The sequence below is a fragment of the Catenulispora pinistramenti genome (genome assembly GCF_018274385.1).
GTDB classification, from domain to species: domain Bacteria; phylum Actinomycetota; class Actinomycetes; order Streptomycetales; family Catenulisporaceae; genus Catenulispora; species Catenulispora pinistramenti.
The window spans coordinates 1-55739 of sequence record NZ_JAAFYZ010000022.1; the positions used below are offsets into that span (position 1 = coordinate 1).

Here is a 55739-nt window from a genome sequence, read left to right on the forward strand (position 1 = left end):
GCTGACGACGCGACCGTGGGGAACGGACCGCACCACCTCACAGGCCGCAGCCGCTGAGACTAGATCGGCCACCCGAGGGAACCGCGCTAGTTTCCCTGAGGTTGCCGAGGCCCGCCGGAGGCCCGGCCCTTCACCATGGCTCTTGACCTTGACCTTGATCTTGACCTTGCCTGTGGCTGTTGATCTTGCTCTTGATCTGGCCCTTTGCCCTTGCCCGGACTTGCTGGAGTTGAAGAGGCCTGAGGTGGGGCGGGGTTGTGAACGCGGGAACCGGCAGCCGACAAACAAACACGCCGCCCCGAACCCCGAACCGGCTCAACTACGACCGAAGGCCGTAAAAATGCCTTGAAAACCCACAGACAAACCGCACCCGGCCCACAAACTCCATCCCCCCAAAAGACCCGAACCCGAACAGCCCACAGTCCCGGATAAGGACAGGCGCTCGATGCCGCTATAGCACTGGCGCGCAGAGCCGTTCAGCGCAGCTCGCCAACCAAGTCCTCACTCGCAGAACTCTCGTTCCCCGCTTCCGCTATCGCCCCCGCTCCCGCTACCGCCACCACCGAACCCTCCCGCCGCGCCCCAAGTACAAGCACGAACACCAGCAGCGCCGCCATCACCGCCGTGCCGGCCCACATGGCGTGCTGCCAGCCGGTGATGAAGGCGGCGCGGGCGGCGTGGGTCAGCGCTTGTGCCTGCGGGCCTGCTTCGTGGGCGGCCGTGAGGGCGTTGGCGATGCCTTGGCGGGCGGTGTCGGCGACGGGGGACGGGAGGGTGTGCAGGCGCGGGCTGATGGCGTTGCGGTAGCCGGTGGTGACCAGGGCGCCGAGGAGGGCGACGCCTAGGGCGGTGCCGAATTCGCGGGTGACGTCGTTCAGGGCTGAGCCGACTCCTTGCTGTTCCTGGGGGAGTGCGCTGGTGATGGCCTCGGTGGCGGGGGTCATCGTGAGGCCCAGGCCGAGGCCCATGGCGAGCATGCCGGGGAGGATCGACAGGTAGCCGCCGGAGACGCTGACCGAGGTGGCCATGAGGACCAGGCCGGCGCCGGCCAGTGCGATGCCGGTGGCCATCGTCGCGTGCCGGCCGATTCCGGCGGCCAGGCGTGGGGCCAGGCCGGAGGCCGCCATCATCAGCAGGGCCATCGGCATGAGGGCCAGGGTGGAGCGCAGGCCGGACCAGCCGAGGACGGCCTCGAAGAACGGGAACAGGACCACGAAGATGCCGGCCAGGACGCCGAAGACGACCAGGAGCGACACTGAGCCGCGGGCCAGGCCGCGCTGGCGGAAGAGGCGGACGTCGAGCAGCGGTGCCGTGGTCCGCAGCTCCCGGGCCACGAATCCGGCGGCTGCGGCGACGCCGACCAGTGCGCTCGCCAGCGTCGTGGGGGTGGTCCAGCCGCTGGCCGGGCCTTCCTGGAGGAAGTAGACCAGGCCGACCACGGCGACCATCGAGGACAAGGCGCCGACCAGGTCGAAGCCGTGCGCCGACTCCTGGCGCGAGTTGGGGACGGAGCGCAGCGTCATGGCGCCGGCCACCACCACGAGCACCACCGGCAGCACGAACAGCCAGCGCCAGCTGGCCAGGTCGACCAGGGCCGCGGATAGGAACATGCCGAGGATGCCGCCGCCTCCGGCCACGCCGCTCCAGACGCCGATCGCCTTGGCCCGCTCGTCCTCCGGGAAGGTCGAGGTGATGACGGCGAGGGTGACCGGCATGATCATCGCCGCCCCGACCCCGCTCAGGAACCGGGCCCCCAGCAGGATTTCCGGGGAGGTGGCCAGCCCGGCCGCCGCGCTGGCGACGCCGAAGGTGGCCAGGCCGGCCAGCAGCATCGGCTTGCGGCCCCAGCGGTCGCCGAGGGCGCCGAGCGGGAGCAGGAGCGCGGCCAGGGTGATGGTGTAGACGTTGATGATCCACAGGACCTGGGTCTGCGAGGCGCCGAACGCGGTCGACAGCTCCGGCTGTGCGACGTTCAGCCCGGACACCGAGGCGATGACCGCCATGAGCGCGATGCAGACCGCGGCCAGGATCGTGCGGCGTTGCCGGATCGTGGTTGGCATGGGATTCCTTTCGACGGCGGTACGTCTCCCAAGGTGCGCGGCGCCGCCGCCGGAAGGCAAACATCTTTGCCGAATGGCAAAATGGCGGGTATGCCGGACGACCACGAAGACATCGACCGCACCCTGGACGCCGTCGGCCCGCGGCTGAAGCGGCTCCGCCAGCGCAGTGACGTCACCCTCATCGACCTGGCGAAACAGACCGGGATCTCGGCCAGCACGCTGTCCCGGCTGGAAGCCGGCCTGCGCCGCCCGACGCTGGAGCAGCTGCTACCGCTGGCCCGCGCGCACGGCGTCACGCTCGACGAACTCGTCGACGCGCCGCCGACCGGCGACCCGCGCCTGCACCTGCGTCCCATCCCGTGCGGGGACGGCTCGGTGATCCTGCCGCTGACCCGCAGACCGGGCGGGATCCAGGCGTACAAGTTCGTGCTGCCGGCCGGTGGCGACGATGAGGAGCCGGAGCTGCGGACGCACGAGGGGTTCGACTGGGTCTACGTCCTGAACGGGACGCTTCGGCTGGTGCTCGGAGAACACGACCTCCTGCTGAAAGCAGGGGAGGTCGCGGAGTTCGACACCCGCACGCCGCATTGGTTCGGCGCCACTGCCGCCGGACCGGTCGAGTATCTGAGCCTGATCGGGCGGCAGGGCGAGCGGGCCCATATTCGGGCCGTGACTAAGTAGTTCGTGGTAGTTCGTTGTAAGTCGGTCAGGGCTTGCGTGCGACTCCGCAGTAGTACCAGATCCGCTCGGACCCCTCCGGCGGCTCGCCATCCGGCCGCCACCACGGCAGATGCGCCACCCCGGGCTCGACCAACTCCAGGCCGTCGAAGAACCCGGAGACGGCAGCCTCGGGGCGCAGCACGATCGGCGCCGAGGCCTTGTCGTACGCCGCCGCGGCCGCCCGGGCCCGCTCGGAGTCGAAGTCGTCGGTGACGTGCGAGACCGTGAGGTAGCTCCCGGAGGGCAGCGCCTTCAGCAGCCGCGCGAGGATCCCGCGCGGGTCCTCGTCATCTGTCACGAAGTGCAGCACGGCCACCAGCATCAGCGCGATCGGCTGGTCGAAGTCCAGCGCGGCGCGCACCTCGGGGTGGTCCAGGATCTCCTCGGGCCGCCGCAGATCGGCCTGCACGACCGTGGTCGGCGCCAGATCCGGCTGCACCAGCAGGGCCCGGGAGTGCGCCAACACGATCGGGTCGTTGTCGACGCAGACCACGTGCGAACCCGGCGCCACCGAGTGCGCGACCTCCCCGGTCCCGCCGGGTCCGGGGATGCCGGTGCCGATGTCCAGGAACTGCCGGATGCCCGCACCGGCCAGATACCGCACGGCACGCCCGAGGAACGCGCGGTTGGCCTGCGCCATCGCGAACGCCTCGGGGTAGAACTCCAGGACCTTCGCGGCGGCGGCCCGGTCGACCGGGTAGTTGTCCTTGCCGGAGAGGAAGTAGTCGTACATCCGCGCCGGGTGCGCTATAGAGGTGTCCACCTCAGGTGCTATCCAGCCCTCGTTCATGGCCGGAATCGTACCCTGACGCCGGAGGGTGGATCAGAACCCGATGACCTCTCGCAGGAGCAGTACGGTGCCACGCCCCGGAATCAGTTCCCTATTGAGGACAAGCAGGCGGCTCACAATAGAGGGCGAGCCATACGCCGCCATTGTGCGCTTGCTCTCTAGAGGGAGACTGTGTTCCTCTACCCGGCGTAGCGCAGTAGTCAGGTCGGGTACTACCTTCTGCGCGCCGACGATCCAGATCGCATGCGCGGCGCCGCCGGCGCTGGCCGGTAGTTGGCTTCCGGTCCCCGACGCCAGGACCAGCGAGCCGGTCTCGGTGACCGCGGCGACACTGTTCACGACGTAGTCGGGGGTCGCGGTCAGCTTGCGGATCGTGTCCGCTTCGGTGGCGCGGTCGGCGGCCAGGACCCGCGGCCGGATGGCGTCGTATCGGCTTCCGCTATTGATGTCGGAGTCGATACCGGACTCACGCAGGGTCTGGCTCGCGCCGGTGAAGACGCTGGCACCGGCGGGGATCAGGCTCTTCAGGCGGATGCGGGCGGTCGCGACGTCGTCGAGGATTTCGACGGCGAAACCGCGGTTTTGGAGCGCGGCGGCCGCTCGTTCCAGTTGTTCTGCAGAGGCTGGGATGGCAAACGTGGAGTCGTTCATACCAATACGACAAGACGGCTCTGCAGAGTGTGAGGCGTGTCGGCCTCACAGTGGGGAGGGCTGTCTTGTCGTAATAGGTGGGGGCATAGATGCGAGCGAGGAGACGGGGACACTATGACGGCGCCATCCGAGCCGAAGCCGGACCCGGACCCGGACTCTGGAGAAGCTGATCCCGGCCTGAGCGCGCTCATGAGTGAGCGGCGTCAGCTGATCAACCTCGGCTACCGGCTCCTCGGATCCCTCGCCGACGCCGAGGACGTCGTCCAGGAGACCTACCTCCGCTGGTACGCCTTGTCCGCGCAGCAACAACAGGCGATCGAGTCGCCCGGCGCGTGGCTGATGACGGTCGCCAGCCGCATCTGCCTGAACCAGCTCGCGTCGGCGCGGGTGAGGCGGGAATCGTATGTGGGCGAGTGGATCCCGGAGCCGCTGCCCGAGCCCGGGGAGTGGATCACCGGGCAGCCGGGTGCCGGCGGGCTCGATCCGGCGGACCGCGTCACCCTCGACGAGTCGGTGACCATGGCGTTCCTGGTCGTGCTCGACGCGATGACCCCCGCCGAGCGGGTGGCGTTCGTCCTGCACGACGTGTACCGATTCCCGTTCCCCGAGATCGCCGAGATCGTCGGCCGCACCCCGGCTGCCTGCCGCCAACTGGCCTCGTCCGCCCGCCGCCGCATCCGTGCCGCGCGGGCGCCGGACGGACCGAGTACCGAGCAGGCGGCGATCGTGCGCGACTTCAAGGCGGCGTGGGCGGCCCAGGACATCGACGCGCTGATCGGCCTGCTCGACCCGGACGCCACCGCGACCGCCGACGGCGGCGGCCTGGTCAACGCGCACCTGGACCCGATCATGGGCGGCGTGCGAGTGGCGCACGCCTACGCCGAACTCGCCGGTCGGGTGCGCGACCGCGCGACGTTCCTGGAATACACGGTCAACGGCCGGCCCGGCCTGGTCGCGGTGCAGGACGGCCGCACCGTGAGCGTGTTCGCGTTCGACATCGTGGGCGGGCGGATCCGGCACATCTGGGCGGTGGCGAACCCCGAGAAGATCCGGCCGTGGCGGCTCGGCTGAAACGCGGCTGCGACCGAGCGCGAATCTGTCACGTGCGAATCAGCCGAGTGCACCTCAGTCCAGCGGATCAGGCCATTCGTGCGCGGGCAGCAACTCCCGCAGCGCCGCGCTCCGCGCCCGCCCCAGAACCACCTCGGTGTCGATGTTGCCCCAGTCCACCTGCCGAATGAACTCCCGACACCGCCCGCACGGCGGCAGTACATACCAAGTCCCGTCGTCCCCGCGCCATACCGCCACGATCCGCGCGATCCGATACTCGCGGGCGGTGACCATGGCGGCGATGGCAGCGTGCTCGGCGCAGAACCCGGTCCCCGAACCGGTGTCGATGCACACGCCGCGGTAGAGGTTCCCGCCCTCGGTGACCAACGCCGCGCCGACGTTGCCGAACAGACGGTCTCCCACGCGGTGCGGATACACGACCGCCTGGGCCGCGGCGATGAGCTCGTCATGGGAAGCGCTGATCATCTTGCGGAAGGTACCGATATCGACTTTCGAGGGCCAGCGATTTACCTCAGTGCTTCGAGGTCTTCGAGGTGTTTGAGGTGTTCGAGGCTTTCGATGTCTTGGCCGCGCCGCAGAACGCCGGGCTCAGCGCTGCCCGCAAAGCTGCGAAGACGTTGTTGTTGTTCGACACGTTCGCCGAGATCGTCACCTGCCGGCTGCCGTCCTTGGTCGAGTACGCGTACGTCTCGTAGCCCTCGACGATGCCGTCGTGCCCGTAGACGTCCACGCCGCACGGCAGCTTGTACTCGCGCATCCCCAACCCGTAGAGCGAGGCCCCGGTGGAGTCGACCGGGGTGGTGGCCTCCATCTCCGCGAGTTCCTGCGGCGGCAGGACGTGGCCGGTGGTCAGGGCCCGCAGATACTTGTCCAGGTCACCGGTGCTGGAGATGGCGGCGCCGGCGGCCCAGATCCAGGATCCGGTCTGGGCGGTGGCGTCGGACAGGGCCTTGGCCGGGTCGTCCTGGGTGAGGTAGCCGACCGCGTGCGGGCCGGAGATCCCGGTGTCGGGCACCACGAAGCTGGTCTGTTCCAGGCCGAGCGGCTGGATGAGCTCCCGGTTCAGCAGGTCGGCGTACTTCGTGCCGGTGACGTGTTCGAGCAGCAGGCCCAGGACGACGAAGTTGGTGTTCGAGTACTCGTAGGACGTACCGGCGCGGAAGTCCGGACCGTGCTTGACCGCCATCGCCACCAGCGCGGCCGGGTCGTAGGTCTGGTAGCGGAATCGCTGGTAGGTGCGGACGGTGTCGCCGGCGATCAGGGCATTGCTGTAGTCGTGCAGCCCGCTGCGGTGGTCGAGCAGGTCCCGGACGGTGATCGTCGAGCCGGCCGGCAGCAGTCCGGCGGGCAGGTAGTCGGTCGCCGGGGCGTCCAGGCGTACCCGGCCCGCGGCGACCAGCTTGAGCACCATGACCGCGGTGAAGCTCTTCGTGATGCTGCCGATCCGGAAGCGGCCCCGCGGATCCACGGACGTCTTGGCCGAGATGTCGCCGAGCCCGACGGAGACGGTGGTCGGCGTGACGTGGCCGTTCGCCGAGTCCTCGATCCGCGCGAAGACCCCCGGCGCACCGTCCGCGACCACCCTGTCCAGGGCCGATCGCAGGCTCTCGGCATCCGATCCGCCGGTCCAGGACCGCGAATCCATCGCCTGGGCGCTGCCGGCGCTACACAACGTGGCGCCGAGCAGGCCGGTGACCACGGCGACGATGATCTTGTGCCGGGTGCCAAGCCGCGTCATGGGATCCCTGCCTCGTCGCTCGAAACAACCAGCCGTATCAGGCTTTTGATCTGGTGCCTGGTACGAGCCTATGCGAGCGGGGGCGGGAAATCGTGGACCGCCGCAGGGGCGAATCAGGTGGTCCGGACCGTGAATCAGGCGGTCCGGACCAACAGATGCGCGCGTTCCCCCTGCTTCCCGAACAGAATGAGGAGTTCGACAGTCTGGTCGCCGTCCGCCCCGAGCCAGTGCGGCACCTGCGTGTCGAACTCGGCGGCCTCGCCCGCCTTGAGCACCAGACTCTGGTCGCCCAGCAGAAGCCGCAGCCGGCCGGCGATGACGTAGAGCCACTCGAAGCCCTCGTGCGTTTTCAGGTCGGGCTCGACGCCGGGGCGGGGCGGGATGAGCAGCTTGTGGGCCATGACGCCGCCGGGGTGGCTGAGCGGGATGTGGGTCATGCCGTGGCGGTTCACCGGACGCGGGTGGATCCGCGGGTCGCCGGTGCGGGGCGCGCCGACCAGGTCGTCGAGCGGGACGGCGTAGACCTCGGCCAGCGGGAGCAGCAGTTCCAGGGTCGGCTTGCGGGAGCCGCCTTCGAGCCGGGACAGGGTGCTCTCGTTGATGCCGGTGCGTTCGGCGAGGTCCGCGAGGGTCATCCCGCGGCGCCGGCGCAGTTCGCGCAGGCGCGGGCCGACGGCGTCCAGGACGTTCTGCTTCGAGAGGGCCATGACTCCAGGTTGCTGAAACGGCATGGAATCTTGCAACTCCGGCGGCGCGCGGCGCACGGTCGATGACGGAGCGACCACCCGCGAGCAGAGGAATCCCGCATGCAGCCGCACTTCGATACCGCCACTGATGCTGACACCGCCACTGACACTGGCTCGGCTACTGACACTGATTCGGCTACTGACACTGACTCGGCGACCTTCTGGGAGGGCTTCTACTCCCGCGCCGACCCGCGCTGGGGCACCAGACCGAACGTCGTGCTCGAAGGCCTGGTGACCGCCTTCGCCCGGACCCCGGGCACGGCGCTGGACCTGGGTTGCGGCCACGGCGGCGACGCGATCTGGCTGGCCGGGAACGGCTGGGACGTCACCGCGGCCGACGTGGCCCAGACCGCCCTGGACCGGGTCGCCGAGAGCGCGTGGGCGGCCAGCCTGGCCGGGCGGGTCCATCCGGTGCGCCACGATCTGGCCGAGAGCTTTCCCGAGGGGGAGTTCGACCTGGTCAGCGCCACCTACTTCCAGACCCCCATCGAGATCCCGCGCACCGAGGTGCTGCGCCGGGCCGCGCGAGCGGTGGCGCCGGACGGGCTGCTGATCGTGGTGGAGCACGCCTCGGTGCCGCCGTGGTCGTGGCAGGCGGGTCAGGACATCCGGTTCCCGACGCCCGCAGAGGTGCTGGCCTCGCTGGAACTCGGCGCGGGCTGGCGGGTCGAGCGGTGTGACGCGCCCGAACGCGAGGCCGCCGGGCCCGAGGGACAGACCGCGATGGTCGTCGAGAACGTCATCGTGGTGCGGCGGGTCGGCTGAGGACGAAGCGGTTCCCGGGTAATACGAAGGCGCGCCCAGAGCGATCCTGTTTGTGGACCGTCGAGGCGCGCCACTTCAACGCTGACTACCTACGGCAGCGCCGGAGCATCGCGGTCGAACGCCGCGTTCCACGCGCCGAGCCCGAACGCGTTGTTCGCGATCGCCGCGAGCGCCTTGTCCGGAACGGCCGCCGTGCCGCCGAACACGACCAGCCCCTTCAGGTGAGCAGCGCTCACGATGGCACTCTGCGAACCGGGTGTGCCCGAGGCGTCGGCGAGCAGCAGCGGGCCGCCCTGGTTGCCGATCAGCGCCCCGCCGGCCAGCGCGTCCGGCCAGGTACCCGCGGTCGCGACGCCGACCATCGGGTAGCGGCCCGCGGCACCGGAGCCGAACAGCGACGACTTGGCCACCGCGGCCGCGGTCTCGTAGCGGTTCGCACCGGCCAGCGGGGTGACGCCGGTCCAGCTCGGGAAGGCCGCCGAGACCGCCTTCACCGCCTGGCCGCCGACCGCGTAGACGTGCTGGACGTGCGGGTCGATCTGCTTCAGGTACGCGGCGGTCTCCGGCGGCATGCTGGTGCCGTCGGTGAGGACCACGACGCCGCCGTTGTCGCCGTTGGACTCGCCCATCCCGGTGTAGCGGTCCTGCCCGGCCGCGACTCCGGCGGTCAGCGCGTCCGGGTAGTCGACGCCGGTGGCGATCAGCACCGAGTCGGTCTGATGCGGCGTCCCGCCGATCTCGGTCGCGATCGCGACGGCGGTCGCGTACCGGTTGTCGCCGGAGACCCGATTGACAGAGAAGCCGAGCGCGGTCAGCTGGTTCGCCACCGCGGGGCTCAGTGCGGAGGTGCCGCCGAGCACGTACACGGTCGCGTGCGGCTGCAGGATCCGGGTGAGCTCCGCCGCGACGCCCTTGTCGAGCGCGGCGGTCGGGGTGAGCAGGAGCGGGCCGTTGCTCTGGATCGCCAGTGCGGTGCCGCCGAGCGCGTCGGCGAAGGTGTCGCTGCGGGCCAGGACGGCCGCGGAGGCCTTGCGGCCGCTGCCGTTCTTGGCGTCGTACGTCCACTTCGACGCCGCGATCGAGGTGGCGATCCGGTCGCCGCCGCCGACGCGGTCGGCGACCGGCCGGGTGCCGAAGTTCGCCGGGCCGTCGACCCAGTCCACGAACTGCACCGGGATGACGCCGGGCTTGGCGCCGACGATCGTGACGACCGTGTGCGGGGTCTGGTTCACCGCGTCCGGCGCGGTCTGGATGGTCGAGGTGTAGGTGTCCTGTCCGGCGCCGGTCTCGGCGTAGGACGTGTCCGCGTAGACCAGGTCGCCGGACGGGCCGAACCCGAGTGCCCCCAGGCTGTGGTCCGGGGCCAGTTGGACCGTGTGGTGCATGATGTCGTCGCTGTTCATCGGGTTGACGATCAACGTTTCCAGCGACTGGTTCGAGCCGGGCTTGGACAGCGGGTAGTCCATGACGTACCGGGTGCCGTCGGGCGAGATCGCCGACGGTTCGATCGACTGGCCCCCGGTCGGCACCGGAAGCAGGTCGCCCGGCCGGTGGATCGCATAGCCGGCGTACTGGGCGGGAGACTTACCGGAGCAGGCCCGGGCGAAGTAGATGTAGCCGTTGTGCGTGGTCTGCGGCGAGGTGTCCTTGCAGTTGCCGGAGTCGGCGAACGCGACGGTCGGGGTTCCGGTGCCGTCGGCGTTCACCTGGAAGATCTGGCCGTTGGCCGAGTAGTAGACCACCTTGCCGTCCGGCGACCAGGCCACCTTCGGCTGGTAGACGTTGGCGTCCAGAGCGGCGAGCTTGTGCGCGCCGGTGCCGTCCGCCGCGGCCACCCACAGCGCCACCGCGTTGCCGGTGCCGCCGGCCGCGAAGGCGGCGTGTGATCCGTCCGGCGAGTACTTCAGACCGGACACCGCCATGGTGGTCGGGTCGTAGTCGCCGCCGGAAGGTGTGATCGTGTGCTGGTTCGTGCCGTCGGTGTTGACGACCGTCCAGCCCGGTCCGCTCCCGCCGAAGGCGATGAACGAGTTCTGGTAGGCCGGAGCGGCCTGTGCCGCGGGCTGCGATAGGGCGAGCATCCCGCCGATCGCGGCCGCGGCCACCGCGGCCGCGCCCAGGCGGACGCGTATGCGTGAGGTCATTTCTTGGAGTTCCTTAGTAGACGCACAGCAGACGAGAGAACGCGAAGCGATGGAGTACGGGACTACTTGAGCGCCGGAGCTACTTGAGCGCTGGAGCTACTTGAGCGCCGGAGCCTGACGGTTCAGGCCCTTGTCCCAGCCGCCCACGCCGAACGCGAGGTCGGCGGTGGCGGAAAGTGCCTTGTCGGAGACCACGGACGTGCCGCCGAACACCGCGATGCCGCCGAGCCCGGGAGTCCCCAGGACGCTCGCCTCCTGCGGGGTCAGGCCGTTGGGACCGGACAGCAGCAGCGGTCCGTGCTGCAGCCCGATCAGCGCGCCGCCGGACAGCGCGTCGGGCCAGTTCGCGGCGGTCGCGACGCCGACCTCGTGGAGCGTGGGGCCGAACACCGAGTGCGTGGCGACCAGGTAGGCGGTCTCGTAGCGGTTGGCGCCGGCCAGCGGCGTGGTCCGGCCCTTCCACTGCGGGAACGCCTTGGCCACCGCGGTGGTCGCCGGGCCGCCGACCGTGTAGATGTGGGTCGTGGCCGGGTTGAGCGTGGCCAGGTAGGCCTGGGTCCACGGCAGTAGGGCCGAGCCGTCCGAGAGCATCACGACGCCGGTGCCGTCCGGGTCCTGGGCCGCCGCCGCGCCCGCGGTCAGGGCGTCGGGGTAGTCGACGCCGGTGGCGACGAACACCGAGTGCGGAGCGGCGCTCGGGACCAGGTGGCCGCCGACGTTGCTGTAGCCGGTGATCTGGTCGGCGATGGCCTGCGCGGTGCCGTAACGGTCGTCGGCGTAAGCCTTGCCGTCGCCGGCCAGCCGCACCGGCGTGAAGCCCAACGCGCCGACTTGGGTGTCGATCTCGTCGCTCAGCGCCCTGGTCCCGCCCAGGATGTAGACGTTCGCGCCGCGCGGCAGGATCCGGGTCAGCTCGGCCTGCACCCGCGGGTCCAGCGAGGTGGTGCCGGTCATGAACAGCGGGCCGTCTTTCTCGGCGGCCAGCGCGTTGCCCGCGAGCGCGTCGGCAGCCAGGTCCGAGCGGGTGATGACGGCGCTGGCCGCCTGCCGGCCGCCGGTGCCGACGGCGTCGAATGACCACTGCGAGGCCCGGACCGAGGTGTCGACGCGGTCCGCGCCGCCGATCCGGTCGGCCACCGGCCGGGCCGGGGCGGTGCTCGCGCCGGTCTGCCAGCCGGCCTCGAAGGAGGCGTCGGGGTCGGCCTGGGTGCTGAGCGGGACCAGCGGTGAGTTCGCCTTGGCGGCGACCTTGTTCAGGACGCCGAGTTGGCCCCCGGAACCGTTGGCCTTGGTGGTCCAGGCGAGCAGGCTCTTGCCGTCCGGGGACCAGGTGATCGCGCCGCCCAAGGTCGTGGAGCTGATCTGGATCTTGACACCGCCGGCGGCCGGGGTGATGAACAAACCGCTGTCCGGGCCGAAGCTGTACGCGGTGTAGGCGATCCAGTTGCCGTCAGGGGAGAAGGCCAGGGACCGCGGCCGGAAGGCCAGATTGCGCAGAGTGGTCGCACCGGGGTCGAGGGCCACGGCCGTGGGCATCGATGTGCCGGCGCACTGCTCGGCGAACACGACGCGCCCGTTCGGAGCCACCGTCGGCGAGGTCGACCAGCAGTTCGCCTGTCCGGGCAGCTCGGCCAGGCCCGACCCGTCCGTGCCGACGACATCGATCTTGCCGGCGGTGCTCGGGCTGGTCAGCACGAAGTAGATCTTCTTGCCGTCAGGCGACCAGGCCAGCTGGCCCACGCCGGTCTGCCCGCCGAGAACGCGGCGCGCGTTCGCCCCGGACGCGTCGGCGATCCACAGTTCGCCGCTCGCCGGAGTGTTGTTTGCAGCCGGCACCGTCACCGCGAACGCGACCTTGGTGCCGTCCGCCGAATAGACGACCTGCGTGACGTGGCCGTCGCCGGTGTACCCGCCGCCGGTCGGCGTGACCGTCTGGACGTTGGAGCCGTCGGCGTCGGACTGGCTCCAGCCGGCGGTGTTCGTGGGCCAGGCGATGTGGCCGTTGACGTGGGCGGCGGCCGCCTGAGCGGCCGTCGACGGCAGCGCGATGGCCCCGGCGGCCGCGGCGAGCACGCCGACCGAGGCCAGCACGCGGGATGCGCGTCGGGACATGGTGGGACCCCCTCCTGATGGACTTGAGGGGATCTTGGATCCGGGCGCCTCCCGGTGGCTCGTGCATCGGGCGTATTCGGGTCCCACACAAAGTGTCTATACGCAGGTTGGCAGTGTCCTTCGAAGCAGGTTCCGACGCGGCTTTCCGGTCCGGAATCAGTTGATACAGGGGATCCCGTTGACGGAGTCCGGTCCGTTCCCGGTGATCGTCCCGCCGTTCTCCCCGTTCCCGGAACTGGTGGCCGTCGACGATCCCGAAGGCGTCGAGCTGCCGGACGTCGAGCTGCCGGCGGTCGAGCTGCCGGCGGTCGAGCCCGGCGTCGAAGGCGTGCTCGACAGGTTCCCGGCGGCGATCGAGTCGCCCTTGTCGGTCCCGATGACGACCAGGATCGAGCCGGCCTTCACCGTGCTGTCGGCGGTCGCGGTCACACCGCCGAGCTGGGTCCCGACGGCCTGCGCGGCGGCGCTCGCGCCGGACCCGTACAACACCGTGGTCTTCTGGTGCGAGGGGCGGATGTTGTCGCCGACGCTGGCGGTGAGGCCGAGCGCGCTCAGCGCCGAGACCTCCTTGGCGGCCGCGCCGTTGACGCCGGAGGCGTTCTCCACCACCGCCGTGCCGGTGACGTGCTGCGCGCTGGAAGAGCTGGTCGGCGCCGGGGTCGGGGTGGAGTCGGTGCTGGTCGGTGTCGTCGGGGTCGTGGCGGTCGAGGAGGTGGCGTCGCTGTCGGCGAACGCGCTCTTCACGAAGGCCTGCACCGTCGGGATGTCGATCTCGTTGCCGACCTCGTGGTTCTTCCCGATCCACTTCCACGACGAGTCGGTGATGATCGGCGCGGTGCGGAACGAGGTGCTGCCGTCGGACAGCGCCGAGGCGTTGCCGGCGAAGTCGAGCAGGTTCCAGCCGCTGTCGATGATCACGTCCTTCTCGGCGGTGCCGATCAGGCTGTCCATCTTCGACAGGTCGCTGAGGAATCCCTGGTCCTTGAGCCTCTTCAGGACCGCGGTGATGTAGGCCTGCTGCCGGTGCGTCCGGTCCAGGTCGCCGTTCGGCAGGTCCTCGCGCTCGCGGACGAAGGCCAGCGCCTTGGTCGGGGTGTCGAGCGTGAACACCCCGGCCGGGAAGTTCGCGCCGGAGTTCTCGTCCTGGGTCGGGCGCTTCAGGCAGACCTGGACCGGGCCGACGTCGCCGGCGACGTCGTAGAAGCCCATCAGGTTCACTTCGGCGAAGTGGTCGATGGGGATGTTCAGCAGCGTCTCCAGCGTGGCGATCTGCGCCTTGACCCCGGCGGCGTGGCCGATCTTGGCCAGGGCGTGGGTGTCGGAGGTGCCGGAGGCGGAGGCCTTCTGGGTCGCGTAGTAGTAGGCGTTGCCGTAGGCCTCCTTCACCTTCATCGTGCCCATGGAGTTGCCGTAGCCGTCCTGGGCGTCGACCCAGTCGTCGCGCGGGATCGAGACCGCGGTCGGCGTCCCGTTGCCGGCCGGGACGTGCAGGATGATCTCGCTGTTGGCGTTCTCGCCGCCGAGCAGGTCGGAGGCGGAACCGGCGTGGAGTTCGTCGTGGACGACGTCGTCCGGCAGCGCGTCGCCGTTCATCGCGTAGCGCGAGTCCAGGCCGATCAGCAGGATGTTGACGGATTTGTCCAGGCCGCTGTGCACCGGCGCCGGCTTGCCGTGCGCCACTTCCACTTTGCTGGTGTCCACCGACTGCACGCCGGTGTCCAGCTTGTGCACGCCGTACCAGGCGATGCCCGAGCCGGCCAGGACGGCCGCCCCGGCGACCGCGAAGACCCCGCGCGCGGCGATGACCGCCGGGGACGTCCGGCGCGCGGCGGTACCGGACTTCTCCGCGGCGCGGCCGGGCTGCGCTGCGGGCTCGGCGCTCTCGGTGCTACCGCTGCTCTCAGCGGTCTCGCCGCTCTCGACGGTTTCGGGGTCCGGGGCGCCGTCGGCGTTCTGGAGGTCATCGAGGCCGTCGGTGTTTTCGTTCTCAGCCACGATGCGCTCCTACCGGCCGGGCGCCGTCGGGCGCGGGTTCGGAGCCGGCCAGGCCGGGCTGCCGGTCCCCGCCGCGGCCGAAGACGGCCTTGGCCAGGGCCACGACCAGCACGGCGCCCAATGCCACCAGCGTGATGATGAACGCGTGGTGCAGCGCGGTCACAGAGTCCGTGCCCAGCTTCGTGTGGTTGGTGCCGCGCGGCTCGGCCAGCAGCACCCCGCCGACGGTGGACGGCACCACGATCATCGGCTGTGCCGGCACCAGCCACCACAGGCCGCGCCGGGTCGCCAGCAGCGTCGCGGCGCACGCGCCGACCACTACGCCGCCTTGAAGCAGCGGCCCGTCGCCGTTGCCGTTCACCCCGGCCGCGATTCCAGCCGCCATGGGTATAGCCACGGCGACCAGGGCTGTCAGCCCCGCCCGCCAGCGCTCATCGAGCCCCGCCATGATGTTCCCCACCCCAGATCCGTAGGAGGATGCTCCCTCCACATTGACGCATGGATGTTCGGGATGGTTGCAGTCTTCCGGGCGGCATATGGGCTTTCGGCAGCCATCCCGGCTTTATACACTCGCTATTGACGTGATGGGTTGAACACGAGGGGGGCGTGCAATGCCAGATCTTGCTGTAGACGTCGACGCGCTGGAGACCTTCGGCGGTCAGCTGGAGTCGATCCGGACTCGGATGAACGCCGCGCGCGACTGGACGCACCAGTACGACGGACAAATGGGGGCATCCCAGGTCGAGGACGCGCTGCACTCGTTCTCGTCGGGGTGGAAGGACGGCCGCACGGAGATCGACGGCTCCCTGAAGGCGCTGTCCGACATGCTGACGAACACCTCGCAGAACTTCCGGCAGGCCGACGCCGACCTGGCGAAGCCCTTCCAGAAGAATTAGCGGCGGTGCGGTAGCGCTTCGCATTCCGCGGCGCCGGTCGTTCAACCGGTCGGCGCCGCGGGTCGTGGACGCCCCTGGACGTCTGAAGAGCTGACGGTACTCTGTCAGCTGCTTGTCAGCCGTACGGGGAGGGAACCGATGAGCGAGCAGCCGAACCACGGCCAGCCGAATCAGCAGCCGCCGTACCCTTACTCGCCGCCGCCGGTACCGCCGAATCAGCAGCAGCCGTACCCGTATCCGCCGCAGCAGCAGGGATATCAGGGTCCGCCGCCGCAGCAACAGCAGCAGCCGTACCAGAACCCGTACCCGCAGCAGCAGCCCTACGGCCAGCCGCCGCAGCAGCAGGCCCACGGCCAGCCGCAGCAGTACGGGGCCCCGCAGGGCTATCCCCAGCAGCAGCCGTATCCGCAGGTCCCGCCGCAGCAGTATTCCGGCCCCGGCCAGCAGCCTTATGGCCAGCCCTACGGTCAGCCCGGTCAGCAGCCCGGTCAGCAGCCCGGTCAGCAGCCCGGACAGCCTGGCCAGTTCGGCCAGCCGGGCCAGCTAGGCCAACCCGGCCAGTTCGGCCAGCCGGGGCAGATGGGCCTTCAGCCGGACCAACTTCCGCCGGGTGCCGGCCTTGGTCCGGACCAGGCTCAGGCTCAGGCGGGCAAGAAGCCGAAGAAGAAGCGCAGCGGCTGCGCGACCTTCTTCATCGTCGTGTTCAGCCCCCTCATAGCCCTGGCCTTCGTCGTCTACGGCCTTTACTGGGTCCTGGCCTGGCTGCTGACCCCGGTCGCGCTGGTCATCCACCTCGTGTTCTGCGGCCTGGGCCTGATCTGGTACTCGGGGGTGAAGGTGCTGGCCTCGGGTCGCTCGAAGTACCGGTTGCTCCAGCCGCTGTATCCGAAGTTCCCGCCGTTGTGGACCGGTAAGTACTGGGTCGGGCTGAACCGGACCGTGCGTTCAACTGTCGAAGGTCTGGCGGGGATCCTCGAGATCTTCAACTGGTGAGCCGGACGCCGGGCTCCCCGGCGAGGTCCGCCAGGTGCCCGGCGACGATCGCCCGCGCCTCGTCCGCGGTCAGCCGGGGCGGATCGGCGGTCAGCTGGATCACCAGGCCGTCCAGCAGCGCGTGCAGTCGGCGGGTCTCCAGGGCCTGATCCCGGCCTTCCGTCAGGCGTCCGATCTCGGCCAGGACCAGCACGACGCTCTCGACCGAGCCTCGGATCACGTCGTCGATCTCGTGTCGGCGCCGGGCCACGCGGGCGTCGGAGCGGGCCAGTGTGACCAGTGCGAACCACACCTCGGATTCGACGCGCCGCGCCGGGTCGAGGGGGAGCAGCTGTTCCAGGTGCATCTGTAGCGCCTCCGGCGCCGGTATGCGGTCGCCGCTGTCGTAGAGCTCCCGCACCCGGTCCTGCACCGTGCCGACGATCAGATCCACGGCGAACAGGACCATCTCGGCCTTGTCCGGGAAGTAGTGCCGCAGCGCCCCGGCCGACCAGCCCGCCTCCTGCGCGACCGAGCGCACCGTCACCGCGTCGAAGCCGTCCCGCAGCGCCACCCGCCACAGGGCCTCGCTGAGCTCGGCGCGGCGGCGGTCGTGGTCGACGATTTTCGGCACCGCGCCATTCTCACACAGCCGTGTTAGATTGTTTTTGACACTAGCGTGTTAAAAACGGGAGGCGGCTATGGGACGCGGTTGGACTCGACGGGGGCCGTGGTGGCTTTACGTGCTGGTGGTGGGCGGGCTGAACGTGGCGCGCCAGATTGCCTTCCCGCCGTCGCGGGTCGGGAGCGGGATGACGATCCTGCTGTTCTTCGTGGTCCTGGCCGTCAGCTTCGTGGTGATCGAGGCGCTGCGGCGGACCCGGAATCGGGCCGACCGGCCCCGGTGATGGCGGGGTCGGCGGGCCCGACCCGTCCATGGTGGGGAAACACCGGCCTCTGCCGCAACATTCCGCGCCGGATCCGTGGTGTGGCGAACGCCTCAGATCACTGACTCGGCCGTCGCGGTCGGCGCGATCCCGGCCGATCCGCGCTTGAACGGCAACGCTTTTTCGGCCCGGGTGCGTCGTAATGGATAGACGGGTTCTGGACCGTGGGGCGGTCCGGAACCCGGCCTGTCCGAGTCGGCGTCCGGTCGGCGCTGCGGCATCGGGGGTCCGCAGCGCCGACCGCCCGGCTCAGCGCGGGACGCCGAGCCCCTCCAGCACCTGCGCACCGGGCAGCCCGGCGATCGCCGTCCCCGGCAGCCACAGCTTGGAGCCCCGGATCCCGGACCCGACCACGGCCACCGGCGCCGCGGCCACCGCCGCATCCACCAGCACCGGCCACCCCTCGGGCAGCCCGATCGGCGTGATGCCGCCGTACTCCATCCCGCTGAGCTCCACCGCCGCGTCCATCGGCGCGAACGACGCCTTACGCGCCCCGAGATGCTTGCGCACCAGCGAGTTGACGTCGGCCTTCGTGGTCGCCAGCACTATGCACGCGGCGTACGTGGTCTCCTCGCCCCGCCGGGCCGCGACGATCACGCAGTTCGCGGACTCCTCGGGCAGCACACCGTACGCGGCACAGAAGGCCTCGGTATCGGCCAACTCGGGATCGATCCCCGCCACCTCGACCAGCGGCGCCAGCGCCGGCAGCGCACGCAGCGCGGCCGCCACCGGCGCGGCGAGCAGTTCGGGACGGTCCAGGGCGGGGGTGCGGACTACGGCTTCGGTGGGCATGGACCGAATCTACGCCGCGGGTTCGGTCGGCCGGAAAGCGCGGGGCCGGCGCGGCGATCTGGCTGCTGACGGCTGCCGGAGGTCGTCCGCGACGTATCACGCATGCTGCTTCGGTCGGCCGGAGAGTGCGGTGCCGGCGCGGCGATCCGGCTGCTGACGGGCACTCGAAATCGTCCGCGAGGCATCGCGCACGCTGCTTCGCCGATCCGGCTGCCACGGCTGATCGGCAGCCCGCGCCGATCGATCCGACGCGGGCCGCGACCTGCCGCTACTTTCCCTGCGTCCCGCTCTCGACCAGCACCGCATCGGTGCCCGTCGGCTCGGCGGTCAGCTCGGCGGACGGCCCATCGGCCAGCTCGGCGGCCAGCACCGAGCGGTGCGTCGGGCGGGCCTCGGTCAGGCGCTGCATGCCCTCGTCGGTCAGCACCACGAAGACGCCTCGGCGGTCGGAGCTGCACAGGGTTCGGGTGACCAGGTTCTGGTTCTCCAGGCGGCCGATCATCCGGGACAGCGCGCTCTGCGTGATCGGCACGTGCGCGGCCAGCTCCTGCACCCGCGGCGGCTCGGCGCAGTCGTACTCCGACAGCGTGTCCAGCACCTCGAACTCGCTGGCCGACAGGCCGTGCTGTCGGTCGAGCTCCAGCTCCAGGGCATTCCACACGCGGGTCTTGCGCGCGACGAGGTCCCGCCACTGTTCGACGAGGCTTCGCTCAAGGAGGGACTCGGACTCCATGCGCACATGATAACACGTGCGAGCGCACAAGGTTCCCTCACATAAAGTGCTGATGCACAAGGTGTCACAGCACAAAGTGTTTGCGCACTAAGTGCACGTGCATGTAATCTCCACGGCATGAGCCACAGCGACACCGCAACCACCCTGCGTCCCGGCGAGTCCGCCGCGTCGGGACGCTGGCCGCTCCGTCTGTGGGGCGCCCTGATAGTCCTGTGCGGCGCCCTCTTCCTCGATGCCCTCGACACCTCGATGGTCGGCGTGGCCCTGCCGTCGATCCGTGAGTCCCTGCACCTGTCCACCTCGTCGTTGCAGTGGGTCGTCAGCGGTTACGTCCTCGGCTACGGCGGGTTCCTGCTGCTCGGCGGACGCGCGGCGGACCTGCTCGGGCGGCGGCGGGTGTTCCTGACCGCGCTGGCCGTGTTCGCCGTCGCCTCGCTGCTGTCCGGGCTGGTCGACGACGGCAGCCTGCTGATCGCGACCCGGTTCGTGAAGGGCATCAGCGCCGCGTTCACCGCCCCGGCCGGGCTGTCCATCATCACCACGACCTTCGCCGAGGGGCCGGACCGCAACCGGGCCCTGAGCATCTACACCACCTGCGGCGCCGCCGGCTTCTCGCTCGGCCTGGTGCTCTCCGGCCTGCTCACCGAGGCCGGCTGGCGCTGGACGCTGCTGGTCCCGGCGCCGGTGGCGGCGCTGATCCTGGTGATCGGCAGCAAGCTGATCCACCGCGACCAGCCGGTGGCCAAGGAGCAGCGCGGCGGATACGACGTTCTGGGCGCCGTGACCAGCACCGGTTCGGTACTGCTGCTGGTCTTCGGCATCGTCCGGGCCCCGCAGGTGGGCTGGCTCGCGCCGATCAGCATCGGCACGTTCGTGGCGGCCGTGGCGCTGGCCGCCGGGTTCGTCGTCACCGAACTGCGGGTGGCCAACCCGCTGGTGCGGCTCGGCGTGCTGCGCTCCCCGTCCCTGATCCGGGCCCTGATCGGCGGCGGCCTGATGTTCGGCGCGTACGCCTCGTTCCAGTTCGTCGTCACCCAGTACCTGCAGACGCTGTCCGGGTGGAGCGCGCTGCGCACCGCGCTGGCATTCCTGCCAGCCGGTCTGATCGTGCTGCTCGCCAGCTTCAAGATCGCCGACGTCCTCAACAAGTACGGCACGGCCCGGGTCGGCGTCGCCGGCTTCGCCGCCCTGTCGCTGGGCTACCTGCAGTTCCTGCGGATCGGCCAGACCCCGAGCTGGTGGGTGATCCTGCCCTCGATCGTGCTGCTCGGCCTGGGCTTCGGGCTGGCCTTCCCGGCGATCAACGTGCAGGCCGCCTCCGGCATCGCCGACGAGGAACAAGGCTTGGTCTCCGGGCTGCTGAACACCGCCTTGCAGGTCGGCATCACCGTGGTGCTGGCCGCCTCGACCGCGATCATCGCCGCCAACGGCGGCGGCACCGCGCACAGCAACGCGCAGGTGCTGGCCAGCTACCGGCCGGTGCTGGTGTTCGTGGCCGTGGCCACGGTCGGCGGGCTCCTGATCCTGGCCGGCGGTCTGCTGCGCAGCCGCCGCAGCCCGGTGGAGTCCACGTTGGCCGAGGAGCTGGAGGACGAGCTCGACGTCCTGACCCTGCGCGAGCAGGATCTGATGGTCTGAGCAGGCTGTCGGTCTGAGCAGGCCATCGGCTTGAGCGGGCTGTTCGTCTGAGTCGGCTGTCGGCTTGAGCTAGCCGCATCATCGGCGCCGGTCCCCGAACCAGGGGGACCGGCGCCGATGAGTTTCGCGGCGGCGCGTCGTCTGTTGTGCTGAGAGCGGGAAACGCCGCACCATCCACGAACCGCCGGAGGGCACCATGGCCGCCAAGACCGTCGCCGAGAAGCTCGTCATCAAGCCGGGCCACTCGGTCTGGACCTCGCACCCCGACCGCTTCGCGGGTATCGGCGCGCTGCCGGCGGGTGCCGGGCGCACCGACGACCTGGCCACGGCCGACGTCGCGGTCCTCTACGCCGACGACGCCGACTCCGCGCGGGCCCTGCTGACCGCGAACAAGGCCGACGTCGCCAAGCCGCCGGTGGTCTGGATCGCCTATCCGAAGGCGAACCGGACCGACATCAACCGCGACAGCTTGTGGCCGATCGTCGTCGAGTTCGGCATGCGGCCCAACGGTCAGGTGGCGATCGACGAGGTCTGGTCCGCCCTGCGCTTCCGCGCGGACAAGCCCGGCGAGGAGCCGTTCAAGGGCGGCGCGAAGAAGTAGCGCCGTACCTGGCGCCCCGGCGCCGCCCGGGTCCGGTTCCTACTCGACTTCTACTCGGCTTCTACCCGGCTTCCTTACTCGACGACGATCTCGACCGGGATGTTGCCGCGGGTCGCGTTGGAGTACGGGCAGACCTGGTGCGTGGCCTCCAGCAGGGCCTGGCCCTTCTCTCCGTGCAGCGCCTCCGGGAGCTCGGCGCGCAGCACTACCGACAGGCCGAAGGCGCCGCCGTCCAGGCTGTTCAGCGTGACCTCGGCGGTCACCGACGCCTCGGAGACGTCCACCCCCTGCTGCTTGGCGACCAGCTGCATCGCGCTGGCGAAACACGCCGAGTAGCCCGCGGCGAACAGCTGCTCGGGGTTGGTGCCCTGGCCGTTGCCGCCCAGCGACTCCGGGAAGGCCATGTTCAGGTCGAGCTTGCCGTCATCGGTGAAGGAACGGCCTTCGCGACCGACGGAGGTGGCGACGGCGGTGTAGACGGGCTTCATGGGAGAGCCTCCAAGCTGCGGGGTGGGGCGTGAACCAGACAGATCTGTCTGTCTGGTTCACTGCTTACAGTAGACAGATCTGTCTGGTACCGTCAAGTGTGTGAGCTCAGCCCGTTCCCGCATCCTCGACACCGCCACTCGGCTCTTCTACGCCGAGGGCATTCACACAGTCGGCGTAGACCGGGTGATCGCCGAGGCCACGGTGGCGAAGGCGACCTTCTACCACCACTTCAAGTCCAAGGAAGACCTGGTCCTGGCCTACCTGACGACCGAGTACGAACGGCAGAAGGCCCTGCTCGGCGGCGCCCCCGGCGTCGGCGTCGAGCGCATCGAGGCGATCCTGGCCAAGCTGGCGGAGGTCAGCGTCGGCCCCGGCTTCCGGGGCTGCCCGTTCCTGAACGCCGCCGCGGAGTACGCCGACCCCGACCACCCGGTCCGCCACGTGGTCGACGACTACCGCTCCTGGTACCGCGACCTGATGCGCGACAGCCTCAAGGCCTCCGGCCGGCCGAACGCCGACCAGAAGGCCGACCTGCTGCTGCTGGTGCGGGACGGCATCGCCGTCGCCGGCGGGCTGGGGGACAAGGACGCGGTCCAGGCCGGCGTCCGGACCGCGCTCGCCGCGGTGTGAGGACGTCGGCCGACTGACGCGGCCGACCAAGGTTGCTCGCTGTCAGGTCGATGTCACCGTGACCGCGCCCGCGTTCGAGGACACCTTGAGATGCCGCGTCGCCGACGGATCGTTGGGCACGTCCACGGTCCGCGCGCCCGCGTTGGTGGACGCCTCGACGGCGTAGCTCCCGTCCGGCACGGCCACGGTCACCTCGCCCGCGTTGCTGTGCGCGGTGACCTCGTTCGGCGGCGCGGTGAAGGCCAGGTGGACCGCGCCGGCCGAGGCCTGGACCCGCACGCTCGGGGCGCTCAGGTCCTTGCCCTCGACCTCGCCCGCGGCGGCCGTGACGTCGACCGTTCCGGCGATGCCGGCCACCGTGACCTGGCCCGCGTTGTCGGTGATCGTCACCGCGAGCGAGGACGGCACCGTCACGTCGTAGGCGATCCCGCAGTCGTCGCAGTTGGCGGTCAGGTCCAGCACGCCGTCGGTGACCGCCTGGCCCGGGGTCGGCGGATGGTCGGAGTGGTAGTCGATGTCGCGGTGCACGACGATGTCGCCGCCGGTGCCTCCGCTGTGCACCACCACCTGGCCGGCGCCGTTGTCGATCCGCAGCGCCCGGACCTGCTGGGTGATGGTGGCGTCGACCTCGACGTGGTGGTCGTTGAGATAGCCGCACCCCGACACGCCGACCGCGACCGCGGCCGCCGCGCATACCGCCGCCAGTGCGGCGATCCGGCCCCCTGAAGTGCGCACGGCACCCACCCCCATCGATGACCAGCCCACGCGGCGCCGATCGCCTGCGTTCACTGCCAGCGTAGAGAGTGCAGAGCTAGTTTGCAAAGACTCTCTGCAAAATCATTTGCAGAGTTCTCGGCATAGCGCGGCATGCGAGGTATGGTGACGCCGTGCCCCAAACCCCTCCCGAACCGATCGGCACCGCGGACGGCGACCGGTCCAGCATCTACCGGGTGCTGTCCAACCCGCTGCGCCGCCGCATGCTCGCCTACCTGCAGCAGCACCGCGAGGCCAACTCCACGAGCCTGGCCAAGGCCCTCGGCGAGAGCACCGGCACCACCAGCTACCACCTCCGCAAGCTCGCCGAGCTCCGCTTCGTCGAGGAGATCCCGGAACGCTCGACCGGTCGTGAGCGCTGGTGGCGGGCCCTGCCGATCCAGCTCGAGGCGCCGGACCCGGGGGCGATGGACCCCGCCGAGTTCGCGGCGCTCGCGGAACGCGCGCGGGAGCAGGCGAAGCACGACATCGACCTGTACTACCGGGTGCTCACGCAGTACGAGGGTCCGGAAGGCTGGGCCCAGGCGTTCCGTGGCGGGTTCTGGATGAGCAAGGAAGAGTTGTTGGGTTTCCTGAACGAGTACAAGCAGCTCCAGTGGAAGTACGGGCACGCCGATCCTCGCGAGGCACCGGAGGGGGCGCGGCTGATGGCTTTGCGGACGTTCGTCGTCCCCGAGCCGCCGGAAGAGGCGGCGGGGGAGAACGAACAGGCCGAGCGGTGAACCTCCTTCCGAGACTGATCGCCGTCAGCGGCCCGCCCGGCGCGGGCAAGACGACGTTGGCGCACGCGCTGGCCGACGCGCTCGGCTGGCCGGCGGTGTGTCGTGACGAGATCAAGGAGCGCATGGCCGGCGCCGGAGCCGATCCCGCCGAGGACCTGAACCTGAAGACGTTCGACGTGTTCTTCGGCACCCTCGCTGACCACCTGCGATCGGGGACCAGCCTGGTCGCGGAGGCGGCGTTCCAAGACCGCCTCTGGCGTCCGGGGCTCGAGCCGCTGCTCGGCCTGGCCGACATCCGCGTCGTGCGCTGCGTCGTCGCCCCCGAACTCGCTCGTGACCGCATCGCCCACCGGGCCGCCACCGAGCCTTCGCGCTCGGCGCACGATGACGTGGCCCTGCTGCGCCGCATCACCGAGGGGCAACGGCCGATCGAGTCGTGGGTGCCGATCGCTCTGGACGTTCCCACCTTGACCGTGGACACCACCCGGGAGTGGGAGCCGGCCTTGGACCGGATCGTCGAGTTCGCCACGCGGTGACGGCCTGCGAGGTCAGACTGCGGGCAGAACGACCGTCGACCCGGACCGGACCTCGATGCGGAAGGCCTGGCGGCCGGCCGCGAAGCGGGGGTACGCGCCGCCGCTGATCTGGACACGTAATCGGTGGCCGGGGAGGAAGCGGTGTGCGGTGGAGGACATCGCGACGGTGATCGTGAGCGGCGGCGGTCCGGTCACCCGGGTGATGCCGTCGCAGACGTTCCAGGAATGACCACGTTCGTCGACGTCGCAGAGCCGGACGAACAGCGTCGCGGCGAGGGGTTCCGCGCCAGGCCCGACCAGGATTTCGGCGGCCACCGCGCCGATCACCTCGGTCGGTTCGGTCAGCGGCGGACCGGTGAATACGAGGACATCGTCACGCTCCTCCAAACTCTTGTTGTTCTGGACTCCTGGCTTCTGCGCCAGGCTGTTGCCGCCGACTGACGGAGTCGGATCGTCAGGGTCGTAGCGGACGACGCCCACAGCGACGTCCGTACGCGGCGGTTCGCGGCTCAGAGCTCCGCCAGGGTGCGGGTACCAGGACAGCGGGATGGCCGCCGGCGGCCAGGCCGACAGGTCGCGCCATCCGGTGGTGCGGCCGACAGCCACGCGTATCTGCCCTTGAGGCGGGGCGGGGCCGATGAGGTGCCCGCGTAACCAGGCCAGCGATTCGGCGAAGATTCTCGCGGCCCCTTTCCGCAACGCCGAGGTGTGCGTCCAGGGCCCGATCAGCAGCGATCGGTGTCCGGCGGGCAGTCGGCCGTACTGCTGGAGCGCCTGGTCCAGAGCCACGTCGGCCCAGCCGCTGATCACCAGCGTCGGGACGGCGAGGCGGTCGGCTGCGTCGAGCAGATCCGTGCCCTGCCAATAGCCGTCGCCGGCGGTGGAGTCGGGGTCGGGGTGGGTCGCGGCACCATGGAATCGGCGCGGGCCGGGAAGCTGTGTCTTGACCATGGTGGTCGCGATCAGGGCGTCGTCGAGGGCGAAGACCCCGCTTCGGTGGAAGAGGCCACGCGGATTGTGCAGCGGCATCTGCATCACCATCGCCTTCAGTTCAGGTGGCGGGGCGGCGGCCAGGGCCCAGTGCGCGTAGGCCACCGCGCTGGGGCCGACCAGCCCGAGCCGGCCGTCGAACCAGGGCCGCCGCCGCAGCCAGGCGACCGTCGAGCGGCCATCGGGCCCGTCATCGCGCCAGGGCTGGAAGACGCCGCCGGATCCGGCTGTGCCGCGAGTGCTCTGTAACAGCACGTGGAAGCCCTGCTCGGCGAAGGCCACGCCGTACAACGCCGCCCATCGGAAGCCACGGCCGTACGGCGAGCGCACGAGCAGGGTCGGGAAGTCCTGCGGCGTCCCCGAATCGGGCAAGTCGGGGAAGTAGTGGTCGGCCAGCAGCTCGACGCCGTCGGCCATCGGTATGCGCAGCCCGGGCTCACAGGACACGGCGTACCGCGGGGCGGGCATCCCGCGCAGGACTCGGCGGGCTATACGGGTGCTGACTGGGAGCTTCATGATGCTGCCTCCTTGGTTGCGGACTTGGTGCCGGAAAGTGATGGATCTTGTGCGGAGAGTAGTTCTCGTATCACGTACGAGAATAGAGCTGTCAAGATTGACTGCGCAACCGATCTCGAGAGGAAGTCGGCGTGGATCCCGAAACGCTGTGGTCAGAGCGTCGAAATCACCTAGGACGGCCCCCGGCGCACACCCGGGAGGCCGTCGTCGCCACCGCGATCGGCGTCGCGGACGCCGAAGGCCTGTCCGGTCTCACCATGCGCGCGGTGGCGACCAGCCTCGGCTCCGGCACGATGTCGCTGTACACGTATGTGTCCGAGCGCGATGCCCTGCTGGAGCTGATGATCGACGCCGTGACCGGGGAGCAGGAACTGCCCACGGCCTCCGGCGACTGGCGTGCCGACCTGGCCGCCTTCGCCCGAGCCCAGCGGACCCTGCTGCGCCGCCACCCCTGGCTTCCGGTGGCGCTGACCGGCCGCCGCACGCTGGGCCCGAACGCCCTCAAAGCGCTGGACCACGGGCTCGCGCTGCTGGAGCCCTCAGGCCTGGCGCCGAGCGAGCGTGCCGAGGCGGTGGCGCTGGTCAGCGGTTTCGTGATCACGTACATCGGCCGCGAGGTGGCGGAGCACCAGGCGCTGGGACGCGCCGGCGACGCACGGCAGTTCAGCGAGTCGAACGCGCGCTACCTGGCTGCCGCAACGGCGTCCGGCGCTTATCCGCACCTCGCGGCGGCGATGGCGGACACGGCGGCGAGCCCCGAGCAGCCGCCGGACCCCGACCAGGCCTTCGAGCGGATGCTGGCGCGGCTGATCAGCGGGTTGGGATAGTGGCCCATCCCGTCGTGCCGAACGAAGCAACCTGTCTGCCAACCGGACGTCACTGTGTTGAGAGCCGAAGTCGTCCTGGAGAGGGAAACTCATGAACGTCAAGGTGCCCGTCGCCCTGGCCATCCTCGCGGTGTCCGCCGTCGGGGTGAGCGCCTGCGCGTCCTCCCCGTCCAAGAGCGCCGCGTCCACGCCGGCCGGCGCCGACACCGGATCGACCTCGGCCACGTCCGACCTCGCCGCGACGACCTCGGCGACCTCGGCAACGTCGTCCTCCTCGTCGTCGGCGGCCTCCAGCACATCGAGCCCGGCCGGCACCCCCGCCACTTCGAGCTCGGCCACCTCGCACGGCCCGGTCCGCACCGACATCCCGGCCGGCGCGATGCTGGCCCAGTCGGATCTGGCCCGTCCCACGCGCGGGATCTGGACGTCCTCCGGCCTCGACCAGAACACCCCCGGCCAGCAGGTCCTCGATCCGGACAACTGCGATCCGATCCTGCGTCCGCAAGCCCCCGACCCGCGGTACCCGCACAACCCCGCCTGGGCGAACATGCGCAGCTCGATGTGGACGGGGGCGAACAACGCGCAGGTCAGCGAGTCGGTGATCACCTACACCTCGGCTGCCGCCGCAGGCCAGGACCTGGCTACGCACAAGAGCTGGATCGCGAACTGCGCGGCCCGATTCCAGTGGACCGACCAACCTTCGAGGGCCGTGATCACGACCGCCGCCCTGGACGGTGTGAGCGACGCCTACGGCATCCGCGTGGTCATGTACCCGCCGGACCAGCCGGCCTCGGTGGCGAAGGTCGAGGCCTACGACTACATGGCGGTGATCCTGCGGGGCAACAGCCTCACCGTCCTGAACGTGTCCGACGGGGCCTCGGACTCCACCAAGGCGCAGGATCCGGGGTCGACCGCCTTCGGGCACGACGTGCAGGCCGCCGCGTCGAAGCTGGCCGCGACCTTCGCGCAGTAGACCTGAGCCGCCGACCAAGCCGATGAATAGAACCGTCAGCGAACCGCCGCCTCGGCGGCGACCGGGTCCTCCTCCCGGCCCCACCGCGAAGGACTCACCCCTTTCGCCCGCTTGAAAGCCACGCTGAACGCGAACGCGTCCTGATACCCGACCGCCCGAGCCGCGGCGGCGACCGTCGTCGCCGCTTCCTCGCGCAGCAGGTCGGCGGCCAGCGTCATCCGCCAGTCGGTCAGATAGGCCATCGGCGGCTGCCCGACCAGCCGGGCGAAGCGGGCGGCGAACGCGGCCCGTGACATCCCCGCCACCTCCGCGAGCTCGGCGACCGTCCAGGGCCGGGCCGGATCGGTGTGCAGCTGGTCGAGGGCGGTGCCGATCGAGGGGTCGGTGAGTGCGGCATACCAGGACGGGTCGGCCGGGCCGATGCTCGCGCACCACGAGCGCAGCGCGAGGACCAGCACCAGATCCAGCGAGCGGTTCAGCACGGCGTCCTGCCCGGGCTCGTCGCGCGCGGCCTCACCGGCCAACAGGTCCAGGGCGGCGCCGGTGCGCGGCCCGGCCGGGATGACGGCCAGCGGCGGGAGCATCGCCAGCAGTCGGCGGCCGGCCTCGCCGCGCAGCTGGAACATGCCACGCAGCACCCTGGTCGCCCCGGGCAGCCCGTCGCCCCAGGTACGCGGAGCCAGGCGCCCCTCCATGACGGCTTGCGCCCGCGAGCCGCCGAGCAGCTGCTTGCGACCGCCGCGGATCAGCACCTGCGGCGGCGTCGCCAGGTCGTCGGAGATCGTGTGCCGCGCGCTGTGGGCGACCAGGGCGATGTCCCCGGCCGCGAGCCGGGTCGGCGGCACCGCGGGCACATCCTCCAGCCGCAGCATCGCCGGGCCGCCGAAGGTGGCGAACACTGTGAGCGCCGGGGGGTCGGCGTACGTCATCGACCACGGCGGCCGTTGGATCAGCTGCCGCACCCGCGCGTCTGTGGCCCCGGCGCGGCGGAGCAGATCGCTGAGCGTGTCCACATCGCCGAGGCTAGACGATCGCAAAGGTTTCGGCGACGTTCTCCCATGGAGAGTCCAGACCCATCACGGTTACCTGGAGAGGTGAAGAACTTCCTGATCCTGGGCGGCACCGGCAAGACCGGCCGCCGCATCGCGTCCCGCCTCACCGCCGCCGGCCACGAGGTCCGCACCGCCAGCCGCACCGGCGGTGACGTCCGGCTCGACCTCGACGACCCCGCCACCCACGCCCCGGCCCTGGCCGGCATCACCGCCGCCTACCTCATCGAACCCGGGAGCGTCGCCGGCGTCACGGACCCGCCCCGGATGGCGGCCCTGGTCGACGCCGCGGTGACGGCGGGGGTCCAACGCCTGGTCCTGCTCTCCGCACCCGGCGCCGACCGGGAGACCCACCCGCTCCACACCACCGAGCAGGCGGTCCGCGGGTCGGGTCTGGAATGGACCGTCCTGCGCCCGGGCTGGTTCGCGCAGAACTTCAGCGAGGACTTCTGGCTCCCGGCGGTCCGCAGCGGGACGCTCGCCTTCCCGGCCGGCGAGGCCCGGCTGCCCTTCATCGACGCCGAGGACATCGCCGACGTCGCCACGGCGGCGCTCACCGCGGACGGCCACCACGGCCAGGTCTATGAGCTCAGGGGTCCGCGATCGATCGGCTTCGGCGAGGCGGCCGACCTGATCGCCAAGGCGTCCGGAAGGCCGCTCCAGTACCTCGCGATCACCCCCGAGGCCTTCCTCGAGCAGCAGCTCTCCCGCGGCGTCCCGCAGCAGGTGGCCGAGCGTATGACCGGCCTGATGACGATTGACAGCACCCGCGGTCCCGACGGCCCGACCGACGGTGTCGAACGCGCGTTGGGACGTGCCCCGCGCCGGTTCGAGGACTTCGTCGTCGCGGCGGCGGCCACCGGCTGCTGGAGCTGAGGGCTGAGCTGAGCGCCGCCGGGGGCGCCGGGGTCGCGGAGGCCGCGGGGTCGCGAGTTTTCACCGGATGGCGGCAGCCCCGCGCCGCCCGGGGCGCGCCGCCGCCGCGCCCCGGTTACTAAGGACCCATGCCCGACTTCCTGACCGGTGAGCAATACGAGATCACCGCCGGCCCCTACCGCGCGGTGATCACGGAAGCAGGAGCGGGGCTCAGAGAGCTGACCCACGACGGCGAACCCCTCGTCCTCACCTACGCCGCCGACGAACCCGCGCCGGCTGCGTTCGGGCAGCTCCTGATCCCCTGGCCGAACCGGGTGGACCGGGGCCGCTACCGCTTCGACGGCCGCGACCACCAGCTCGACCTGTCCGAGCCGGAGCTGGACAACGCCATCCACGGGCTCACACGCTGGTCTCCGTGGTCCCTCGTGGAGCAGAGCCCCGACGCCGTCAGCCTGGCCTACTCGCTGCCCGGCTCGACCGGCTACCCGTTCCGCCTCGGCCTCCAGGCCGAGTACCGCCTGGACGCCGCCGCCGGTCTGACGGTCACGCTCACCGCGACCAACCCCGGCACCCGGGCGCTGCCCTACGCGCACGGCATGCACCCCTACATCACCGTCGGCGAGCCGCTGGACACCTGCACGATCCAGCTCCCGGGCACCCAGTACCAAGCGGTGGACGACCGGATGATCCCGACCGGCGGCCCGAAGGACGTCACCGGCAGCGAGTACGACCTGCGCGCCGGCCGGGTCCTCGGCGACCAGAAGATCGACATCGCCTTCACCGGCCTGGACCGCGGAGCCGACGGCCTGGCCCGGGTCCGCCTGACCGGCAGCCGGCGCAGCACCTCGTTCTGGTCGGACCGGGCCCAGCCCTGGCTGGAGATCTACACCGCCGACAGCGTCCCCGCCGAGAGCCGCCGCCGCGGCCTGGGCTGCGAGCCGATGACCGGCCCGCCGAACGCCCTGGCCAGCGGCGTGGACCTGATCCGTCTGGAACCGGGCGCGCAGTACCGCGGCTCGTGGGGGATCGCAGCCGGCTGATCGGCGCCGACCTCCACAGCCCACCAGCCACCAGTCCAGCCACCAGTCCAGCCGCCAGTCCAGCCGCCGCCACCAGCAAGGGAGCCCGCTCATGCCGTTGTCCCCCGCCGTGACCTCGACCCACAACGCCGACATGGAGGGCGCCGACGTCCTGGTGCTCTACGGCATCACCGGCGACCTGGCCAAGAAGATGCTGCTGCCGGCGCTGTACAAGCTCACCGAGCGCGGCCTGCTCAAGGTCCCGGTGGTCGGCGTGGCCTATTCGGACTTCGATGACGCGGCGCTGCGCACGCACGCCCGCCAATCGGTGATCGACGCCGGCTACGAGCTCGACGAGAAGGTGTTCAAGAAGTTCGCCGCCGACCTGAGCATCGTCACCGGCGACTTCACCGACCCGGCGATCTACGCGAAGGTCGGCAAGGCGATCGCCGGCAAGGGCTTCGCCGCGCACTACCTCGCGATCCCGCCCTCGCTGTTCGACAAGGTCGCCGCCGGGCTGGCCGGGGCCGGGCTGAACAAGAACGCCCGGCTGGTCGTGGAGAAGCCGTTCGGCGACGACCTGGCCTCGGCGCGGCAGCTGGAAGCCGATCTGGAGCAGTACTTCGACCGCGACCACCTGCTGCGCGTCGACCACTTCCTGGGCGACGAGTCCGTCGAGGGCCTGGGCACCTTCCGGTTCGGCAACACCCTGCTGGCGCCGGTGTGGGACCGCTCCTCGATCGACAACGTGCAGATCACCCTGGCCGAGGACTTCGACGTCGCCGACCGCGGCTCCTTCTACGACGCCGTCGGCTGCCTGCGCGACGTGGTCCAGAACCACCTGTTCCAGGTCATGACCCTGCTCGCGATGGACCCGCCGACCATCGCCGACCCGCAGGCACAGGCCCTGGAGAAGTGGCGGCTGCTGCACTCGGTGCGGACCGTCGAGGCGGCGGACGTCGTGCGCGGGCAGTACGAGGGCTACCTCGACGTGCCGGGCGTGAAGAAGGGCTCGCAGACCGAGACCTACATCGCGCTGCGGCTGTGGATCGACAACTGGCGCTGGGCCGGGGTCCCGTTCTACATCCGCAGCGGCAAGGCGCTGGCGGTGACCGCGACCGAGGTGTGCGTGCAGCTGCGGCGGCCGCCGTCCGAGCTGTTCCGGGGCCTGGCCGGCGACGTCCCGCCGAACCTGATCCGGATCCGGCTGGAGCCCGGCGCCGGGATCGCGTTCGAGCTGATGGCCCGGCGCGGCGAGCGCGGCGAGCTGCCGGTGGCGTTCCCGATGGGCATCGACTTCGAGAAGGTGCTCGGCGGGCAGGCCAAGCCCTACGAGAACATCCTCTACGCGGCGATCGTCGGCGACTCCAGCGGCTTCGCGTTCTTCCCGGCCATCGAGGAGAGCTGGCGCATCGTCGGCGACATCCTCAAGAGCACCAAGCCGACCGTCTACAAGGCCGGCAGCTGGGGCCCGGACCAGGCGGCGAAGCTGCCCGGCCCGGACGGCTGGCACAACCCGGCCGAGGAGCTGTTGGACGACTCGCGGGTCCAGGCCGAGGCAGCGGCCGCGCCGAAGCTGTCGGCCTACGACAAGGGCCGGGCCGCGGCGAAGGGACAGACCGTGCCGAAGGGCCGGACCGCGGCGAAGAAGAAGTAGGACAGACCGCGCCGAAGAAGAAGTCGGACCGACCGGGAAAGCGAACCACTGCCAGGGTGCGGTGGTTCGCTCCCTGATGTCCGGCTATCCGCCGATTACACTCGGCACGTGCCGGTCACCCCCGCCGGCGGCGCCGACGGCCGGGTGTGCTCCGTCGACCAAAGCCGCTCCCTGCTGCGGATCCCGCGCCGCGTGCACCCTCCGCTGACCACCATCACCTGGCGGCTGGCGCTGGCCCTGGGGATCGTCGTGCTGGGCGCGGTCGTGGTCTGGTTCGGCCGGGACGGCTACCGCGACTCCACCGGCCGGCCGGTGGGCTGGCTGACCGCGTTCTACTACTCGACCGTCACCCTGACCACCATCGGCTACGGCGACGTGGTCCCGGTCAGCGACACCGCGCGCCTGGTCAACACCCTGGTCATCACCCCGCTGCGGCTCAGCTTCCTGCTGATCCTGGTCGGTACCACGCTGCGGGCGCTCACCGAGCGCACCCGGGCGCAGTGGCGCGAGCAGAAATGGAGGCACAAGGTGCGCGCTCACGCCCTGGTCATCGGCTACGGCACCAAGGGCCGGGCGGCGGTGGACACGCTGCTGTTCCGCGGCTGGCGGCCGCGCGACGTGGTGGTGGTCGACGTGGACCGGGAGGCGGTCCAGGACGCGAACCGGGTCGGACTGGTCGGGGTGGTCGGCGACGGCACCCGCACCGCGGTGCTGGACCGGGCCGAGGTCCGCAAGGCCGCGCAGGTGATGGTGACCACCGGCCGCGACGACACCGCGGTGCTGGCCGTGCTGACCGTGCGCCGGATGCACAAGCGGGTGGCGATCACCGCCTCGGTGAAGCAGACCGAGAACGCCCCGCTGCTGCGCGACAGCGGCGCGGACGTCGTCATCACCTCCTCGGAGGTGGCCGGGCAGCTGGTCGGGACGGCCGCGGTGAACCCGACCGTGGGCATCGTGATGGAGGACATGCTCTCCGGCCTGGACCTGCGGGTGCTGGAGCGCGATCCGGCGCCGGCCGAGATCGGGCTGGTGCCGCAGCAGGTCCGGGAGGCGGTGATGGCCGTGGTCCGGGAGGGCAAACCGGTGCTCTACGACGATCCCGGGCTCGGGGTCATCCGGTCCGGCGACCAACTCGTGGTGCTGCGTTCGACGCCGCCGGAGCCGCCGGCCGAGCTGCACCGGAGGCGGCGGCTCCGGCGGCCGCGGTTCACCGGCGATCCTGGCGACGATCAGCGGGATTGACCGCCGGACCGGCGTCGGCGCGCCCCGCGTCGTAAGCGGACGTCGAAGCGCGTGCTTCGGGCACCGGCTTCATCCCGAACCGCCGGAACAGCGCGGTCTGCACCTCGCCGGTGTCGCGGTTCTTGGTCTCCGGCACGTAGCGCCCGACGAACATCAGCCCGACCACGCACACCCCGGCGAAGATCAGGAACGTCTGGCCCTGGCCGATCCCGTTGGCCACGGTCAGGAAGGACTGGCTGACGATGAAGTTCGACAGCCAGTTCACCGTGGTCGCCGCGCTGGAGCCGTCGGCCTTGGCCCGGGTCGGGAAGATCTCGCCGACCAGCACCCAGAACACCGGCCCGAGGCCGCCGGCGAAGGCCGCGATGTAGGCGACCATGAACAGCAGCGTCAGGTTGGAGTTCCAGTTCCAGATGAAGCTGAAGCCCAGCAGCGCCACGAAGCCGGCCATCCCGGCCAGCGAGATCAGCAGCAGCTGGCGCCGGCCCAGCCGGTCGATGGTGTTGATGGCCACGACCGTCATCACGAAGTTGATGATGCCGATGTAGACCGAGTAGATGATCGAGTTGCTGGCGCTGCGGCCGGTCTGTTCGATGATCGTCGGGGCGTAGTAGATGATCGTGTTGATGCCGCCGAACTGCTGCAGCGCGGCCATCGTCACCCCGACGATCATCGCCGGCCGCACGGCCGGGGTGAGCAGGATCCGCCAGCCCTTCTCGTCCGCGCCGCGCGCCGCCTCCTGCCGCGCGGCCTGCTCGGTGCGCTGCCGGTAGACCTCGATGATCTCGTCGGCCTGTTCGCCGTCGGTGACCTTCAGCAGCCCCTGCCGCAACTGCTCGATCCGGCCCCGGCCGAACAGCCAGGTCGGGGACTCCGGCACCAGGAACCACACGCCCAGGCTCAGCACCAGCGCCGGGATCGCGCCGAAGGCGAACATCGCGCGCCAGTTCCCGCTGTGCGAGAACGCCAGGTCGATCAGGTAGGAGCAGAGGATGCCGACGGTGATCAGCAGCTGGTTCAGGGACAGGATGCGGCCGCGGATGTTCGCCGGGGACATCTCGCCGAGGTAGACCGGGACCTGCGCCGAGGCGCCACCGACGGCCAGGCCCAGGACGAACCGCGCGACGATCAGCGTCCCGTAGTTCTGCGAGACGACCGCGATCAGCGTGCCCACGGCGAACACCAGGCCGAAGAGCGTGACCGTCTTCTTGCGGCCGAGGGAGTCCGAGATCCGGCCGGCGACCAGCGCGCCGATCATCGCGCCGATCAGCAGGACGCTGACCACGCTGCTCTTCTCGGAGTTCGAGAGGTGGAAGTCCTTGGCGATGTAGAGCAGCGCGCCGGACACCACGCCGGTGTCGAAGCCGAACAAGAACCCGCCGACGGCGATGATGATCGCCCATCCCCACACCCGCCGCTCGCCCCGTTTGGGCAGCGTGATGGCGGTGATCGGCCCGGAGGTGCCGGGTTCGCGGGAGAAGCCTTGCATCGGTCGCTCGCATTCTGGCGCGCTCGGGGCGGGGCATTCGGGACACGGTGTTCGCCTCTGCCATCGTGGTCGGGCGCGCGGGCGGCGGCATGTGTGGTGGGCCGAATGGTGCGCCGCCAGGAGGGCGATCCTGGTTCAGAGCTCGGTTCAGAGCCCGGTTCAGAGGCCGGTTCAGAACGCGGTTCAGAGCCCGACGAGCAACCGCGGCTCACCCCGCTCCTGGGCCCGCCGGTCCCGGGCCGCCAGGATCTCGGTGCTCTCGGCGTCCGCCGGAAGGAAGGATTCGAGGACCGACTCCGCGACCGTGACGTCCACCGCCGTCGCGAACGACGTCAGCGCCGTCATCAGCCGCAGTTCGCCCTCGGGCACGGTCAGCCGCATCGGCACCGCGAACCCGAGGTACGCCTGGTCGGCCGGCGCCTCTGGCACGTACCCGGCCAGTTCCTCCACCAGAGCGTCCAGCCCCCGGTCCGGGCTCTGCATCGCCATCAACCGCAGATTGTCGATGACATGCCGGCCCCACTGCGCGAGGTTGGCGACCCGCGGCGCGATCCCGTCGGGGTGCAGCATGACCCGCAGCAGATCGATCGGCGGGGTGAGCAGGTGCGGCGCGCAGTCTTCCAAGAACACGGAGAAGGCGCGGTTGGCGGCGATCACGCGTCCCGGCCGCCGAAGCACCAGCGCCGGATACGGCAGATGTCCCTCGATCACCCGTTCCATCGCCTCGCGGACCGGAGCCAGCGCCGGGGCGTCGTAGCTGGTCTCCTCATATGCCGGCGTGTATCCGGCCGAGAACAGCAGGGCGTTACGTTCCCGCAGCGTGAGCCGCAGCGATTCGGCCAGCCGCAGCACTATCGCCCGCCCCGGATGCGAGCGGCCCTGCTCCATGAAGCTCAGGTGGCGCTGCGTGGTGCCGGCCCGGTTGGCCAGCTCCAGCTGGCTCACCCGGCGCAGTGTCCGCCAACGCCGTAGCTCGGCGCCGAAAATCGGCGAGGTGTCGGAGATCGCGGTGCTCACACCGGAAGTCTTCGCTATTGACCGACGCCGGTCCATTCCCTCCAGGGAATTGGATCACCGCCCGCGCCGCCGCACGCTGAAGCCATGCGTACCTACCGTTTGCCGGGACCCGGCCCGCTCGACGACCTCAAGCTCGCCACCGAAGACATGCCGACCCCCGGCCCCAACCAACTCCTGGTCGCGACCAGGGCCGCGGCGGTCAACCGCCGCGACCTGCTCATCATCACCGGCCGCTATCCGCTTCCGACCCGGGCCGGGGTGATCCCGCTCAGCGACGGCGCCGGCGAGGTCGTCGCGGTCGGGGACGCCGTCCGCCGCTTCGCCGTCGGCGACCGGGTCACCGCTTCGTACTGGCCGCGGTGGATCAGCGGCCGGCTCCGGCCGGAGGTGGTCGACCAGCTCGGCTGCACCGTCGACGGCTGGCTGACCGAGTACGCGCTGCTCGACCAGGCCGCGGCGGTGGCCGTGCCCGAGCACCTGACCTGGGCCGAAGCCGCGGCGCTGCCCTGCGCCGGGGTGTCGGCCTGGAACGCGCTCACCCGGCCCGGGACGCTGACCGCCGGACAGACGGTGCTGGTCCTCGGAACCGGCGACGTCGCCCTGTTCGCGGCCCAGCTCGCCAAGGCGATGGGCTGCCGCGTGATCGCCACGACGTCCAGCGCGGCGAAAGCCGAGCGGCTCAGAGGTATAGGCGTGGACGACGTGGTCGACTACGTCGCGACGCCGGAATGGTCGAAAGAGGTCCGCGCGCTGACCGGTGGCGCGGGCGCTGATCTGGTGGTGGAGACCCAAGGTCCGGCGACCTTCGGCCAGTCGTTGCGAGCAGCGGCCACCTACGCTCAGATCTGCCTGCTCTGGGTCGCGTCCCCGCGGCCGGAAGTCCTGACCATCACCGAGGACGACCTCATGGGCTCGCTGGCCACCATCCGCCGCGAGTTCGTCGGCAATCGGGTGGAGCTGGAAGCGCTGTGCCAGGCGCTCGCGGCGCACCGGATCCGGCCGATCGTGGACCGGGCCTTCGGGTTCGACGACGCGATCGCCGCCTATCGCTCCTACCGTGATGAGGACAGCTTCGGGAAGGTCGTCGTCGAGATCGACTCCACGCAGCCCGCTTGAGTTCCGATGTCACAGGCGGGGAGGCCGTCTCGTCTCGTGCGATGACAGGGCTGTCGAGTGGGCCGGGATCGAGGGAAGGGGCCGGTATGACGCGCGACGAGGAGTTCCAGGACTTGCGACCGCTGCTGTTCTCGATCGCGTACCGGATCCTGGGCAGCGTGGTCGAAGCCGAGGACGCGGTGCAGGACACCTGGCTGCGCTGGCAGGCCACGTCCACGGAGCCGGTCTCGACGAAGTCCTACCCCTCGGCGGTGGTCACGCGGATCTCGATCGACGTGCTGCGCTCGGCACGGGTGCGGCGGGAGGCCTACGTCGGGCCGTGGATGCCCGAGCCGTTGCTGGCCGACCCCTACGAGGACCCCGAGCGCGCGGCCGAACTGGCCGACTCGCTGTCCACGGCCGCGCTGCTCCTGCTGGAACGCCTGTCCCCGCTGGAGCGCGCGGTGTTCGTGCTCCGCGAGGTGTTCGGCTTCGGCTTCCCCGAGGTGGCCTCGGCGGTCGGCCGCTCGGAGGCGGCGTGCCGGCAGCTCGCGGTGCGGGCCCGGCGGCACATGAGCGAGGGCCGGCCGCGCTTCGAGGCCGACCACCGCGAACGCGAGGAACTGGCCGGCCGCTTCTTCGACTCCTTCCGCGAGGGCGACGTCGCGGCCTTGCGCGAACTGCTGGCGGCCGATGTGCACCTGGTCGGCGACAACGGCGGCAAGGCCCCGCTGATCACGCAGGAGGCGTGGGGCGCCGACACGGTCGCTGGACTGATGGTGCAGGTGCTGGAGCGCTTTGACCGGATCGGCGTCAGCCTGGAGCCGCGCACCCTCAACGGGCAGCCCGGCGCCATCTGCCACGCGCCGGACGGGAAGGTGCTCAGCGTGCTGACACTGGACGTCGCCGAGGGCCGGATCCAGGCCATCCACGCGCTGGTCAACCCGGACAAGCTCGCGCACGTGGGCCCGGTCGCCGATATCTGGGCACTGAGCCGGGCGGCGGAGCAGGGGACTCCGGGGGAGTAGGCCGCTGTGGCCCCGGTCGGCGTTGGCGTCAGCGTTCAGCGTCGACCGGCGCGCTTCCGGTCCGCCGCATCGAACTCTGCCAACGTCCGAGCACCGGCCATCAGCGCGTCGCAGAGACCTGATACCGCGGTCGGCTCCAACCCGCCGAGCTCTTCCGAGACCTCTTCCGCCGCGTCCTTCGCGATCTCGCTCGCCACCACATCCATCGGCGCACCCGGCCCCAGCTTGCTCACCGCGGCCGCGGCCCGCGTCGGCGTCAGCAAGGCGGCTGCCTGCACCACCAACCAAGCCGGCACTCCAGCCGCACCCTCCGGCGGCGCGATATAAGGCCGCGCACCCGCGAACCGCTCGTCCTCAGCGAAAGCCTTCTGCTTCACCTTCAGTACCGGCCGCTCGGGACCCTCCTCCCAAGCGCCGGCCGGCTTCAGTACATAGCCCTCAGCCAGGTTGTCCGCCAACTCCGGCAACCCGAACAACGCCGGGACCCGACTCGGAAACGCCGCCGGCACGTCCTGCACCTGCTTCAACGCGCCGCGTGCCAATACCGGTACGCTCGCCAGCCCCGCCTGCGCAGCCGCCGTGCGCAGCTCGCGTTCCGCGACCCACCACCGGCGCCCGCCGACCGTCAGCTGTGCGTCGAAGAGCAGCCAGAACAGGTCTGGCGCGTACCAGACTCCGGTCTGCACCGGCTGTGCGCCGTCGATCTCGGCAATATCAGGGTGCGGATAACGGCCGCCGGCCAATTCGCCGTACAAGGCCACGACGCCATCGGCGGCGTCCCGCAACAACGCCGCACACCGTGCCGCAGCCACCGACAGTGTCGGCCAGATCCGGCTCACCCCGAAGAATCCGTCGAGATCGTCCTCGCCGAGCAGTTCCCGGCGTTTGGCCGGGCGTACCTCGGCGGTGCCGTCCTCGCCGACGGTGCAGACCAGAGCGAAATGCGCGCCGTGGACTTTCTCGGTCGCGACCCACTCCCGGGCGGCGGGGGTGTTGCCTTTCCCCTTCGACGCCATCTTCGGATAGGGCCGCAGTACCGAACCCGATGGAACACTTTCGGACATCTGCGGATCCTCGCTCATCCGGTGCCGGCCGGCCACCGAAAAATTGCCGTCTTCCGGTTGCGCCGTTACGAAGCGTGGCCTCGATAACCGTGGTGATTGCCCAGTTCATGACGGTTTCATCGGGCTCGTCCGGCAACCCACGGTGACCGCTTCGTGAAATTCTGATCAACTCGGCGTGGGCCGATCAAACTCATGTGCTTCTTACCCTTGTGTTTCTCGGTGGGCCGTCTATAGAAATGACCGACGCGGGCTCGTATCCCACTGCCCACGAAGCGTTGATTCGGGCATTGGGAACATTCATCCCTCTTTTCGGGAAGGGAACACGCACCATGACCAATGCCGTACCACGGCACCGCCGACGAATAGCCACGGCCACGACCATGACGGCCGTCGCGGCGTTCGTGACCGCGGGGGTCGCGCTCGCGGCCCCGTCCAACGCGGACTCCGGCTCGGCGACGCTCGCCGGCAGCACCCCGGCCTACGCGACCGCCTCGGCCGACCTCGGGCAGAGCGGCACAGCCGCGACGCTGAGCGTGCGGGTGTACCTCGCGGGCCAGGACCAGGCCGGGCTGGCAGCTTTCGCCCGCGCCGTGAGCGACCCGTCCAGCGCGACCTACAAGCACTACCTGAGCGCCGCTCAGGTGCAGCAGCGCTTCGGGGCCTCGCAGAAGCAGATCGACCAGGTCAGCACCTGGCTGAAGAGCGCGGGCCTGACCGTCGCCGGCAGCAACACCCACTGGATCGACGTCACCGGTACCGTGGCCGCCACGCAGAAGGCGTTCGGCACGCAACTGCACAACTACCGCACATCCGACGGCACGCTGCGGGCTCCGCAGAGCGACGCGAAGATCCCCGCCGCGCTGTCCAGCGTGATCCTGGGCGTCACCGGTCTGTCGCAGAGCACGACGCACGCGGTCACCAACCACCAGACGGACCCGCTGACGGCGAAGAAGGGGCCGGTCTCCAACAACGACCCGTCCTGCTCGGACTACTACGGCCAGAAGAAGGCGCCGTCCACGACGCCGGCCGTGCCGTCCGGCTACACCACCCCGGCCACCCTGGCGCAGTGCTCGCTGGTCCCCTCCGAGCTCCGCCAGGCCTACGGCGTCAGCAACACCGGCCTGACCGGCAAGGGCGCTACGATCGCGATCGTGAACTGGTACGGCTCCCCGACCATGGAGTCCGACGCCAACCAGTACGCGGTCAACCACGGTGACAAGCCGTTCGCCCCGGGGCAGTACTCCGAGGTCAACGACCCGTCGCAGTACACGAACCAGGCCGCCTGCGGCTTCGGCGACTACGGAGAGGAGTCGCTGGACGTCGACATGGCGCACGGCCTGGCGCCGGACGCCAAGGTCATCACGGTCGCCGCGAACTCCTGCTTCGACAGCGACCTGATCGCGGCCGAGGCGAAGATCGTCGACAACCACCTGGCCGACATCGTGTCGAACAGCTGGGGCGAGATCATGTACTCCACCGGCGGAGACATGACCCAGGCCCAGATGCAGGCCTACGACCAGGTCTTCATGGAGGGCGCGGCCGAGGGCATCGCCTTCGACTTCTCCTCCGGCGACTGCATGAACAACGACGCCTACTCCATCTCCAAGGGCCTGAACTGCGACCCGACCTCCTCGCGCGCGCAGGTCGAGTGGCCGACCAGCTCCTCGTGGGTGACCTCGGTCGGCGGCACCGCGCTGGCGCTGAACAAGCAGGGCGGCTACGGCTTCGAGGCGCCGATGGGCGACAACCGCAGCGGCCGTACGGCACCGGGCGCCACCTCGTGGGTGCCGGCCGGTGAGACGTTCGGCGGTGGCGGCGGCGTCAGCGAGTCGATCGCCCAGCCCTGGTACCAGAGCTGGACGGTCCCGAACAGCGAGTCCACCACGCTGATGAGCGGCGCCAAGGCCGCCCACCCGATGCGCACGATCCCGGACATCTCGCTGAACGGCGACCTGTACTTCAGCAGCACCCTGGTCGGCCAGACCACCAACGGTGCCTACGGCGAGGCCGGCTACGGCGGCACCTCGGTGTCGGCGCCGTCCTGGGCGGGCATCCTGGCCGACGCTCAGCAGGCGCAGTACGGCATCCCGGTCGGCTTCGCCAACCCGGCGATCTACGCCCGCTCGTTCCTGACCAACGACGTGGTCCAGAACCCGAAGCAGATCTCGGGCTCCCCGACCCACTCGGTGGTGTTCCAGTACCCGACCAGCAGCGGACCCGGCATCGCCGGCCAGTACCGGCTGATCCAGTACGGCGTCGACGAGGGCCTGCCGGCGTCTCGCGGGTACGACGAGGCCACCGGCGTGGGTTCGCCGAACGCCTGGTTCCTGCGGTCGTTCGGGTTCGGCCACTGATCACCGGGCGCTGATCACCTGACGGTGATGGAGCCCGCGCTCTAGAGCGGACCGGCCGCTTCGCCCTTCGGGGCGGGGCGGCCGGTCCGTTTCCGCAGCTGGGCCGGGGGACGGTTGCGCGGTCGGGAGGCCGGGGTGCATGATTCCGGTGTCCATCGTCCCCGATGACCACCAACGAAGAATGCTGATGCAGAGAATGGAGGCCGCCGACACCACCGTAGCCCCATGACGGGAACGGAGCCGGTGCGGACGGCTGGTTGTGCGGGCTCGCGCGCTGTTGCGTCGCTTGCCGGCCCCTTTGGTTCTGGTGATTCCGGTGCAGGTGCACCCGTCACTTCAGCGATTCTCTCCGAAACCCGGGCGCGGGCGGCTGTCGCGGCACGCCGGTACGGGGTTCCGCCCACGATGATCGCCTCGGTCGCCGAGCGGCGTGCCGCGGGCGACTGGCGTGGTGCTTGTGCCGCTGCTGACGTCGATGTGTGTCTGAGAACTGATTCATTCCGGCGAGACTACGGCGCCGAGATCGCCGACCAGGCGTCGCGCGTTTTGTGTGACCTGGCACCGGATCTGCTGCGCTGGCACCTACCGCGACGTGGACACGGTTCGGGCGATCTGCTCGCCGGTCTGCTCGTGCCGCTGGCGGAGTTCACCGATGGCAGTCGGCGGCTGACGCTGGCGGCCGCCACCCCGCAGTTCGCGCTCGACGCCGGGCAGCGGATCGTGCTGGTGGTGCTCGGCGGACGTGATGACGGGGCGACGCGCTCGGTGCTGGAGGCTGTGCGGCTGAAGTATCCGGAGCGTCTCAGCCTGCTGCGTCACTCGATGTTCTGGAGTGCGGAAGGGGCGCCGGGGCTCGCGGGGCTGGGTGACGCCACGCCTGCCGAGCGTCAGATCTGCCGGTTGCAGGACGCGGGCCTGACCGCGGAAGCCTGGCAGGCAGCCGGAATCGAGCTCCAGCTCCCCGCGTCGGCTGCTCAGCAGCGCTGGCTCGCGGCCCTGCCGATTCGCCTTTCCGGACTTGCGGATCGGGTACGCGCGGCGCTGCCCGGCGTGGACCAAGCCGTGGTGCGTTCCGGCGTCGGCGCGTTGGCGCTCTCCGGCCTGAACGCGGCCACGGCCGGCGCGCGGGTGGCCGGGGATCGCGCGGCCCTCGACCTGCCGATCGTCCCGAACGCGGTGTGGTCGCGGGTACTGGACGCCGACCTGCTCCGCCTCGGCCACCTCGGCGACCACGAGCTCCACCCGCTGATCGCCTCGGCGCTCCTCGACGGCCCGCAGCCGGCCGTCCCCGAACCCGACGCATGGCTCTACCGCGAGGTCCCCTTCATCGCCGGACCCTGCCACAACGCCGAAGGCATCCCGGCCCTGTGGATCCACTGCGGAACCACCCGGCACCGCATCGCCCACCACCGAAACGCATGGCACATCCTCGACCACCGCGCCCACTCGGGCCGCGAGTCCCTCCTGGCCCGCCTGGGCGGCCCGACCAACCCCTGCCAGCAGGCGCTGGACTATCTGTCCTCCGGCCGCCACGTCATCGACCTCATCGAATCCCTCCTGCACCACGGCCGCACCACCGACATCCGCGACCTCCTGCGCACCCACGCCGGCGCGAGCACCACCCTGAGCCACATCGACCTGCCCGCCGGCGGCACAGTCGCCGCCGCCCTGGCCGCGCTCCGCGAGAACACCCTGCGCCACCGCATGATCCTCGCCGACGCCACCCGCACTCCCGACCGCATCGACCACCGCCGGCGTGCCCGAAAGGGGGTTCCGGCCCGAACTCACTGGTGATCATGACACTGACTTCTGAGATACAGACTCCTGAAATAAAGACTTCCAAGACGCAGGCTTCCAAGACGCAGGCTTCTGACATGCCGGTCACTGCGCCGGATATCACTACCGCGACAGCTACGATCGGCGCCGCTTCGGCGGCTGCCGCGCCTGCTGACTTCGCGGTGGCTCCGACCGCCGCCGCACCCCAGCCCGCTCTCGCCCCCGAGCACCTCCAACTCCAAGCCGCCGACCACCTCATCTCCCTCACCCGCGCCGCCACCACCGAGCCGCGTGCCGATCCCCACGTCGAGGCGCTGGCTCTCGCGGTGGCGGCGAACCTGCCGGTCCTCCTGTGGGGCCAGCCGGGCATCGGCAAGTCCTCCACCCTCGTGCAGCTCGCGCGCGGGCTGGCCCTGCCGCTGGAGACTGTGATCGCCAGCGTGCATGATCCGTCCGACTTCGCGGGGCTGCCGATCGTCGGTGCGGATCCTGCCTCGCAGGGCATTGCGATGGCGCCGCCGGATTGGGCCGTGCGGTTGCGTCGGGCGGGCAGCGGTCTGCTGTTCCTCGACGAGATCTCGTCCGCGCCGCCGGCGGTGCAGGCCGCGTTGTTGCGCGTGGTGTTGGAGCGGCAGGTCGGCAGCCTCGCGCTGCCCGCGCCGGTGCGGATCGTCGCCGCCGCGAATCCGGCGGGGAGTGCGGCCGACGGGTGGCAGCTGGCGCCGCCGCTGGCCAACCGCTTCGTGCACCTGGCGTGGGTCCACGATCCCGACGTGGTGGTGCGCGGCCTCGGCGGCGTCTGGCCCCACGTGCCGCTGCCCCGCCTCGACCCGGCCGCGTTGGAACGCTCGGTGGCCAGGGCTCGCGCCGCGATCTGCGCGTTCCTGACCGTGCGTCCCGACTACGCGCACCGGATGCCGGGCACGGCCGCCGCCCGCGGTGGCGCCTGGCCGTCACCGCGCACCTGGGAGATGGCTCTGCGCCTGCTGGCCTTCGGCTTCGCGGCCGACGCGAGACGCGAAGTCGTGGCCATCGCCATCCGCGGAGCCGTCGGCGACGGCGCGGGCCTGGAGTTCCTAGCCTTCCTGGAACGCCAAGACCTCCCCGACCCCGAAGCGGTCCTCGCCGATCCCGAGCACGTAGAGCTGCCCGAACGCGGCGACCTCGTCCACGCCACACTCGCCGCGGTCATCGACGCCGTCGGCCGCGATGCCGTCGGCCGCAACGCTGTAGGCCGCGACGGCAGCCGCAACGCCATCACCACCCGCGAACGCTGGGAAGCCGGCTGGACCCTCATCGCCCGCCTGGCCAAGACGGTCCCCGTCGACCTCCTCGCCGCACCCGCGATGCAACTGGCCGCTCTCCGCGAACCCCACTGGGAACTCCCCGCACAACTGGACGGCCTCGCGGCCCTCGAAGCCCTGCTGGTGTGGAGCGAATGAGCCCATTGAAACCATCACCGGCGGTCATGGCCGGCCCAAGCCGTCTCTCCGCCCGCCCCCAAGACCTGCCGCCGCGTCCCGAGAACCAGCATCAGAATCCTGATCAAGACGCCGCCACCGCCCTGGACACCCCCAAACTCCTAGCCGCCCGCCACCTAGCCGTCACCACCTGCCCCTACCTGGCCGTCCCCCTCCACGCCATAGCCGTCGTCCCCACCTACGCCGTCCCCACCATGGGCGTCGACCGCCACTGGCGCTGCTACGTCAACCCCGCGTTCGTCCGCGCCATCCCCGTCCGCGACCTGGCCGGCGTCTGGCTCCACGAAATCGCGCACCTGGTCCGCGACCACCACACCCGGGCCCGCCGCCTCACCGAGGCCAGCGCCCGGCACGAAGCCGCCGGCCGCCCCGGCGATCCCCGCCTGGACCCCGACAACCCGCGCCGCGAGCAGGCCCGCCTCAACATCGCCATGGACCTGGAGATCAACGACGACCTCTTCCAGGGCCTGGACGACCCCACCGACACCGGGCCGCGGCTCCCGGCCGGTGCCCTGACCCCTGACCGGCTCCTCCTGAAGGAACGCGACCTCTTCGAGGAGTACCTCGTCTACGTCACCCCGACCATGGTCGCCGAACACTGGCCCGACTGCGGCTCCGGTGCCCACAACTTCCCAGCCCCCTGGGAAGACGACGCCGCCGGCGCCCACCCTCTCGGCGACTACGAGGCCGCCGCCATCCGCATCAGCGTCCGCGACGCCATCGCCGCCGGCCGCGGCACCGCCCCGGCCGGCTGGCAGCGCTGGGCCGAGCGCTACGACAGAGCGCCGCAGGACTGGCGCACGCTCCTCGGCGCCGCATTCCGCACCAGCCTCGGCGCGGCCGCCGGCGCCGGCGACTACACCTACCGCCGCCCCAGCCGCCGCACCGCGAGTCTGGGCGGCCGCCTGGTCCTGCCCAGCCTGCGCCGCCCGCTCCCGCAGGTGGCCGTGGTCATCGACACTTCAGGCTCGGTCTCCGACGTGGACCTCGGCAGTGCCCTGACCGAGGTCGCCGCCATCACCCGCGCGGTCGGTGTCACCGGGAACAACGTCGCCGTCTACACCTGCGACGCGGCGGTCCAGACCGCGCAGAACGTCTGCCGCGCCGAGGACCTGAACCTGGTCGGCGGAGGCGGTACCGATCTGCGGAGAGGGATCCGCGCGGCGATGAGGCGCGTGCCCCGCCCCGACGTGACCGTGGTCCTCACCGACGGCGGAACCCCGTGGCCCGCAGAGGAACCGGGCTGCCGCATCGTCGCCGGTATCTTCGCGACCAGCCGCCGCCCCCTCGCCCGCTACGACGACGAAGGGAACTTCATCGACTGCCGCCCGCCGGAGTGGATCGAGACGGTCTATCTGGAATAAGGGCCCTGCTACACGGCGGGAGAGTCCCGCAGCTTCTTCGCCCGAGACTCCAAGTAGCGCTGCTCAGCCATACTCGCGGTCGCCTTGGCAGCGTTCCGATAGTTCTCATACGCGCCGTCCGAATCCCCGGCCATCTCCAGCAGATGTGCCCGCACCGACAACAGCCGGTGGTGCTTGGCCATCCGCTCGTCCGCGTCCAACGCCGCCAGCACGGCGAGCCCGGCCTGCGGCCCTTCGAGCTCGGCGAGCGCGACGGCGCGGTTCAACGTGACCATCGGGTTCGGCGCGATGCGTTCCAGGATCAGGTACAGCGCGTGGATCTGCTTCCAGTCGGTGTCCGCGGCGTCCGTGGCGACGGCGTGCGTAGCGGCTATCGCCGCCTGCAGTTGGTACGGCCCCAGCTCCGTCCCGCCCAGCGAACTCTTCGCCAGCTCCAGCCCTTCGGCGATCAGGCCGGCGTCCCAACTGGCCCGGTCCTGCTCCTCCAGCGGCACCAGATCGCCGCTCGCGGTCGTCCGGGCCTCGCGCCGGGAGTGGGTGAGCAGCATCAGCGCCAGCAGCCCGGTCACCTCGCCGTCGGCCGGCAGTTGCGCGTGCACCATCCTGGTCAGCCGGATCGCCTCGGTCGCGAGGTCCACGCGGTCCAGATCCTCGCCGGAGGAGGCCGTGTAGCCCTCGTTGAAGATCAGGTACAGCACGTGCAGCACGACCCGCAGCCGCTCCTCGCGCTCGGGGCCCTCGGGCAGCTCGAACGAGCTCCCGGCGGCCTTGATGCGCTGCTTGGCGCGGCTGATCCGGGCCGCCAGCGTGGCCTCGGGCACCAGGAACGCGCGGGCGATCTCGGCGGTGGTCAGGCCGCCGACGGCGCGCAGCGTCAGCGCGGTCTGGGAGGCCGCGGTCAGCGTCGGGTGGCAGCACAGGAACAGCAGGACCAGGGTGTCGTCGGTGTCCGGGACCTCCTCCGGCGGCACCTCGGCGGCGAAGACCTGCTCCTCCCGGTCGCGCCGGGCGGAATCGCTGCGGACCTGGTCGATGAGCCGGCGGGAGGCGACGGTGGCCAGCCAGCCGCGCGGATTGGCCGGCACGCCCTCGGCCGGCCACTGCACGCTGGCCGCCAGGACCGCCTCCTGCACGGCGTCCTCGCAGCCTTCGAACGTTCCGTACCTGCGGACCAGCGCACCGAGGACCTGCGGGGTGAGCTCACGGAGCAGGTCCTCGATCGCCGATGCCGTCATGCCTCCAATTGTCCATCGGAGAACATGACCTGGCGCACCTCGACGCCCAAACCGTCGATGGCGGCGTCCGGAATCTGCGCCGCCAGCTCCAGCGCGCGCGCCTTGTCCTCGACGTCGATCAGGTAGAAGCCGCCCAGGTACTCCTTCGCCTCCAGGAACGGACCGTCGGTCACCACCGGCTGGCTGTTGCGGATCCGCACCACGGCCGCCTGCGACGGGTCGACCAGAGCCTGGGTCAGGATCAGTTCCCCGCGGTCCTTCAGGTTCTGGATGAACTTGCCGTGGCCCTCGCCGATCGCCGCCTTCTCGTCATCGGTCAGCGCGTCGAGCACGGCGGGGTTGATGTGCATGCTGATCACGAACTTCATCTCGTCACTCCTCGTGTCGCGGGGCGCCCGGCGGGGCCCTGTCACCTGGTGGTCGGAGCCGCTGCGGCGTCCTTGACATCCTGGCCGACATCTTGGCCCGAAATTTTTTCCGCGGCCTGTTCTGGAAGATTCTCGGCGCGGCGGTGTCAAGGATCGGCAACCGGCTCCGACTGCCCGGTGACACGTCGAGAGAGGTCGAGAGAAGGAGTACGGCGATGCGAACGAACCGGGCTTGGTGGGGACTGGTCCTGCTGATGCTGCCGACCCTGCTGGTCGCGATGGACATGACGGCGCTGATCCTGGCGCTGCCGCACCTGAGCGCCGACCTCGGTGCCGGCCCCGTGCAGCAGCTGTGGATCAGCGACAGTTACGGACTGACGGTCGCCGGGATGGTCATCACGATGGGCACGCTCGGCGACCGGATCGGCCGCCGCCGGCTGTTGCTGATCGGGGCGTCGGCGTTCGCGGTGCTCTCGGTGGTCGCGGCGTTCTCGGTGAATCCGCTGATGCTGATCATCGTGCGGGCGCTGCTCGGGGTCGCCGGGGCCACCCTGGCGCCGTCCACGCTGGCGCTGATCACCAACATGTTCGGCGAGGACCGCTCCCGCGGCCGCGCCATCGCGATCTGGGCCACGTGCCAGTTCACCGGGGGAGCGGTCGGTCCGGTGCTGGCCGGGTTCCTGCTTCAGCACTTCTGGTGGGGTTCGGTGTTCTTGGCCGCGGTGCCGGCGATGCTGGTGCTCGTGCTGGCAGGTCCGTTCGTACTGCCGGAGTACCGGGGTTCGCAGGCCGGGAAGCTGGACCCGCTGAGCGTCGCGCTCTCGCTGTCCGCCGTGCTGCTGATGGTCTACGGAATCAAGCAGCTGACGGTGGCGCACGCGGTGACCGTTCCGATCGCGGCGCTGATCGTCGGGGCGGCGATCGGCACGGTATTCGTGCGCCGCCAGTTCCGGCTGACCACGCCGCTGCTGGACCTGCGCCTGTTCCGCAGCCGTCCGTTCACCGCGGTCCTGATCGCGCTGGTCTTCGCCGGCCTGGCGATGGCCGGGGTCGGGCTGCTGGTGACGCAGTACCTGCAAGGCGTGCTCGGGCACTCGCCGATGGCGGCCGCGGCCCTGTTCGCCCCGATGGGCCTGGGTGTGGCCGTCGGCACCATGTCCGCTCCGATGCTGAGCCGCCGCCTCCGGCAGCCGACCGCCATCGCCGGCGGCCTGGCGATCTCCGCCCTCGGCGCCCTGTCGCTGGTCGCCGTGCACGGCCCCGGCAGCCTGCCGCTCCTGATGGCCGGCATCGCGGTCCTGGCCTTCGGCGCCGGCCCGCTGTTCGCCCTCGGCACCGGACTGGTGATCGGCAGCGTCCCGCCGGAGCGCGCCGGCAGCGCCGCCTCGATGTCCGAGACCGGCAACTACTTCGGCGGCTCCCTGGGCCTGGGCCTGCTCGGCGCGGTCGCCGCCGTCGTCTACCGGGCCCACGCGCACGGCAGCTCCGACTCGCTGGCCGCCGCGCTCGCCGCGAGCGGTCACCAGAGCGCCGGTCAGGCCGTCGCGACGCTGGACACGGCCCGCGCGGCCTTCACCGCGGGCGTGCACGTGACCGGCGTCATCGCCGCCGTGGTCTTCGCCGCGCTGGCGGTGCTGGTGCTGGCGATGCGGTCGACCGGGACGGCGACGGCTTCGGCGTCGGTCTCGGCGACGGCCGCATCGGCCGCTCAGCAGCCGGCGGCGCAGGTCGGATCTGCTATCACCGAACCGGTCCTCCAGGAAATGACTGTCTGATTAACCAAGGTCTCATGAATGGCTTTCTCGGGGCGCTGCCGATAATGGCGGCGCCCCCTTGTTCACCCATTCTGATCCGCCCGTACGGGTGACTTTTAACCCCCTTTCACAATGCTCTGACCTGCTGAAATATCGCTGAGAGCGGGTATTCGCCGGGTTGACGCACCATCCGGCCGACGGTGTAGACCGGAGATGAGCAGCGGCCGGACGGGGTAAAGCCCCCGACGTTCGCACCTTCCAACGTCAGGGAGCTTCAATGAGCATGCGCAAGACCATCGTGGCCGCCGCCATGGCAGCGTTCGCGGTCGTGGGCTTCGCCGGCACGGCCTCCGCGTCCGGTGCCGGTGCCATCGGCGGCGCGATCGGTTCGCCGGGCCTGCTGTCCGGCAACAACATCCAGGTGCCGGTCAACATCCCGATCAACGTCTGCGGCGACAACGTGGGCATCCTGTCGGCTCTGCTCGGCAGCGCCGGCAACGTCTGCGTCAACCGCTGACGCACTCCAGCTGAGGACCCCGGGCCTGGTGGCCCGGGGTCTTTTCGCGTTTCCCGGGCACCGGCGAAGGGTTCTCGGGCGGACGCCTTGGTTTGCCGTCCGGTGCGGTGCGGGAGAGCGTTGTTCGGGGAGTCTGTTCTCTAGGAGGCGCACGCATGCCGCATAACAACCGCGAACGCGATCTGCGCGGGGACGTCGACGTCAACCCGCTGTTCGCCCGGCCCGGCGAGCTGCGCAGCCGTCCCCGGACCCGGTTGGCCGACCTGCCGATGCTGCCGGAGACGGCCTACCAGGTGGTCCACGACGAGGCGATGCTCGACGGCAACGCCCGGCTGAACCTGGCCACCTTCGTCGGCACGTGGATGGACGACCAGGCGCGAAGGCTCTACCTGGAAGCCTCCGACAAGAACATGATCGACAAGGACGAGTACCCGAGCACGGCGGCCATCGAGGAGCGGTGCTGGCGGATCCTGGCCGACCTGTGGCACGCGCCGGACCAGGAACGGGCCATCGGCTGCTCGACCATCGGCTCCTCCGAGGCCTGCATGCTCGGCGGCCTGGCCTTCAAGCGGCGCTGGCAGGAGGCCCGCCGCGCGGCCGGCAAGCCGACCGACCGGCCGAACCTGGTGATGAGCTCGGCGGTGCAGGTGGTGTGGGAGAAGTTCTGCAACTACTGGGACGTCGAGCCCCGCTTCGTGCCGATCACCGAGGAACACCGGACCCTGGACGGCGCGAACCTGAAGTCCTACGTGGACGAGAACACCATCGGCGTGGTCAGCATCCTCGGCGTCACCTACACCGGCATGTACGAACCGGTGCTAAAGGTGAGCCGGGCCCTGGACGAGATCCAGCACGAGACCGGCCTGGACATCCCGATCCACGTCGACGGCGCCTCCGGCGCGATGATCGCCCCGTTCCTGCAGCCGCACCTGGAGTGGGACTTCCGGGTCCCGCGTGTCGCCTCGATCAACACCTCCGGCCACAAGTACGGGCTCGTCAACCCGGGCCTGGGCTGGGTCCTGTGGCGGGACCGCGACCTGCTGCCGGAGAGCCTGGTCTTCAAGGTCAGCTACCTCGGCGGCGACATGCCGACCTTCGCCCTGAACTTCTCCCGTCCGGCCGCGCAGGTGCTGGTGCAGTATTTCCAGTTCCTGCGGCTGGGACGGCTGGGCTACCACGAGGTCCAGAAGGCGTCCATGGAGGTCGCGAAGTACCTCGCCGACCGCATCGGGGCGATGGAGTGCTTCGAGCTGTGGAACGACGCCGACGACATCCCCGTCTTCGCCTGGCGCCAGAAACCCGGCTACGGGCCGAACTGGACGCTCTACGACGTCTCCGACCGGCTCCGGATGAAGGGCTGGCTGGTGCCGGCGTATCCGATGCCGGACAACCTGTCCGACACCGTCGTGCAGCGGGTGGTGGTCCGCAACGGGATGAGCATGGACCTGGCCACGAACCTGGTGGCGGACATTGAGGAGACGGTCGCCTACCTCGACAAGCTGACGCAGCCGCTGCCGGACGCCGACCGGTCGGTGTTCCACCACTGAGGCTTCCACCACTGAGACGGGGATCGGCACGCCGCACCCCCGCGGCTGCACGCCCGCTGAGACCGGGATCGGCGCGCCGCACCCCCGCGGCTGCGCGCCTGCTCGTTGCGCACTTCAGGCCGCGGCTTCCAAGGCTTCCCGCTCACACCGCGTGCTCGGCGAGGAACCCGGTCATCAGCCCGAGCCATTCCTTGGGCCGCTCGGCGAACGGCAGGTGCCCGGTGGCGATGCGGGCCAGGCGCGCGCCGGGGATCTGTGCTGCCAGTTCCTCGTGCAGATGCGGCGAGACCAGCGGATCGCCGGTGGTCGAGATGACCAGCGTCGGCGCCGCGATCGAGGCCAGATCGGCCCGCACATCCGCACGCCGCACCAGGTCCACGTGCTCGGGCGTGCCGGCCGGGATCAGCTTGGCCAGCCCCTCGATCGCCCCGCGCAGATCCGGTGCCGGGGTGGCCCGCAGCGCCTCGGTACTGAGCGCGACCAGCGTCAGGTACTCCGCGAGCCGTACCTTGTCGCCGGCCCGATAGAGCTCACCCCACAGCTTCGCGGCCAGATCCAGCCGCGTGTCCCGCCGCGCGAACGTCGCAGTGAGCATCAGGGCACTAACGCGCTCCGGATGCTTTGCCGCCACCCGGATCGCCACCGGCCCGCCCAGCGAGAAACCCGCCACCGCGAACCGCTGCAACCCCTCGGCATCCGCGGCGGCGACCAACTGGTCGGCGAGGAAGTCCACACTCAGCGGCCCGCCGGCCCGCGGGCTGCGACCGGTCCCCGGGTAGTCGACCCCGACCACGGTGTGCCCCGTACTCAGCCCGTCCAGGACCGGCCCGTAGTTCAGGGCCACGCTGCCCCCGGCGCCGTGTGCCAGGAGCAGGCCGGGGCCGGTGCCGCCGACGGTGCGGGCCAGGACGGGCTCGACGGCGGCGGCCGGCTCGGTGGCGGGTGCGGTGTCGGTGTCGGCGGGCCTGGCGTCGGCGCGTCCGGTGACGGCGGGCTGGGCAGCGGCGGGTGCGGCAGCGGCGGCTGGCGTGCTGATGACCGGCATGGAAGACCCCTCACAAGGATATGTAGCGCTCGCTACACAAAAACCGTACCACATTCTGTAGTGCCTACTACAGAAGCTTGCCGTAAATCAGATGCTCGCTCCGGCGGCCGTGGGTAACGTCTCCTTTCGCACCTCCCGTTGCGCGGCGCCCCGGCTACTTCTGAAACTCACATCAGCCGGTGCGCCACTTGGGTCTCGGGAGGTGCCGGCGTCTATGGGGAGACCGCTGATGGCTCGTTTCAACCGGCAGCAGATGAAGTCCGCGACGCGTGAGGAGATCCAGCGCGATGCCGCGGAACTGACGGTGCGGCATCTGGCACCCTGGCAGCAGGCTCGCGGCGCCGTGATGGTGCGCCCTACGTGGGAGACCGAGAAGGTCTACCGGCCGCACCAGGCCAACTTCGCGCGTGATTGCGCGCGCGACTCCAAGACAGAGCTCTTCCTTCTCGCCGTCGCGAACATGGCCGGCCAGGAGACGTTTTACGAGGCGGCCGTGGCACGCGACATCCGCTTCTCCCAGTTGGTCCGGCAGCACGCGCTCCTCGACCCGGAGTGGACAGTCGGGCTACTGCGATGGCTGCGCGACGCGGGCGGCATGCGCGCCGCTTCCCTTGTCGGCGCTGCGGTTTTCGCGCACGCCCGGCAAGCGGAGGGACTACACGGCTACTCCCGCGAGGCCGTCTCAGCGGTGCTTCAGCGTCCTGATGAACCCGGCGAGTTCATGCGCCACTGGATCAGCCGGTACGGGCGGAAGCTGCCGATGCCGGTGAAGCGCGGCGTCGCCGATGCGGTGCGGCGGTTGTATACCGGGCGCGCGTTGTTGAAGTACGACACCCCTTCCGCCGCCTTCCGGTTCGGCGATGTGCTGGAGCTGACGCATCCGTCGCCGGATCCAGAGCGTCCGTGGCAGGCGGCGGTGTTCCGCTACGCGCTGGACCGTCGGCACCATCCCGCTCGGGCGATGCCTCCGGCCGACTCTGAACTGCTTGTCGCACACCACGCGCTGATGTCGATGCCGGTGGCTTCGCGGCGTGCGGTCGTGGCTTTCCCCGACGCCGCCTCGGTTTTGGCCGCCGCCGGGATGACGTGGGAGTCCCTGGCGGGCTGGCTGCACGGGCCGATGGACGCCGCCGCGTGGGAGGCCGTCATCCCGTCGATGGGCGCGATGGCGCTGGTGCGCAACCTGCGCAACTTCGACCAGGCCGGGATCAGCGAAGCGGCGGTGGCCACCGTCGCTCGCCGGCTCTCCGATCCCGCCGAGGTGGCCCGCTCCCGCCAATTCCCGTTCCGCTTCCTGTCGGCCCACCGGCACGCCGACGCCGCCCGCTGGGGCGCCGCTCTGGAAGCCGCGCTCGGGCACTCGCTGGGCAACGTCCCCGCGCTGCCCGGCAAGACCCTGATCCTCATCGACCGCTCCGACTCGATGTTCTGGGCCACCGAAGGCCAGACCGAGCTCACCCGCGCCGACGCCGCGGCCCTCTTCGGCACCGCCCTGGCGGTCCGCTCCGAGACCGCGGACCTCGTCGAGTTCGGCACCGGCAGCCGCCGCGTCGATCCGGACCCGCAGGACTCGCTCCTGACCACCGTCGGCCGCTTCACCGAATGCGGCGGCACCAACACCGCCTTCGCCGTGAAGCAGCACTACAAAGGCCACGACCGCGTGGTCATCATCACCGACGAGCAGGCATTCGGCGCCCCGAAGGACGTCCTCGCCCCGATCCCGAACGACGTCCCCGTCTACACCTGGAACCTCGTCGGCTACGCCCAAGGCCACACCTCCGGCCCCCGCCGCTACGCTCTCGGCGGCCTCAGCGACGCGGCGTTCAGGCCCATCCCGCTCATCGAGGCGGGGGACACGGCGCGGTGGCCTTGGGGGTGTGGGGACGGCGATCGAGTACACGTTTGAGATCAGGGCTTCGCAGAATGCTGCGGAAGTGGCTGCGGCGGTCGCGGTGGTCGCGCGAGAGTTGGCTTTGGTCGATCCTGAGGCTGGACCAGAGCAGTTCTCGGCGGGTATCACCGCCGCGAACGGGACGTGGCTTCGGGTCAGGGACTCGCGGGTCCGCCTCTCGCTCGGTCTGCTGGACCGCGTCGCCGGCGACGCGGTGTTGCACCGGGAGTTCGAAGACGCTTGGTTTGTGCGGAAGGCCGGCGCGTTGACGCTGAGCGACAGCGCCGAATCGTGGACTCCCCGGCGGCTGGCCTGGGTGCTGCCGCCTTATCGCCGGGCTTTCACCGACCTCGACGCCTGACTTGCTCCACGGCTGATCGCGGTGGCTCTCCCGATTACCCCAGCCGCCGCATTCAGCCCGCCTCGCTCAGCCGATTACTGAACTTCCGCAGCAACCGCGTGTAGGACGTCTCCGGAATCCGGCGCCCCAAGAACGCCGGGATCCGCTGGTTGGCCGGGTTCCGCTTGGCCATCCGCGACACCAGCGCGGCGTGCGGGTACCGCGCCCGCTCGTACTCGCGCAGTCGCTCGGGCACTTGTGCGGGCTCGGCCGCTGCTAGCGCCTTTCCCAGGACCCACACGTCCTCAAAGCTCTGATTCGCTCCCTGCCCCAGAGTCGGTGGCATGGTGTGCGCGGCGTCGCCGAGCAGCGTGACGCGTCCCTCGCCCCAGACCGGGCGCACCTTGTTCCAGTGGTGGCCGAAGAAGCCGAGGGTGTCGTCGGTGGCGGCGGCCAGTACCTCCGGGATCGGGGATGCCCAGTGCCCGAAGCGGCGGCGCAGGTCCTCCAGGGGCTTCTCGGGGCGCGGGTCGCCGGGCTGCCAGCGCACGTCGAACCACCATTGCACCAGCCCGCCCCCGGCCGGCATCAGGCCGCAGGCTCCCTCCTTGCCGGTGATCATGTAGTGCAGATGGGTGTCGGTGATGTCGGTGTCCATCGGGCCGCGGCCCTGCCAGGTCCCGAACGTGGCCGGTACGACCGC

The 55739-nt window shown here is 70.6% G+C and carries 52 protein-coding genes (1 of these 52 running past the window's edge); 28 read left to right on the forward strand and 24 right to left on the reverse strand.

Going from position 1 to position 55739, the window contains the following annotated elements:
* Window positions 1-476: 476 nt before the first annotated feature.
* Window positions 477-2060: an MFS transporter gene (locus tag KGQ19_RS09185; protein WP_212008647.1), complete on the reverse strand. Its 1584-nt coding sequence runs from the start codon at window positions 2058-2060 to the stop codon at window positions 477-479.
* 90 nt (window positions 2061-2150) lie between these two features.
* Between KGQ19_RS09185 and KGQ19_RS09190 the strand changes: the two genes are divergently transcribed.
* Window positions 2151-2741 carry a helix-turn-helix domain-containing protein gene (locus KGQ19_RS09190; RefSeq protein ID WP_212241711.1) on the forward strand — a complete coding sequence of 197 codons (591 nt, stop codon included), beginning with the start codon at window positions 2151-2153 and terminating at the stop codon, window positions 2739-2741.
* 25 nt (window positions 2742-2766) lie between these two features.
* Here KGQ19_RS09190 and KGQ19_RS09195 read toward each other — a convergent pair whose 3' ends face one another.
* Both KGQ19_RS09195 and KGQ19_RS09200 read right to left on the reverse strand, forming a co-directional pair.
* Entirely contained in the window at window positions 2767-3570 is an 804-nt protein-coding gene (locus KGQ19_RS09195) for an SAM-dependent methyltransferase (RefSeq protein ID WP_212008649.1), read from the reverse strand.
* Between the two features lie 33 nt (window positions 3571-3603).
* Window positions 3604-4221, reverse strand: a complete 618-nt coding sequence (locus tag KGQ19_RS09200; protein WP_212008650.1) for an LUD domain-containing protein — start codon at window positions 4219-4221, stop codon at window positions 3604-3606.
* A gap of 114 nt (window positions 4222-4335) precedes the next feature.
* Here KGQ19_RS09200 and sigJ point away from each other — a divergent pair, with 114 nt between their 5' ends.
* Complete coding sequence (gene sigJ, locus KGQ19_RS09205; RefSeq protein WP_212008651.1) at window positions 4336-5292, forward strand: RNA polymerase sigma factor SigJ; 957 nt, start codon at window positions 4336-4338, stop codon at window positions 5290-5292.
* Between the two features lie 54 nt (window positions 5293-5346).
* Here the strand turns inward: sigJ and KGQ19_RS09210 are convergent, their stop codons facing one another.
* From KGQ19_RS09210 to KGQ19_RS09220, 3 genes are all read right to left on the reverse strand, one after another.
* On the reverse strand, window positions 5347-5757 hold the full coding sequence (locus KGQ19_RS09210) for a cytidine deaminase family protein (protein WP_212008652.1): 411 nt from the start codon (window positions 5755-5757) through the stop codon (window positions 5347-5349).
* Between the two features lie 46 nt (window positions 5758-5803).
* Window positions 5804-7030: a serine hydrolase domain-containing protein gene (locus KGQ19_RS09215; protein WP_212008653.1), complete on the reverse strand. Its 1227-nt coding sequence runs from the start codon at window positions 7028-7030 to the stop codon at window positions 5804-5806.
* 134 nt (window positions 7031-7164) lie between these two features.
* On the reverse strand, window positions 7165-7737 hold the full coding sequence (locus tag KGQ19_RS09220; protein ID WP_230418393.1) for a helix-turn-helix domain-containing protein: 573 nt from the start codon (window positions 7735-7737) through the stop codon (window positions 7165-7167).
* A 99-nt stretch (window positions 7738-7836) separates the two neighbouring features.
* Here KGQ19_RS09220 and KGQ19_RS09225 point away from each other — a divergent pair, with 99 nt between their 5' ends.
* The gene (locus tag KGQ19_RS09225; RefSeq protein ID WP_212008655.1) at window positions 7837-8541 is read left to right on the forward strand and encodes a class I SAM-dependent methyltransferase; all 705 of its coding nucleotides are present in this window, start codon (window positions 7837-7839) and stop codon (window positions 8539-8541) included.
* Window positions 8542-8630: 89 nt separating this feature from the next.
* Here the strand turns inward: KGQ19_RS09225 and KGQ19_RS09230 are convergent, their stop codons facing one another.
* The 4 genes from KGQ19_RS09230 to KGQ19_RS09245 form a co-directional block, all read right to left on the reverse strand.
* Window positions 8631-10685, reverse strand: coding sequence for a cell wall-binding repeat-containing protein (locus tag KGQ19_RS09230; protein WP_212008656.1), 2055 nt, complete (start codon window positions 10683-10685; stop codon window positions 8631-8633).
* Window positions 10686-10781: 96 nt separating this feature from the next.
* Window positions 10782-12797, reverse strand: a complete 2016-nt coding sequence (locus KGQ19_RS09235) for a cell wall-binding repeat-containing protein (RefSeq protein ID WP_212008657.1) — start codon at window positions 12795-12797, stop codon at window positions 10782-10784.
* A 156-nt stretch (window positions 12798-12953) separates the two neighbouring features.
* Window positions 12954-14792, reverse strand: a complete 1839-nt coding sequence (locus KGQ19_RS09240) for an LCP family protein (protein ID WP_212008658.1) — start codon at window positions 14790-14792, stop codon at window positions 12954-12956.
* On the reverse strand, window positions 14785-15240 hold the full coding sequence (locus KGQ19_RS09245) for a DUF6542 domain-containing protein (protein ID WP_212008659.1): 456 nt from the start codon (window positions 15238-15240) through the stop codon (window positions 14785-14787). Before KGQ19_RS09245 ends, KGQ19_RS09240 begins: the two co-directional genes overlap by 8 nt.
* A 163-nt stretch (window positions 15241-15403) precedes the next feature.
* Between KGQ19_RS09245 and KGQ19_RS09250 the strand changes: the two genes are divergently transcribed.
* Both KGQ19_RS09250 and KGQ19_RS09255 read left to right on the forward strand, forming a co-directional pair.
* Window positions 15404-15688, forward strand: coding sequence for a hypothetical protein (locus KGQ19_RS09250; protein ID WP_212008660.1), 285 nt, complete (start codon window positions 15404-15406; stop codon window positions 15686-15688).
* A 138-nt stretch (window positions 15689-15826) separates the two neighbouring features.
* A complete protein-coding gene (locus KGQ19_RS09255) occupies window positions 15827-16681 on the forward strand; it encodes a hypothetical protein (RefSeq protein ID WP_212008661.1) in 855 nt (284 codons plus the stop codon).
* Here KGQ19_RS09255 and KGQ19_RS09260 read toward each other — a convergent pair.
* Window positions 16671-17294 carry a TetR/AcrR family transcriptional regulator gene (locus KGQ19_RS09260; RefSeq protein WP_212008662.1) on the reverse strand — a complete coding sequence of 208 codons (624 nt, stop codon included), beginning with the start codon at window positions 17292-17294 and terminating at the stop codon, window positions 16671-16673. The genes KGQ19_RS09255 and KGQ19_RS09260 overlap by 11 nt on opposite strands.
* Window positions 17295-17361: 67 nt before the next feature.
* Here KGQ19_RS09260 and KGQ19_RS09265 point away from each other — a divergent pair, with 67 nt between their 5' ends.
* On the forward strand, window positions 17362-17568 hold the full coding sequence (locus KGQ19_RS09265) for a hypothetical protein (RefSeq protein WP_212008663.1): 207 nt from the start codon (window positions 17362-17364) through the stop codon (window positions 17566-17568).
* A 288-nt stretch (window positions 17569-17856) separates the two neighbouring features.
* Here KGQ19_RS09265 and KGQ19_RS09270 read toward each other — a convergent pair whose 3' ends face one another.
* Window positions 17857-18399 (reverse strand): YbaK/EbsC family protein, encoded by a 543-nt coding sequence (locus KGQ19_RS09270; protein WP_212008664.1) that lies wholly within the window; start codon window positions 18397-18399, stop codon window positions 17857-17859.
* A gap of 268 nt (window positions 18400-18667) precedes the next feature.
* Window positions 18668-19132, reverse strand: coding sequence for a MarR family winged helix-turn-helix transcriptional regulator (locus KGQ19_RS09275; RefSeq protein WP_212008665.1), 465 nt, complete (start codon window positions 19130-19132; stop codon window positions 18668-18670).
* 117 nt (window positions 19133-19249) lie between these two features.
* Here KGQ19_RS09275 and KGQ19_RS09280 point away from each other — a divergent pair, with 117 nt between their 5' ends.
* Together KGQ19_RS09280 and KGQ19_RS09285 are read left to right on the forward strand one after the other, a co-directional pair.
* Window positions 19250-20770: an MFS transporter gene (locus KGQ19_RS09280; RefSeq protein WP_212008666.1), complete on the forward strand. Its 1521-nt coding sequence runs from the start codon at window positions 19250-19252 to the stop codon at window positions 20768-20770.
* Window positions 20771-20966: 196 nt separating this feature from the next.
* Window positions 20967-21371, forward strand: a complete 405-nt coding sequence (locus KGQ19_RS09285) for a hypothetical protein (protein WP_212008667.1) — start codon at window positions 20967-20969, stop codon at window positions 21369-21371.
* A 74-nt stretch (window positions 21372-21445) separates the two neighbouring features.
* Here KGQ19_RS09285 and KGQ19_RS09290 read toward each other — a convergent pair whose 3' ends face one another.
* Entirely contained in the window at window positions 21446-21859 is a 414-nt protein-coding gene (locus KGQ19_RS09290; RefSeq protein ID WP_212008668.1) for an organic hydroperoxide resistance protein, read from the reverse strand.
* A gap of 100 nt (window positions 21860-21959) precedes the next feature.
* On the opposite strand from KGQ19_RS09290, the gene KGQ19_RS09295 reads away from it, so the two are divergent.
* Entirely contained in the window at window positions 21960-22490 is a 531-nt protein-coding gene (locus KGQ19_RS09295; RefSeq protein WP_212008669.1) for a TetR/AcrR family transcriptional regulator, read from the forward strand.
* A gap of 42 nt (window positions 22491-22532) precedes the next feature.
* Here the strand turns inward: KGQ19_RS09295 and KGQ19_RS09300 are convergent, their stop codons facing one another.
* Window positions 22533-23225, reverse strand: a complete 693-nt coding sequence (locus KGQ19_RS09300) for a DUF4097 family beta strand repeat-containing protein (protein ID WP_212008670.1) — start codon at window positions 23223-23225, stop codon at window positions 22533-22535.
* A 152-nt stretch (window positions 23226-23377) separates the two neighbouring features.
* Here KGQ19_RS09300 and KGQ19_RS09305 point away from each other — a divergent pair, with 152 nt between their 5' ends.
* Together KGQ19_RS09305 and KGQ19_RS09310 are read left to right on the forward strand one after the other, a co-directional pair.
* Entirely contained in the window at window positions 23378-23986 is a 609-nt protein-coding gene (locus KGQ19_RS09305; RefSeq protein WP_212008671.1) for an ArsR/SmtB family transcription factor, read from the forward strand.
* Entirely contained in the window at window positions 23983-24522 is a 540-nt protein-coding gene (locus KGQ19_RS09310; protein ID WP_212008672.1) for a P-loop nucleotide/nucleoside kinase family protein, read from the forward strand. Before KGQ19_RS09305 ends, KGQ19_RS09310 begins: the two co-directional genes overlap by 4 nt.
* Before the next feature lie 12 nt (window positions 24523-24534).
* Here KGQ19_RS09310 and KGQ19_RS09315 read toward each other — a convergent pair whose 3' ends face one another.
* The gene (locus KGQ19_RS09315; protein WP_212008673.1) at window positions 24535-26028 is read right to left on the reverse strand and encodes a CocE/NonD family hydrolase; all 1494 of its coding nucleotides are present in this window, start codon (window positions 26026-26028) and stop codon (window positions 24535-24537) included.
* Window positions 26029-26159: 131 nt separating this feature from the next.
* On the opposite strand from KGQ19_RS09315, the gene KGQ19_RS09320 reads away from it, so the two are divergent.
* Together KGQ19_RS09320 and KGQ19_RS09325 are read left to right on the forward strand one after the other, a co-directional pair.
* Window positions 26160-26855: a TetR/AcrR family transcriptional regulator gene (locus KGQ19_RS09320; protein WP_212008674.1), complete on the forward strand. Its 696-nt coding sequence runs from the start codon at window positions 26160-26162 to the stop codon at window positions 26853-26855.
* A 91-nt stretch (window positions 26856-26946) separates the two neighbouring features.
* Window positions 26947-27828 (forward strand): hypothetical protein, encoded by an 882-nt coding sequence (locus KGQ19_RS09325; RefSeq protein ID WP_212008675.1) that lies wholly within the window; start codon window positions 26947-26949, stop codon window positions 27826-27828.
* A gap of 35 nt (window positions 27829-27863) precedes the next feature.
* Here the strand turns inward: KGQ19_RS09325 and KGQ19_RS09330 are convergent, their stop codons facing one another.
* On the reverse strand, window positions 27864-28841 hold the full coding sequence (locus tag KGQ19_RS09330) for an AraC family transcriptional regulator (protein WP_212008676.1): 978 nt from the start codon (window positions 28839-28841) through the stop codon (window positions 27864-27866).
* 81 nt (window positions 28842-28922) lie between these two features.
* Between KGQ19_RS09330 and KGQ19_RS09335 the strand changes: the two genes are divergently transcribed.
* The 4 genes from KGQ19_RS09335 (at window position 28923) to KGQ19_RS09350 (ending at window position 33671) form a co-directional block, all read left to right on the forward strand.
* The gene (locus tag KGQ19_RS09335) at window positions 28923-29753 is read left to right on the forward strand and encodes an NAD(P)H-binding protein (RefSeq protein ID WP_212008677.1); all 831 of its coding nucleotides are present in this window, start codon (window positions 28923-28925) and stop codon (window positions 29751-29753) included.
* A gap of 128 nt (window positions 29754-29881) precedes the next feature.
* Window positions 29882-30793 carry an aldose 1-epimerase family protein gene (locus tag KGQ19_RS09340; RefSeq protein WP_212008678.1) on the forward strand — a complete coding sequence of 304 codons (912 nt, stop codon included), beginning with the start codon at window positions 29882-29884 and terminating at the stop codon, window positions 30791-30793.
* A gap of 91 nt (window positions 30794-30884) precedes the next feature.
* The gene (zwf, locus tag KGQ19_RS09345) at window positions 30885-32429 is read left to right on the forward strand and encodes a glucose-6-phosphate dehydrogenase (RefSeq protein ID WP_230418395.1); all 1545 of its coding nucleotides are present in this window, start codon (window positions 30885-30887) and stop codon (window positions 32427-32429) included.
* 108 nt (window positions 32430-32537) lie between these two features.
* Entirely contained in the window at window positions 32538-33671 is a 1134-nt protein-coding gene (locus tag KGQ19_RS09350) for a potassium channel family protein (RefSeq protein WP_307856374.1), read from the forward strand.
* On the opposite strand, the gene KGQ19_RS09355 is transcribed toward KGQ19_RS09350, so the two are convergent.
* Window positions 33637-35160 (reverse strand): sugar porter family MFS transporter, encoded by a 1524-nt coding sequence (locus KGQ19_RS09355; protein ID WP_212008679.1) that lies wholly within the window; start codon window positions 35158-35160, stop codon window positions 33637-33639. The genes KGQ19_RS09350 and KGQ19_RS09355 overlap by 35 nt on opposite strands.
* 183 nt (window positions 35161-35343) lie before the next feature.
* On the reverse strand, window positions 35344-36177 hold the full coding sequence (locus tag KGQ19_RS09360; RefSeq protein ID WP_307856375.1) for a helix-turn-helix domain-containing protein: 834 nt from the start codon (window positions 36175-36177) through the stop codon (window positions 35344-35346).
* 84 nt (window positions 36178-36261) lie between these two features.
* Here KGQ19_RS09360 and KGQ19_RS09365 point away from each other — a divergent pair, with 84 nt between their 5' ends.
* Both KGQ19_RS09365 and KGQ19_RS09370 read left to right on the forward strand, forming a co-directional pair.
* Entirely contained in the window at window positions 36262-37293 is a 1032-nt protein-coding gene (locus tag KGQ19_RS09365) for a zinc-dependent alcohol dehydrogenase family protein (protein WP_212008680.1), read from the forward strand.
* 86 nt (window positions 37294-37379) lie between these two features.
* Complete coding sequence (locus KGQ19_RS09370; protein ID WP_212008681.1) at window positions 37380-38300, forward strand: RNA polymerase sigma-70 factor; 921 nt, start codon at window positions 37380-37382, stop codon at window positions 38298-38300.
* A 35-nt stretch (window positions 38301-38335) separates the two neighbouring features.
* Here KGQ19_RS09370 and KGQ19_RS09375 read toward each other — a convergent pair whose 3' ends face one another.
* Complete coding sequence (locus tag KGQ19_RS09375) at window positions 38336-39364, reverse strand: RNA ligase family protein (RefSeq protein ID WP_212008682.1); 1029 nt, start codon at window positions 39362-39364, stop codon at window positions 38336-38338.
* Between the two features lie 329 nt (window positions 39365-39693).
* On the opposite strand from KGQ19_RS09375, the gene KGQ19_RS09380 reads away from it, so the two are divergent.
* The 4 genes from KGQ19_RS09380 to KGQ19_RS09395 all read left to right on the forward strand — a co-directional run bounded on the left by KGQ19_RS09380 (window position 39694) and on the right by KGQ19_RS09395 (window position 46339).
* Entirely contained in the window at window positions 39694-41718 is a 2025-nt protein-coding gene (locus KGQ19_RS09380; protein ID WP_212008683.1) for a S53 family peptidase, read from the forward strand.
* Window positions 41719-42123: 405 nt separating this feature from the next.
* Window positions 42124-43512, forward strand: a complete 1389-nt coding sequence (locus KGQ19_RS09385; protein ID WP_212008684.1) for a hypothetical protein — start codon at window positions 42124-42126, stop codon at window positions 43510-43512.
* Window positions 43513-43592: 80 nt separating this feature from the next.
* The gene (locus KGQ19_RS09390; protein WP_212008685.1) at window positions 43593-44936 is read left to right on the forward strand and encodes a sigma 54-interacting transcriptional regulator; all 1344 of its coding nucleotides are present in this window, start codon (window positions 43593-43595) and stop codon (window positions 44934-44936) included.
* Window positions 44937-44962: 26 nt separating this feature from the next.
* Window positions 44963-46339 carry a vWA domain-containing protein gene (locus tag KGQ19_RS09395; protein ID WP_212008686.1) on the forward strand — a complete coding sequence of 459 codons (1377 nt, stop codon included), beginning with the start codon at window positions 44963-44965 and terminating at the stop codon, window positions 46337-46339.
* A gap of 8 nt (window positions 46340-46347) precedes the next feature.
* On the opposite strand, the gene KGQ19_RS09400 is transcribed toward KGQ19_RS09395, so the two are convergent.
* Both KGQ19_RS09400 and KGQ19_RS09405 read right to left on the reverse strand, forming a co-directional pair.
* Complete coding sequence (locus tag KGQ19_RS09400) at window positions 46348-47574, reverse strand: RNA polymerase sigma factor (protein WP_212008687.1); 1227 nt, start codon at window positions 47572-47574, stop codon at window positions 46348-46350.
* Window positions 47571-47942, reverse strand: a complete 372-nt coding sequence (locus KGQ19_RS09405) for a YciI family protein (protein ID WP_212008688.1) — start codon at window positions 47940-47942, stop codon at window positions 47571-47573. The genes KGQ19_RS09400 and KGQ19_RS09405 overlap by 4 nt, the downstream gene beginning before the upstream one ends.
* A 215-nt stretch (window positions 47943-48157) precedes the next feature.
* On the opposite strand from KGQ19_RS09405, the gene KGQ19_RS09410 reads away from it, so the two are divergent.
* The 3 genes from KGQ19_RS09410 to gad all read left to right on the forward strand — a co-directional run bounded on the left by KGQ19_RS09410 (window position 48158) and on the right by gad (window position 51760).
* Window positions 48158-49717, forward strand: a complete 1560-nt coding sequence (locus KGQ19_RS09410; protein ID WP_212008689.1) for an MFS transporter — start codon at window positions 48158-48160, stop codon at window positions 49715-49717.
* A 256-nt stretch (window positions 49718-49973) separates the two neighbouring features.
* Window positions 49974-50213: a chaplin gene (locus KGQ19_RS09415; RefSeq protein WP_212008690.1), complete on the forward strand. Its 240-nt coding sequence runs from the start codon at window positions 49974-49976 to the stop codon at window positions 50211-50213.
* Between the two features lie 155 nt (window positions 50214-50368).
* Window positions 50369-51760, forward strand: coding sequence for a glutamate decarboxylase (gad, locus tag KGQ19_RS09420; RefSeq protein WP_212008691.1), 1392 nt, complete (start codon window positions 50369-50371; stop codon window positions 51758-51760).
* A gap of 142 nt (window positions 51761-51902) precedes the next feature.
* Here gad and KGQ19_RS09425 read toward each other — a convergent pair whose 3' ends face one another.
* Window positions 51903-52805 (reverse strand): alpha/beta fold hydrolase, encoded by a 903-nt coding sequence (locus KGQ19_RS09425; protein ID WP_212008692.1) that lies wholly within the window; start codon window positions 52803-52805, stop codon window positions 51903-51905.
* 229 nt (window positions 52806-53034) lie between these two features.
* Here KGQ19_RS09425 and KGQ19_RS09430 point away from each other — a divergent pair, with 229 nt between their 5' ends.
* Complete coding sequence (locus KGQ19_RS09430; protein WP_212008693.1) at window positions 53035-54711, forward strand: TROVE domain-containing protein; 1677 nt, start codon at window positions 53035-53037, stop codon at window positions 54709-54711.
* A 28-nt stretch (window positions 54712-54739) separates the two neighbouring features.
* Window positions 54740-55057, forward strand: a complete 318-nt coding sequence (locus KGQ19_RS09435) for a SitI3 family protein (RefSeq protein ID WP_212008694.1) — start codon at window positions 54740-54742, stop codon at window positions 55055-55057.
* A 52-nt stretch (window positions 55058-55109) separates the two neighbouring features.
* On the opposite strand, the gene KGQ19_RS09440 is transcribed toward KGQ19_RS09435, so the two are convergent.
* On the reverse strand, window positions 55110-55739 hold the 3' portion of the coding sequence (locus KGQ19_RS09440; protein ID WP_212008695.1) for an FAD-dependent oxidoreductase. It continues 495 nt past the right edge of the window; the window shows 630 of its 1125 coding nt (coding positions 496-1125); its start codon lies beyond the right edge, outside the window — the gene reads right to left on this strand; it ends in the stop codon at window positions 55110-55112.

Bases quoted from the DNA above. Each gene is read 5' to 3' on its own strand.
- KGQ19_RS09185 (WP_212008647.1), bottom strand. From the start codon at position 2,060: ATGCCAACCACGATCCGGCAACGCCGCACGATCCTGGCCGCGGTCTGC.
- KGQ19_RS09190 (WP_212241711.1), top strand. From the start codon at position 2,151: ATGCCGGACGACCACGAAGACATCGACCGCACCCTGGACGCCGTCGGC.
- KGQ19_RS09195 (WP_212008649.1), bottom strand. From the start codon at position 3,570: ATGAACGAGGGCTGGATAGCACCTGAGGTGGACACCTCTATAGCGCAC.
- KGQ19_RS09200 (WP_212008650.1), bottom strand. From the start codon at position 4,221: ATGAACGACTCCACGTTTGCCATCCCAGCCTCTGCAGAACAACTGGAA.
- sigJ (WP_212008651.1), top strand. From the start codon at position 4,336: ATGACGGCGCCATCCGAGCCGAAGCCGGACCCGGACCCGGACTCTGGA.
- KGQ19_RS09210 (WP_212008652.1), bottom strand. From the start codon at position 5,757: ATGATCAGCGCTTCCCATGACGAGCTCATCGCCGCGGCCCAGGCGGTC.
- KGQ19_RS09215 (WP_212008653.1), bottom strand. From the start codon at position 7,030: ATGACGCGGCTTGGCACCCGGCACAAGATCATCGTCGCCGTGGTCACC.
- KGQ19_RS09220 (WP_230418393.1), bottom strand. From the start codon at position 7,737: ATGGCCCTCTCGAAGCAGAACGTCCTGGACGCCGTCGGCCCGCGCCTG.
- KGQ19_RS09225 (WP_212008655.1), top strand. From the start codon at position 7,837: ATGCAGCCGCACTTCGATACCGCCACTGATGCTGACACCGCCACTGAC.
- KGQ19_RS09230 (WP_212008656.1), bottom strand. From the start codon at position 10,685: ATGACCTCACGCATACGCGTCCGCCTGGGCGCGGCCGCGGTGGCCGCG.
- KGQ19_RS09235 (WP_212008657.1), bottom strand. From the start codon at position 12,797: ATGTCCCGACGCGCATCCCGCGTGCTGGCCTCGGTCGGCGTGCTCGCC.
- KGQ19_RS09245 (WP_212008659.1), bottom strand. From the start codon at position 15,240: ATGGCGGGGCTCGATGAGCGCTGGCGGGCGGGGCTGACAGCCCTGGTC.
- KGQ19_RS09250 (WP_212008660.1), top strand. From the start codon at position 15,404: ATGCCAGATCTTGCTGTAGACGTCGACGCGCTGGAGACCTTCGGCGGT.
- KGQ19_RS09255 (WP_212008661.1), top strand. From the start codon at position 15,827: ATGAGCGAGCAGCCGAACCACGGCCAGCCGAATCAGCAGCCGCCGTAC.
- KGQ19_RS09265 (WP_212008663.1), top strand. From the start codon at position 17,362: ATGGGACGCGGTTGGACTCGACGGGGGCCGTGGTGGCTTTACGTGCTG.
- KGQ19_RS09270 (WP_212008664.1), bottom strand. From the start codon at position 18,399: ATGCCCACCGAAGCCGTAGTCCGCACCCCCGCCCTGGACCGTCCCGAA.
- KGQ19_RS09275 (WP_212008665.1), bottom strand. From the start codon at position 19,132: ATGGAGTCCGAGTCCCTCCTTGAGCGAAGCCTCGTCGAACAGTGGCGG.
- KGQ19_RS09280 (WP_212008666.1), top strand. From the start codon at position 19,250: ATGAGCCACAGCGACACCGCAACCACCCTGCGTCCCGGCGAGTCCGCC.
- KGQ19_RS09285 (WP_212008667.1), top strand. From the start codon at position 20,967: ATGGCCGCCAAGACCGTCGCCGAGAAGCTCGTCATCAAGCCGGGCCAC.
- KGQ19_RS09290 (WP_212008668.1), bottom strand. From the start codon at position 21,859: ATGAAGCCCGTCTACACCGCCGTCGCCACCTCCGTCGGTCGCGAAGGC.
- KGQ19_RS09315 (WP_212008673.1), bottom strand. From the start codon at position 26,028: ATGAAGCTCCCAGTCAGCACCCGTATAGCCCGCCGAGTCCTGCGCGGG.
- KGQ19_RS09325 (WP_212008675.1), top strand. From the start codon at position 26,947: ATGAACGTCAAGGTGCCCGTCGCCCTGGCCATCCTCGCGGTGTCCGCC.
- KGQ19_RS09340 (WP_212008678.1), top strand. From the start codon at position 29,882: ATGCCCGACTTCCTGACCGGTGAGCAATACGAGATCACCGCCGGCCCC.
- zwf (WP_230418395.1), top strand. From the start codon at position 30,885: ATGCCGTTGTCCCCCGCCGTGACCTCGACCCACAACGCCGACATGGAG.
- KGQ19_RS09355 (WP_212008679.1), bottom strand. From the start codon at position 35,160: ATGCAAGGCTTCTCCCGCGAACCCGGCACCTCCGGGCCGATCACCGCC.
- KGQ19_RS09365 (WP_212008680.1), top strand. From the start codon at position 36,262: ATGCGTACCTACCGTTTGCCGGGACCCGGCCCGCTCGACGACCTCAAG.
- KGQ19_RS09370 (WP_212008681.1), top strand. From the start codon at position 37,380: ATGACGCGCGACGAGGAGTTCCAGGACTTGCGACCGCTGCTGTTCTCG.
- KGQ19_RS09375 (WP_212008682.1), bottom strand. From the start codon at position 39,364: ATGTCCGAAAGTGTTCCATCGGGTTCGGTACTGCGGCCCTATCCGAAG.
- KGQ19_RS09380 (WP_212008683.1), top strand. From the start codon at position 39,694: ATGACCAATGCCGTACCACGGCACCGCCGACGAATAGCCACGGCCACG.
- KGQ19_RS09385 (WP_212008684.1), top strand. From the start codon at position 42,124: ATGATCGCCTCGGTCGCCGAGCGGCGTGCCGCGGGCGACTGGCGTGGT.
- KGQ19_RS09390 (WP_212008685.1), top strand. From the start codon at position 43,593: ATGCCGGTCACTGCGCCGGATATCACTACCGCGACAGCTACGATCGGC.
- KGQ19_RS09395 (WP_212008686.1), top strand. From the start codon at position 44,963: ATGGCCGGCCCAAGCCGTCTCTCCGCCCGCCCCCAAGACCTGCCGCCG.
- KGQ19_RS09400 (WP_212008687.1), bottom strand. From the start codon at position 47,574: ATGACGGCATCGGCGATCGAGGACCTGCTCCGTGAGCTCACCCCGCAG.
- KGQ19_RS09405 (WP_212008688.1), bottom strand. From the start codon at position 47,942: ATGAAGTTCGTGATCAGCATGCACATCAACCCCGCCGTGCTCGACGCG.
- KGQ19_RS09410 (WP_212008689.1), top strand. From the start codon at position 48,158: ATGCGAACGAACCGGGCTTGGTGGGGACTGGTCCTGCTGATGCTGCCG.
- KGQ19_RS09415 (WP_212008690.1), top strand. From the start codon at position 49,974: ATGAGCATGCGCAAGACCATCGTGGCCGCCGCCATGGCAGCGTTCGCG.
- gad (WP_212008691.1), top strand. From the start codon at position 50,369: ATGCCGCATAACAACCGCGAACGCGATCTGCGCGGGGACGTCGACGTC.
- KGQ19_RS09425 (WP_212008692.1), bottom strand. From the start codon at position 52,805: ATGCCGGTCATCAGCACGCCAGCCGCCGCTGCCGCACCCGCCGCTGCC.
- KGQ19_RS09430 (WP_212008693.1), top strand. From the start codon at position 53,035: ATGGCTCGTTTCAACCGGCAGCAGATGAAGTCCGCGACGCGTGAGGAG.